General features: G+C 62.3%; 51 protein-coding genes and 2 tRNA genes. 30 read left to right on the top strand and 23 right to left on the bottom strand.

Going from position 1 to position 56,927, the window contains the following annotated elements; all coding sequences use genetic code 11:
* Window positions 1–33 precede the first annotated feature (33 nt).
* From dusB to hflX, 8 genes are all read left to right on the top strand, one after another.
* On the top strand, window positions 34–1,062 hold the full coding sequence (dusB, locus tag LB555_RS27145) for a tRNA dihydrouridine synthase DusB (RefSeq protein WP_015317923.1): 1,029 nt from the start codon (window positions 34–36) through the stop codon (window positions 1,060–1,062).
* A complete protein-coding gene (locus tag LB555_RS27140; protein WP_015317922.1) occupies window positions 1,059–2,201 on the top strand; it encodes a two-component system sensor histidine kinase NtrB in 1,143 nt (380 codons plus the stop codon). The genes dusB and LB555_RS27140 overlap by 4 nt, the downstream gene beginning before the upstream one ends.
* On the top strand, window positions 2,198–3,658 hold the full coding sequence (gene ntrC / locus LB555_RS27135; protein ID WP_015317921.1) for a nitrogen regulation protein NR(I): 1,461 nt from the start codon (window positions 2,198–2,200) through the stop codon (window positions 3,656–3,658). The genes LB555_RS27140 and ntrC overlap by 4 nt, the downstream gene beginning before the upstream one ends.
* Window positions 3,659–3,742: 84 nt before the next feature.
* Window positions 3,743–6,073, top strand: a complete 2,331-nt coding sequence (locus LB555_RS27130; protein ID WP_411970804.1) for an ATP-binding protein — start codon at window positions 3,743–3,745, stop codon at window positions 6,071–6,073.
* The gene (locus LB555_RS27125) at window positions 6,063–7,424 is read left to right on the top strand and encodes a sigma-54-dependent transcriptional regulator (protein WP_224684185.1); all 1,362 of its coding nucleotides are present in this window, start codon (window positions 6,063–6,065) and stop codon (window positions 7,422–7,424) included. The genes LB555_RS27130 and LB555_RS27125 overlap by 11 nt, the downstream gene beginning before the upstream one ends.
* A gap of 86 nt (window positions 7,425–7,510) precedes the next feature.
* Window positions 7,511–8,374, top strand: coding sequence for a D-amino-acid transaminase (locus tag LB555_RS27120; protein WP_140619610.1), 864 nt, complete (start codon window positions 7,511–7,513; stop codon window positions 8,372–8,374).
* A gap of 144 nt (window positions 8,375–8,518) precedes the next feature.
* Window positions 8,519–8,764 carry an RNA chaperone Hfq gene (hfq, locus tag LB555_RS27115; protein WP_006202172.1) on the top strand — a complete coding sequence of 82 codons (246 nt, stop codon included), beginning with the start codon at window positions 8,519–8,521 and terminating at the stop codon, window positions 8,762–8,764.
* The gene (hflX, locus tag LB555_RS27110) at window positions 8,765–10,156 is read left to right on the top strand and encodes a GTPase HflX (protein WP_224684184.1); all 1,392 of its coding nucleotides are present in this window, start codon (window positions 8,765–8,767) and stop codon (window positions 10,154–10,156) included.
* A gap of 60 nt (window positions 10,157–10,216) precedes the next feature.
* On the opposite strand, the gene mazG is transcribed toward hflX, so the two are convergent.
* Window positions 10,217–11,041 carry a nucleoside triphosphate pyrophosphohydrolase gene (gene mazG / locus LB555_RS27105; protein WP_224684183.1) on the bottom strand — a complete coding sequence of 275 codons (825 nt, stop codon included), beginning with the start codon at window positions 11,039–11,041 and terminating at the stop codon, window positions 10,217–10,219.
* A gap of 89 nt (window positions 11,042–11,130) precedes the next feature.
* Window positions 11,131–12,315: an aromatic amino acid transaminase gene (locus LB555_RS27100; RefSeq protein WP_224684194.1), complete on the bottom strand. Its 1,185-nt coding sequence runs from the start codon at window positions 12,313–12,315 to the stop codon at window positions 11,131–11,133.
* 130 nt (window positions 12,316–12,445) lie between these two features.
* On the opposite strand from LB555_RS27100, the gene LB555_RS27095 reads away from it, so the two are divergent.
* The 5 genes from LB555_RS27095 (at window position 12,446) to LB555_RS27075 (ending at window position 16,271) form a co-directional block, all read left to right on the top strand.
* Entirely contained in the window at window positions 12,446–13,057 is a 612-nt protein-coding gene (locus tag LB555_RS27095; RefSeq protein WP_140717349.1) for a histidine phosphatase family protein, read from the top strand.
* 90 nt (window positions 13,058–13,147) lie between these two features.
* Window positions 13,148–13,678 carry a sigma-70 family RNA polymerase sigma factor gene (locus tag LB555_RS27090; RefSeq protein ID WP_411970809.1) on the top strand — a complete coding sequence of 177 codons (531 nt, stop codon included), beginning with the start codon at window positions 13,148–13,150 and terminating at the stop codon, window positions 13,676–13,678.
* Window positions 13,675–14,448, top strand: a complete 774-nt coding sequence (locus LB555_RS27085; RefSeq protein ID WP_224684181.1) for an anti-sigma factor family protein — start codon at window positions 13,675–13,677, stop codon at window positions 14,446–14,448. The genes LB555_RS27090 and LB555_RS27085 overlap by 4 nt, the downstream gene beginning before the upstream one ends.
* A 23-nt stretch (window positions 14,449–14,471) precedes the next feature.
* Window positions 14,472–15,188, top strand: coding sequence for a Bax inhibitor-1/YccA family protein (locus LB555_RS27080; protein WP_015317911.1), 717 nt, complete (start codon window positions 14,472–14,474; stop codon window positions 15,186–15,188).
* Window positions 15,189–15,386: 198 nt separating this feature from the next.
* On the top strand, window positions 15,387–16,271 hold the full coding sequence (locus tag LB555_RS27075) for an aldose 1-epimerase family protein (RefSeq protein WP_224684180.1): 885 nt from the start codon (window positions 15,387–15,389) through the stop codon (window positions 16,269–16,271).
* Window positions 16,272–16,339: 68 nt separating this feature from the next.
* On the opposite strand, the gene LB555_RS27070 is transcribed toward LB555_RS27075, so the two are convergent.
* Window positions 16,340–17,251: an agmatinase gene (locus tag LB555_RS27070; RefSeq protein ID WP_224684179.1), complete on the bottom strand. Its 912-nt coding sequence runs from the start codon at window positions 17,249–17,251 to the stop codon at window positions 16,340–16,342.
* A 297-nt stretch (window positions 17,252–17,548) separates the two neighbouring features.
* On the opposite strand from LB555_RS27070, the gene LB555_RS27065 reads away from it, so the two are divergent.
* From LB555_RS27065 to LB555_RS27050, 3 genes are all read left to right on the top strand, one after another.
* Window positions 17,549–17,872 carry a hypothetical protein gene (locus tag LB555_RS27065; RefSeq protein WP_015317908.1) on the top strand — a complete coding sequence of 108 codons (324 nt, stop codon included), beginning with the start codon at window positions 17,549–17,551 and terminating at the stop codon, window positions 17,870–17,872.
* Between the two features lie 272 nt (window positions 17,873–18,144).
* Window positions 18,145–18,471, top strand: coding sequence for a hypothetical protein (locus LB555_RS27055; protein ID WP_140664436.1), 327 nt, complete (start codon window positions 18,145–18,147; stop codon window positions 18,469–18,471).
* Window positions 18,472–18,622: 151 nt separating this feature from the next.
* Entirely contained in the window at window positions 18,623–19,282 is a 660-nt protein-coding gene (locus LB555_RS27050; RefSeq protein ID WP_015317905.1) for an imm11 family protein, read from the top strand.
* 218 nt (window positions 19,283–19,500) lie between these two features.
* Here LB555_RS27050 and LB555_RS27045 read toward each other — a convergent pair whose 3' ends face one another.
* From LB555_RS27045 to LB555_RS27015, 7 genes are all read right to left on the bottom strand, one after another.
* Window positions 19,501–20,322 carry an MBL fold metallo-hydrolase gene (locus tag LB555_RS27045; RefSeq protein WP_224684178.1) on the bottom strand — a complete coding sequence of 274 codons (822 nt, stop codon included), beginning with the start codon at window positions 20,320–20,322 and terminating at the stop codon, window positions 19,501–19,503.
* Complete coding sequence (locus LB555_RS27040) at window positions 20,319–21,113, bottom strand: TatD family hydrolase (RefSeq protein ID WP_140873940.1); 795 nt, start codon at window positions 21,111–21,113, stop codon at window positions 20,319–20,321. The genes LB555_RS27045 and LB555_RS27040 overlap by 4 nt, the downstream gene beginning before the upstream one ends.
* Entirely contained in the window at window positions 21,113–22,666 is a 1,554-nt protein-coding gene (gene metG / locus LB555_RS27035) for a methionine--tRNA ligase (protein ID WP_015317902.1), read from the bottom strand. Before metG ends, LB555_RS27040 begins: the two co-directional genes overlap by 1 nt.
* A gap of 142 nt (window positions 22,667–22,808) precedes the next feature.
* Window positions 22,809–23,864 (bottom strand): DNA polymerase III subunit delta', encoded by a 1,056-nt coding sequence (locus LB555_RS27030; protein ID WP_224587338.1) that lies wholly within the window; start codon window positions 23,862–23,864, stop codon window positions 22,809–22,811.
* On the bottom strand, window positions 23,861–24,535 hold the full coding sequence (tmk, locus tag LB555_RS27025) for a dTMP kinase (RefSeq protein ID WP_015317900.1): 675 nt from the start codon (window positions 24,533–24,535) through the stop codon (window positions 23,861–23,863). Before tmk ends, LB555_RS27030 begins: the two co-directional genes overlap by 4 nt.
* 80 nt (window positions 24,536–24,615) lie before the next feature.
* A complete protein-coding gene (locus tag LB555_RS27020) occupies window positions 24,616–25,779 on the bottom strand; it encodes a D-alanyl-D-alanine carboxypeptidase family protein (protein ID WP_015317899.1) in 1,164 nt (387 codons plus the stop codon).
* A gap of 92 nt (window positions 25,780–25,871) precedes the next feature.
* The gene (locus LB555_RS27015) at window positions 25,872–27,092 is read right to left on the bottom strand and encodes a septal ring lytic transglycosylase RlpA family protein (RefSeq protein WP_224684177.1); all 1,221 of its coding nucleotides are present in this window, start codon (window positions 27,090–27,092) and stop codon (window positions 25,872–25,874) included.
* A 263-nt stretch (window positions 27,093–27,355) separates the two neighbouring features.
* Here LB555_RS27015 and LB555_RS27010 point away from each other — a divergent pair.
* Window positions 27,356–27,445, top strand: a tRNA-Ser gene (locus LB555_RS27010).
* 2,369 nt (window positions 27,446–29,814) lie between these two features.
* On the opposite strand, the gene LB555_RS27005 is transcribed toward LB555_RS27010, so the two are convergent.
* Window positions 29,815–30,048, bottom strand: a complete 234-nt coding sequence (locus LB555_RS27005; RefSeq protein WP_023784107.1) for a hypothetical protein — start codon at window positions 30,046–30,048, stop codon at window positions 29,815–29,817.
* Window positions 30,049–30,432: 384 nt separating this feature from the next.
* On the opposite strand from LB555_RS27005, the gene LB555_RS27000 reads away from it, so the two are divergent.
* The 5 genes from LB555_RS27000 to rimO all read left to right on the top strand — a co-directional run bounded on the left by LB555_RS27000 (window position 30,433) and on the right by rimO (window position 34,831).
* Window positions 30,433–31,272, top strand: a complete 840-nt coding sequence (locus LB555_RS27000; RefSeq protein WP_224684176.1) for a sterol desaturase family protein — start codon at window positions 30,433–30,435, stop codon at window positions 31,270–31,272.
* 54 nt (window positions 31,273–31,326) lie between these two features.
* The gene (locus tag LB555_RS26995) at window positions 31,327–32,025 is read left to right on the top strand and encodes a DUF2161 domain-containing phosphodiesterase (RefSeq protein ID WP_224684175.1); all 699 of its coding nucleotides are present in this window, start codon (window positions 31,327–31,329) and stop codon (window positions 32,023–32,025) included.
* Between the two features lie 56 nt (window positions 32,026–32,081).
* A complete protein-coding gene (locus LB555_RS26990) occupies window positions 32,082–32,489 on the top strand; it encodes a DUF930 domain-containing protein (protein ID WP_041163455.1) in 408 nt (135 codons plus the stop codon).
* 183 nt (window positions 32,490–32,672) lie between these two features.
* The gene (locus tag LB555_RS26985; protein ID WP_224684174.1) at window positions 32,673–33,359 is read left to right on the top strand and encodes a TerC family protein; all 687 of its coding nucleotides are present in this window, start codon (window positions 32,673–32,675) and stop codon (window positions 33,357–33,359) included.
* 158 nt (window positions 33,360–33,517) lie between these two features.
* Window positions 33,518–34,831: a 30S ribosomal protein S12 methylthiotransferase RimO gene (rimO, locus tag LB555_RS26980; protein WP_224684173.1), complete on the top strand. Its 1,314-nt coding sequence runs from the start codon at window positions 33,518–33,520 to the stop codon at window positions 34,829–34,831.
* A gap of 76 nt (window positions 34,832–34,907) precedes the next feature.
* Here the strand turns inward: rimO and LB555_RS26975 are convergent, their stop codons facing one another.
* The 8 genes from LB555_RS26975 to LB555_RS26940 all read right to left on the bottom strand — a co-directional run bounded on the left by LB555_RS26975 (window position 34,908) and on the right by LB555_RS26940 (window position 43,247).
* A complete protein-coding gene (locus tag LB555_RS26975) occupies window positions 34,908–35,975 on the bottom strand; it encodes a BMP family ABC transporter substrate-binding protein (protein ID WP_015317891.1) in 1,068 nt (355 codons plus the stop codon).
* Window positions 35,976–36,026: 51 nt separating this feature from the next.
* The gene (locus tag LB555_RS26970; RefSeq protein ID WP_140824440.1) at window positions 36,027–36,947 is read right to left on the bottom strand and encodes an ABC transporter permease; all 921 of its coding nucleotides are present in this window, start codon (window positions 36,945–36,947) and stop codon (window positions 36,027–36,029) included.
* Window positions 36,947–38,077: an ABC transporter permease gene (locus LB555_RS26965; protein ID WP_140824441.1), complete on the bottom strand. Its 1,131-nt coding sequence runs from the start codon at window positions 38,075–38,077 to the stop codon at window positions 36,947–36,949. Before LB555_RS26965 ends, LB555_RS26970 begins: the two co-directional genes overlap by 1 nt.
* Entirely contained in the window at window positions 38,074–39,651 is a 1,578-nt protein-coding gene (locus tag LB555_RS26960) for an ABC transporter ATP-binding protein (protein ID WP_181166499.1), read from the bottom strand. The genes LB555_RS26965 and LB555_RS26960 overlap by 4 nt, the downstream gene beginning before the upstream one ends.
* A 217-nt stretch (window positions 39,652–39,868) precedes the next feature.
* Entirely contained in the window at window positions 39,869–40,846 is a 978-nt protein-coding gene (locus tag LB555_RS26955) for a quinone oxidoreductase family protein (RefSeq protein ID WP_140619646.1), read from the bottom strand.
* 27 nt (window positions 40,847–40,873) lie between these two features.
* Window positions 40,874–41,641 (bottom strand): phosphatidylcholine synthase, encoded by a 768-nt coding sequence (pcsA, locus tag LB555_RS26950; RefSeq protein ID WP_224587278.1) that lies wholly within the window; start codon window positions 41,639–41,641, stop codon window positions 40,874–40,876.
* 47 nt (window positions 41,642–41,688) lie between these two features.
* Window positions 41,689–42,303: a DUF1326 domain-containing protein gene (locus tag LB555_RS26945; RefSeq protein ID WP_015317885.1), complete on the bottom strand. Its 615-nt coding sequence runs from the start codon at window positions 42,301–42,303 to the stop codon at window positions 41,689–41,691.
* A 14-nt stretch (window positions 42,304–42,317) separates the two neighbouring features.
* The gene (locus LB555_RS26940; RefSeq protein ID WP_140619648.1) at window positions 42,318–43,247 is read right to left on the bottom strand and encodes a DUF2182 domain-containing protein; all 930 of its coding nucleotides are present in this window, start codon (window positions 43,245–43,247) and stop codon (window positions 42,318–42,320) included.
* Window positions 43,248–43,319: 72 nt separating this feature from the next.
* Here LB555_RS26940 and LB555_RS26935 point away from each other — a divergent pair, with 72 nt between their 5' ends.
* Window positions 43,320–44,534 (top strand): UbiH/UbiF family hydroxylase, encoded by a 1,215-nt coding sequence (locus LB555_RS26935; RefSeq protein WP_224684172.1) that lies wholly within the window; start codon window positions 43,320–43,322, stop codon window positions 44,532–44,534.
* Between the two features lie 147 nt (window positions 44,535–44,681).
* Window positions 44,682–45,005 carry a heat shock protein HspQ gene (gene hspQ / locus LB555_RS26930; RefSeq protein ID WP_027142695.1) on the top strand — a complete coding sequence of 108 codons (324 nt, stop codon included), beginning with the start codon at window positions 44,682–44,684 and terminating at the stop codon, window positions 45,003–45,005.
* 84 nt (window positions 45,006–45,089) lie between these two features.
* Here hspQ and LB555_RS26925 read toward each other — a convergent pair whose 3' ends face one another.
* Window positions 45,090–45,719: an invasion associated locus B family protein gene (locus tag LB555_RS26925; protein ID WP_015317881.1), complete on the bottom strand. Its 630-nt coding sequence runs from the start codon at window positions 45,717–45,719 to the stop codon at window positions 45,090–45,092.
* A 232-nt stretch (window positions 45,720–45,951) separates the two neighbouring features.
* On the opposite strand from LB555_RS26925, the gene LB555_RS26920 reads away from it, so the two are divergent.
* The 4 genes from LB555_RS26920 to mgtE all read left to right on the top strand — a co-directional run bounded on the left by LB555_RS26920 (window position 45,952) and on the right by mgtE (window position 52,533).
* Complete coding sequence (locus LB555_RS26920) at window positions 45,952–47,772, top strand: extracellular solute-binding protein (RefSeq protein ID WP_224684171.1); 1,821 nt, start codon at window positions 45,952–45,954, stop codon at window positions 47,770–47,772.
* A gap of 15 nt (window positions 47,773–47,787) precedes the next feature.
* Window positions 47,788–48,468 (top strand): DsbA family oxidoreductase, encoded by a 681-nt coding sequence (locus LB555_RS26915; protein WP_141907153.1) that lies wholly within the window; start codon window positions 47,788–47,790, stop codon window positions 48,466–48,468.
* 537 nt (window positions 48,469–49,005) lie between these two features.
* Entirely contained in the window at window positions 49,006–50,898 is a 1,893-nt protein-coding gene (locus LB555_RS26910) for an ABC transporter ATP-binding protein/permease (RefSeq protein ID WP_015317878.1), read from the top strand.
* 270 nt (window positions 50,899–51,168) lie between these two features.
* Window positions 51,169–52,533: a magnesium transporter gene (gene mgtE / locus LB555_RS26905; protein WP_140619658.1), complete on the top strand. Its 1,365-nt coding sequence runs from the start codon at window positions 51,169–51,171 to the stop codon at window positions 52,531–52,533.
* Window positions 52,534–52,590: 57 nt separating this feature from the next.
* On the opposite strand, the gene gor is transcribed toward mgtE, so the two are convergent.
* The 3 genes from gor to rpiA form a co-directional block, all read right to left on the bottom strand.
* Window positions 52,591–53,982 (bottom strand): glutathione-disulfide reductase, encoded by a 1,392-nt coding sequence (gene gor, locus LB555_RS26900; protein WP_224684170.1) that lies wholly within the window; start codon window positions 53,980–53,982, stop codon window positions 52,591–52,593.
* A 116-nt stretch (window positions 53,983–54,098) separates the two neighbouring features.
* Window positions 54,099–54,713: a DUF2059 domain-containing protein gene (locus LB555_RS26895; RefSeq protein ID WP_015317875.1), complete on the bottom strand. Its 615-nt coding sequence runs from the start codon at window positions 54,711–54,713 to the stop codon at window positions 54,099–54,101.
* Window positions 54,700–55,431 (bottom strand): ribose-5-phosphate isomerase RpiA, encoded by a 732-nt coding sequence (gene rpiA, locus LB555_RS26890; RefSeq protein WP_224684169.1) that lies wholly within the window; start codon window positions 55,429–55,431, stop codon window positions 54,700–54,702. The genes LB555_RS26895 and rpiA overlap by 14 nt, the downstream gene beginning before the upstream one ends.
* Before the next feature lie 253 nt (window positions 55,432–55,684).
* On the opposite strand from rpiA, the gene LB555_RS26885 reads away from it, so the two are divergent.
* Both LB555_RS26885 and LB555_RS26880 read left to right on the top strand, forming a co-directional pair.
* Window positions 55,685–56,368, top strand: a complete 684-nt coding sequence (locus tag LB555_RS26885; RefSeq protein ID WP_023773727.1) for a phosphoglycolate phosphatase — start codon at window positions 55,685–55,687, stop codon at window positions 56,366–56,368.
* A 138-nt stretch (window positions 56,369–56,506) separates the two neighbouring features.
* Window positions 56,507–56,581: transfer RNA gene (locus LB555_RS26880), tRNA-Val, on the top strand.
* Window positions 56,582–56,927: the final 346 nt, after the last annotated feature.

Genomic DNA, 56,927 nt, shown 5'->3' with positions numbered 1-56,927 from the left:
TGTGCAACGAATGGACGTGCTTGGTTTTTGTGCATGGTTAACTTGACCGGATTGGCCCAGTCTCTCGACGTCGGCGGCGTCAGAATACGCAACCGCGTCTTCCTCGCGCCAATGTCGGGGATCACGGACGAGGCGTTCAGGCAGCGCGCCCATGGGCATGGCGCAGGCCTGGTCGTGTCCGAAATGGTGGCCAGCGGCGAGCTCGCCAAGGGCAGGGCGGGTTGTGGCCTGCGGATACGCCATTCCGGACTGCCCGTCCATATGGTGCAGCTTGCCGGGCGCGAGGCCAAGCATATGGCCGAAGGCGCGCGGATCGCCGCCGGCGAGGGCGCCGACATCATCGACATCAACATGGGCTGCCCGGCCAAGAAGGTCACCGGTGGCTATGCGGGTTCGGCATTGATGCTGGATCTCGACCACGCGCTCTCGCTGATCGAGGCCGTGGTAGGCGTGGTCCAGGTGCCGGTGACGGTCAAGATGCGGCTGGGTTGGGACGAAGGCGTGCTCAACGCTCCTATCCTGGCGCGCCGGGCCGAGCAGGCGGGCGTCAGGATGGTCACGGTCCACGGCCGCACACGCTGCCAGTTCTACCAGGGCAAGGCGGACTGGCGCGCCATCGCTCGCGTCAAGGAGGCTGTTTCCATTCCGGTCGTCGCCAATGGCGATGTCTGCTCCCCAAGCGAGGCAGTCGCCGTTCTCGAACAGTCCGGCGCCGACGCGTTGATGGTCGGCCGCGCCCATTATGGCGCGCCGTGGGTCGCCGGCGGCATCGCTGCGGCTGCCACCGGGACATTTTCGCCGGGCATTCCCGAGACCCCGCAAGCGCTTACCGACTATGTTGCCGCCCACTACGAGGACATGCTGGCGCTTTACGGCATCGAGAGCGGCCTGCGCCAAGCGCGCAAGCATCTGGGCTGGTATCTCGACCGACATGCCGAGGGTGTCGCTGGCGAGAGTAGGAAAGCGATATTGACCGCGTCCGAACCGGCCCGCGTCATTGCCTTGCTGCGTGACGTGTTTTCGCGCGATCCGCAAACCTTGAACCTGCGGAGCGCCGCATGACCGCAACCCCTGGCCAAGGCGTTGAAATGGCGGATGCTGCCCAGATCGTGCTAAACACGATCCGCCGCCCGGTGATCATGATCAGCGAGGAAGGCTTCATCACCTTCGCCAATGCCGATGCCGAGGACTTCTTTCGCTCCAGCGCGACCATGCTGGCGCGCAACACCCTGTCCAAGCTCATACCCTTCGGCAGTCCGCTGCTGACACTGGTCGACCAGGTGCGCGAGCGCCGCGCGCCCGTCAACGAATATCGGGTCGACGTTTCGTCGCCGCGCCTCGGCATCGAAAAGGTCGTCGATCTCTATGTCGCGCCGGTGCCGGAGTTTCCGGGCTCCGTCGTGGTCATGTTCCAGGAGCGGTCGATGGCCGACAAGATCGACCGGCAAATGACGCATCGCGGCGCGGCGCGCTCGGTGACCGGTCTGGCGGCGATGCTGGCGCATGAGATCAAGAACCCGCTCTCCGGCATCAGGGGGGCGGCTCAGCTGCTCGAGCTGTCCGCTTCCGATGAGGATCGCGCGCTGACGCGGCTGATCACCGACGAGACGGACCGTATCGTATCGCTGGTCGACCGCATGGAGGTGTTTTCCGACGAGCGGCCGATCGACCGCTATCCCGTTAACATCCATGTGGTGCTCGATCATGTGAAAGCGATCGCAAAGAACGGCTTCGCTAGGAAAATCAAGATTTTGGAGGACTATGATCCGTCATTGCCTCCGGTATTTGCCAATCGCGACCAGCTGATCCAGGTGTTCCTCAACCTGATCAAGAACGCCGCCGAGGCAATCGGCAGCGACCCCCAGGGCGAGATCGTGCTGTCCACCGCCTTCCGGCCCGGTATTCGCGTTTCGGTTCCGGGGACGCAGGACCGCGTGTCGCTGCCGCTGGAGTTCTGCGTGCGCGACAATGGTTCCGGCGTGTCGGAGGATATCCTGCCAATCCTGTTCGATCCCTTCATCACCACCAAGCCGAACGGCTCGGGGCTCGGGCTGGCGCTGGTCGCCAAGATCGTCGGTGAACATGGCGGCATCATCGAATGCGATTCGACGCCGCGCGCGACAACATTCCGGGTCCTGATGCCGGCCTGGAAGGAAACGGCGCTTGGCGCTGATCAAGACGGTGAAGGAGGCCGCAAATGACCGTTCGCGGCAATATTCTAGTCGCCGACGACGATGCTGCGATCCGCACCGTTCTCAATCAGGCCCTGTCGCGTGTCGGTCACGAGGTGCGCGTCACCTCCAACGCGTCGACCCTGTGGCGCTGGGTCGCGGCCGGCGAGGGTGATCTCGTCATCACCGACGTCGTGATGCCGGACGAGAACGCTTTCGACATGCTGCCGCGCATCAAGAAGGCGCGGCCGGACCTGCCTGTCATCGTCATGAGCGCCCAGAATACCTTCATGACGGCGATCCGCGCTTCCGAAACGGGCGCCTATGAATATCTGCCGAAGCCTTTCGATCTGACCGAACTCCTCAACATCGTCAACCGCGCTTTGTCCGAGCCCCGGCGGCCGAAGATCGATGCCAGGCAAGAAGAGCCGCCCGAAACGATGCCGCTGGTCGGCCGTTCGGCGGCCATGCAGGACATCTACCGCATGCTGGCGCGCATGATGCAGACCGACCTGACGGTGATGATTTCGGGCGAATCGGGCACCGGCAAGGAACTGGTGGCACGAGCGCTGCATGAATATGGGCGCCGTCGTGGCGGCCCGTTCGTTGCCATCAACATGGCGGCTATCCCGCGCGACCTTATTGAATCGGAACTGTTCGGTCACGAGAAGGGCGCCTTCACCGGCGCGCAGAGCCGCTCGACTGGCCGTTTCGAGCAGGCGGAGGGCGGCACGCTGTTCCTTGACGAGATCGGCGACATGCCGATGGAGGCGCAGACGCGCTTGCTGCGCGTCCTGCAGCAGGGCGAGTACACGACTGTCGGCGGCCGCACGCCGATCAAGACCGATGTGCGCATTGTCGCCGCCACCAACAAGGACCTGCGTACGCTGATCAACCAGGGCCTCTTCCGCGAGGATCTTTTCTACCGTCTCAATGTCGTGCCGCTCAGGTTGCCGGCCCTGCGCGAACGCTCCGAGGATGTGCCCGATCTGGTGCGCCATTTCTTCAAGCTCGGCGAAATGGAGGGGCTGCAGACCAAGCGCATCTCTTCCGGCGGCATCGAACTGATGAAGCGCTATCCCTGGCCAGGCAATGTGCGCGAGCTGGAAAACCTGGTCCGCAGGCTCGCCGCGCTTTATTCGCAGGACGAGATTTCCGCCGAGATCATCGAGACGGAGCTCAAGACGGGCGAACGCCCCGTGGTACCGGGTGGCGGCAACCTCATTCCCGACGATCTTTCCATCGGGCAGGCGGTGGAGCACTTCCTGCAGCGCTATTTCGCCTCCTTTGCGGGCGAATTGCCGCCTGCCGGTCTGTACGAGCGTATCTTGTCCGAAGTCGAATATCCGTTGGTGCTGGCTTCGATGACGGCAACCCGCGGCAACCAGATCAAGGCCGCGGAGCTCCTGGGACTCAACCGCAACACCCTGCGCAAGAAGATTCGCGAATTGGGCGTCAACGTTTACAAGTCCTCCCGCCAGACCTGAGCCCGCGCTGCATACAGGATCTTTTCAGGGGACCGACCGGGGAAAGAGTCCTGTAGTTGTCACACTTGTTGCATAATCGCCACAATGCGTTGCATAGATCGGACGCAATCACTGGCTCTAGACGGCGACATGGCTCCGCAGACACCTGTACTCAACAAACCGCTCTTCAGCGAACCTGGCGCGCGCGACGGGCGCCGGCTGCTGGCACTCCCCGGCGTGGTGGCGGTCGTCGGTGCCTTGGTCATGGCGGCTATTTCGTTCGCCATCCTGGTCGGTGCGACACCGATTGCGCCTGACGCCAAAACGACCTGGGCGCTGATCGCTCTCAACGCCGCCTTCGTGCTCTTCCTCATCGCGCTGGTTGGACGCGAGGTGCATCGCATCGTCATGGCGCGCCGGCATGGCAAAGCGGCTTCTCGGCTGCATGTGCGCATCGTTGCCATGTTCGCTCTCGTTGCCGCCATTCCCGCCATCATGGTGGCGATCATCGCCTCGATCACGCTCGATATCGGCCTTGATCGCTGGTTCGAAATTCGCACCAAGACGATCGTCAATTCGTCCCTGTCGATCGCCGACGCCTATGTGCAGGAGAACGCGCGCAACCTGCAGGGTACGACGTTGTCGATGGCCTACGATCTCGATGCGTCGCGAACGCTCTACGGCCTCGATCGCACCGGCTTTCTCGATCTCATGAACAAGGAAGCCGTGGGGCGCTCGCTGGCGCATGCCGCCCTGATCAAGCCCGATGGCTCCTTCGTCATGAGCGCCAAGACCGATGCCGATTTCGCCATGCCGGAACCGCCGGAAGGAGCGGTGGCCACCGCCACCGACGGCAAGCCGGTGCTGATCGAGCCGCGCACGCGCAACATCATGGGCGCCATCGTCAAGCTGCGCGAGCTCGATGGCCTCTATCTCTACACCATCCGTCTGGTCGACCCCGAGGTGATCAAGGCGCGGCAGATCGTCAGGTCCAACACCGACGAGTATCGCAATCTCGAGGACAACAGGCGTACCTCGCAAGTGGCGTTTGCGCTGCCCTATCTGTCGCTGACCCTGATCATCATCCTGTCGGCAATCTGGACCGGCATAGCTGTTGCCGACCGGCTCGTGCGGCCGATCCGTCAGCTGATCGGCGCTGCCGACGAAGTCGCGACCGGCAATCTCGACGTCGCGGTGCCGGTGCGGCCATCCGATGGCGATGTCGCCTCGCTCGGCGACACGTTCAACAAGATGCTGCTGGAGCTCAAATCACAACGCAACGAGATCCTGTCGGCGAAGGACCTGATCGATGAGAGGCGGCGTTTTTCCGAAGCCGTGCTTGCCGGTGTCACCGCCGGCGTCATCGGCGTCGACCCTTACGGCATCATCACCATCGTCAATCGTTCTGCCGAATCGATGCTGGCCGTTTCCGCCGGCGCGGCACTTGGGCAGAATCTTTCCGCGATCCTGCCGCATGTCGGCCGCGTCTTCGAGATCGGCCGTAAATCCGGCAAGCCGGTCTACCGCGAACAGGTGACCTTCTATCGCGCCGGCGCCGAGCGGACGTTCAATGTGCAGGTCACCATCGAGGCAGGCGACGACGGCTCGGAGGAAAAATCCTACGTCGTGACCGTCGACGACATCACCGATCTGGTTCAGGCCCAGCGCTCATCCGCTTGGGCCGACGTGGCGCGGCGCATCGCCCACGAGATCAAGAATCCGCTGACGCCGATCCAGCTTTCCGCCGAACGCATCAAGCGCCGCTACGGCAAGGTCATCACCGAAGACCGCGAGGTTTTCGACCAGTGCACCGACACCATTATCCGGCAGGTGGAGGATATCGGCCGCATGGTCGACGAGTTCTCGGCTTTCGCGCGCATGCCAAAGCCCGAGATGAAGGCCATCGACCTGCGCGAATCGCTGCGCGAGGCTTCCTTCCTGGTCGAAGTCAGCCGCGCCGACATCACCTTCGAGCGGATATTCGGCAACGAGCCGCTCAAGGGCACGTTCGACAGCCGGCTGATGGCCCAGGCTTTCGGCAATGTGATCAAGAATGCCGCCGAGGCGATCGACGGACTGGAACATAAGGACGGTTCGCACGGCATAATCCGGATTCAAGCCGGCCGTCAGAATGGCGCGATTCGCATCGATGTCATCGACAATGGCAAAGGCCTGCCGCGCGAGAATCGCCAACGGTTGCTGGAGCCCTATATGACCACGCGTGAAAAGGGCACCGGGCTTGGTCTCGCTATCGTCAAGAAGATCGTGGAGGACCATGGCGGCAGGCTGGAACTCCATGACGCGCCTGCGGATTTCCACGGCGGGCGCGGCGCGATGATCAGCATCATCCTGCCGCCTGCAACCAGCGCGCTGCCGCGCGGCGAAACCAAGGCGGACCACGAAAGAGAAACTGAAAAGGTCGATAATGGCGTCTGATATTCTCATCGTCGATGACGAGGAAGACATCCGCGAACTCGTCGCGGGCATCCTGAGTGACGAGGGTCACGAAACCCGTACGGCATTCGATGCCGACAGCGCACTGGCGGCCATCGCCGACCGAGCACCGAGGCTGATCTTCCTTGATATCTGGCTGCAGGGTTCGCGTCTGGACGGCTTGGCGCTGCTCGACGAGATCAAGACCATGCACCCGAACCTGCCGGTAGTGATGATTTCAGGCCACGGCAACATCGAAACGGCGGTTTCCGCCATCCGTCGCGGCGCCTATGATTTCATCGAAAAGCCGTTCAAGGCCGACAGGCTGATCCTCATTGCCGAACGCGCACTCGAGACCTCGAAACTGCGCCGCGAAGTTTCCGACCTCAAGCTGCGCAGCGGCGAGACTTTCGATTTGATCGGCATGTCCTCGGCGATGAGCCAGTTGCGCCAGACCATCGAGCGCGTCGCGCCGACCAACAGCCGGGTGATGATCGTTGGCCCTTCCGGATCGGGCAAGGAACTGGCCGCCCGCGCCATTCATACGCTGTCGACCCGCAAGGGCGGGCCGTTCGTGACGCTGAGCGCCGCCAATATCACGCCTGAACGCATGGAGATCGAACTGTTCGGCACCGAATCGAACGGGGTCGAACGCAAGGTCGGGGCGCTGGAGGAGGCCCATCGCGGCATTCTCTACATCGACGAAGTGGCCGACATGCCGCGCGAGACGCAGAACAAGATTTTGCGCGTGCTGGTCGAACAGCAATTCGAGCGGGTGGGCGGTACTAAGCGGGTCAAGGTCGACGTCCGCATCATTTCCTCGACCTCGCAGAACCTTGAGGCGATGATCGCCGACGGGCGTTTCCGCGAGGATCTCTACCACCGGCTCGCCGTGGTTCCGATCATGGTGCCGGGACTGGCCGAGCGGCGCGAGGACATTCCCTATCTCGTCGACAACTTCATGAAGCAGATCGCCCGCCAGGCTGGCATCAAGCCACGCCGTATCGGCGACGACGCGCTGGCCGTGCTGCAGGCGCACAACTGGCCGGGCAACGTGCGCCAGTTGCGCAACAACGTCGAGCGACTGATGATCCTGGCGCGCGGCGAGGACGTGGACGCGCCGATCACCGCGGATCTGCTGCCGTCCGAAATCGGCGATGTCATGCCGCGCACGCCCAACCAGTCGGACCAGCATATAATGGCGCTGCCGCTGCGCGAGGCACGCGAACAGTTCGAAAAGGACTATCTGATCGCCCAGATCAACCGGTTCGGCGGCAACATTTCGAAGACAGCCGAGTTCATCGGCATGGAGCGTTCCGCCTTGCACCGCAAGCTGAAGTCGCTGGGCGTCTGACCCAATCCTCGGTGGCCCACGCGATTGTCCGTTACCTGCACGGCGGAATCGCCTAAACAGGCCGAACCAAATCTCCCGAGGTGACCATGCCGCGCATTGCCTATGTGAACGGGCGCTACATCACTCATGCCGATGCCGCCGTGCATATCGAGGATCGCGGCTACCAGTTCGCCGACGGCGTCTACGAGGTCTGCGAGGTGGCGCGCGGCTTCATCGTCGACATGCCGCGCCACCTTGCCCGGCTGAACCGCTCGCTGACCGAACTGTCGATCGCCTGGCCGGTGACACGCAATGTGTTGCCGCTGATCCTGCGCGAAGTGGTCAACCGCAATCATGTCGTCAACGGCCTGGTCTATGTTCAGGTGACGCGCGGTGTCGCCAGCCGGGAATTTGTCTTCCCATCGGCGAACGTCAAGCCCGCGCTGGTGGTGACAGCCAGGAAGGCCGATCCTGCCGCGGGTGCCAAGCGAGCCGAGACCGGTATCGCCGTCATCACCGTGCCGGAGAACCGGTGGGACCGTGTCGACATCAAGACCGTCGGGCTGCTGCCCAATGTATTGGCCAAGCAGAAGGCCAAGGAAGCGGGCGCACAGGAAGCGTGGTTCGTGGATGCCGACGGCAACGTCAAGGAAGGCGGGTCGTCGAATGCCTGGATCGTTACCAAGGATGGCGTTCTGGTCACCCGGCCGGCCGAACATGGCATTCTGCGCGGCATCACGCGCACCACCATGTTCGAAGTCGCGGCAAGGCTCGGCCTGAAGATCGAGGAACGGGAATTTTCCGTTGCCGAGGCCAAAGCGGCCCGCGAAGCATTCATCAGTTCCGCGACGACTATTGCCATGCCGATCGTGGCCATTGACGGCGATCCCATAGCCAATGGCCACCCCGGCTCAATAACACTTTCGTTGCGGCATGCCTTTTTTGACATTGCGGAAAAAAGTCCAGCCTGATAACCGCACAGGTGGAATGAACATCAATATATCTCGTTCTGCTTGTCGTTACTGACGGCAAGAGGGTGTTTGCGCGCTTGACATGTGCCCGCTAATTTGGCGCATTGGCTGCAAACCGAAGGGGATCGGCGAAAGACAAAAACAATGGCGGAACGATCGCAAAACCTTCAGGACCTGTTCCTGAATTCAGTTCGCAAGAGCAAGAACCCGCTCACCATCTTTCTTATCAACGGCGTGAAGCTGACCGGCGTGGTCACTTCTTTCGATAATTTTTGCGTCCTGCTGCGCCGCGACGGTCACTCCCAACTCGTCTACAAGCACGCCATTTCCACGATCATGCCGAGCCAGCCGGTTCAGATGTTCGATGGCGAGGAAAGCCAGGGCGCCTGATTGGCACGTGAGAAGGACGCGGACGGCACGGTTCGCGGAAAACCAGCGCATCATCCCGGGACGGAAGCCAAGGGTCCGACCCGGGCTGTTGTCATTGTGCCTGTGCTTACGCGCCAACCGCGTAACGACGATGACACGAACCGTCCGCGGCTGACGCGCTCGTCCGAGGCGCGCCACGACGAAGCAGTCGGCCTTGCCCGCGCCATCGACCTTAATCTGATCCATACGGCGGTCGTGACCGTCAACGACCCGCGCCCGGCGACGTTGCTGGGCAGCGGCAAGGTCGAGGAGTTCGCCGGGATCGTCAGGGAAGGGCACGCGGAAGTGGTCATCGTCGACCATCCGCTGACGCCGGTGCAACAGCGCAATCTCGAGAAGCAATTCAACGCCAAGGTGCTGGATCGCACCGGGCTGATCCTGGAGATCTTCGGCGAGCGGGCGCGTACTAAGGAAGGCACGCTGCAGGTCGAGCTTGCCCATCTCAACTACCAGAAGGGCCGCCTGGTGCGCAGCTGGACCCACCTGGAGCGTCAGCGTGGCGGTGCAGGCTTCCTCGGTGGCCCCGGTGAAACGCAGATCGAATCCGATCGGCGGCAGTTGCAGGAAAAGATCATAAAGCTGAAGCACGAGCTGGAAACCGTGCGCCGCACCCGCGACCTGCACCGCGCCAAGCGCAAGAAGGTGCCGTTTCCAGTGGTGGCGATCGTCGGCTACACCAACGCCGGCAAGTCGACGCTGTTCAACAAGCTGACCGGAGCAGGGGTGCTGGCGCAGGACATGCTGTTCGCCACGCTGGATCCGACACTGCGCCGCGTGCGGCTGCCGCATGGCACGCCGATCATTCTTTCCGACACGGTGGGCTTCATTTCGGACCTGCCGACGCATCTGATCGCGGCGTTCCGGGCGACCTTGGAAGAGGTGGTCGAGGCCGATCTCGTCATCCATCTGCGCGACATTTCCGATCCCGACACGGCGGCGCAGGCCGAGGATGTCGAGCGCATCCTCGCCGATCTCGGCGTCGACGCCAGCGACACCAGGCGCGTGATCGAAGTCTGGAACAAGATCGACCTGCTGGACGAAGGCAACAGGCAGCGGCTGCTTGCCGACAGCGCCGACGGTTCCAAGGAGCCGCCGATTGCCGTATCGGCGGTGTCAGGCGAAGGCATCGATGCGCTGAAAGCGGTCATCGAAACGCGGATGGCCGGCGAACTGCAAGACCTGACGGTGACGATCGAGCCGGCACAATTCGGCCTGGTCGACTGGCTTTATCGCAATGGCGATGTCGTTTCGCGAACCGACAATGACGATGGCAGCGCCACCGTTTCGCTGAAGGCCACGCAAAGCGCCCGAGAAGAGATTGAAAGCCGATTGCGACGCAAAAACAACGGCTAACGCGCAGAAATTCCAGGATAAGTATCGCGCTTTCCGTCCGGAATTGCCGGAGCTATAGGCTTACCTTGCAGTCTTTGCTTCCTGCCAGAGCGCTTCCATCTCCTCCAAGCTAGCTTCCTCCAGCGAGCCGCCTGATTTTTCCAGGGCCTGCTCGACATAGTGGAAGCGTGAGCGGAATTTCTCGTTGGTGCCGCTGAGCGCCGCCTCCGAATCGAGCTTCAGGTGACGGCCGAGATTGACGACGGCAAACAACATGTCGCCGAACTCGTCCTTGATCGAGGCCGTCTCACCCCTGGCCAAAGCCTCACGCAACTCACCGATCTCTTCTTCGATCTTGTCCAGGATGGGAGCAGCCTCGCTCCAGTCGAAGCCGACGCGGGCGGCTTTTTCCTGAAGCTTCAGCGCTCGCGTCAAGGCGGGCAAGGCGACCGGAACACTGTCCAGGAACCCCTTGCCGTTGTCCTCCGGGTCAAGGCCGCGCGCGAGGCGGGCTTGTCGCTTCTCGGCCTTCTCCTGCGCCTTGATCTTCTCCCACATGCCCTTGGCCATGCCGGCGCTGCGGGCCTTCTCGTCGCCAAAGACGTGCGGATGGCGGCGGATCATCTTGGTGGTGATGGCCTGGACAACGTCAGGGAAGGCGAATTCGCCGGCTTCCTGCGCCATCTGGGCATGGTAGACGACCTGCAGCAGGAGGTCACCGAGTTCGTCGCGCAAATCGTCGAGATCGCCGCGCGCGATGGCATCCGCCACCTCGTAGGCCTCCTCGATCGTGTAGGGCGCGATGGTGGAGAAGTCCTGCTCGATGTCCCACGGGCAGCCGGTCTTCGACGCGCGCAACGCCGCCATGATCTCGATCAAGCGTGAAATGTCTTTCGATGGCGTCATGGTGCGGATGCTATCGCGCGAACCGCCACTCGGCCAACGCTGTCAGCCGGCGAGGGGACCTTGTCCACAGGCGCACCGTACCCGCCTCGTCAGTCCAGCACGGAAACGATCGCCTTGGCGAGGTCATTCATGCCGTCCTCGGGCAGGCCGGCGACGTTGATGCGGCTGTCGCCGACCATGTAGACGGCGTGCTCGGCGCGCAGCCTTTCGACCTGCGCTTCCGTGAGGCCGAGCCGCGAGAACATGCCGCGATGGCTGGCAACGAAGTCGAAGCGGTCGGAATTGGATTGCCGGCGCAGCGCCTCGGCGAATGCGACCCTAAGCCTCAGCATACGAAGACGCATCTCTTCCAGTTCTGCTTCCCAGTCGGCACGTAGCGCGGCGTCTTCCAGGACGATGCGCACCGCCGCGGCACCATGGTCGGGTGGCATCGAATACATGGCGCGCGCCGCCGACAGCATCTGGCTCATCGCGACGTCGGCCTGCGCGCCGTCCCTGGCCAGGATCATCGCCGCGCCGACCCGGTCGCGGTACACCGCGAAATTCTTCGAGCAGCTCGACGCGACAACCATTTCCGGAACTTTCGCGGCCAGCAGCCGCAAGCCGAGGGCATCGGCCTCCAGGCCGTCGCCAAAGCCTTGATAGGCGATGTCGACAAATGGCAGCAGGCCGCGCTCGACGACCAGATCGGCGATGGCCTCCCACTGGGCCGCGTCCAGATTGGCGCCGGTCGGATTGTGGCAGCAGCCATGCAGCAGCACCACGTCGCCGCTGTTGGCCGACCGCAGCGCCGCCAGCATGTCGTCGAAACGAACCGCTCCCGAGGCCGCATCGAAATAGGGATATTCGCGAATCTGCAGGCCGGCGGCACGCATCACCGGCATATGGTTCGGCCAGGTCGGGTCGGAGACCCAGACCGTGGCATCCGAACGCGTCCGCTTGAGCAGTTCTGCCACCAGCCGCAGCGCGCCGGAGCCACCGGGCGCCTGTGCCGCCCGGATGCGCGACAGGTCCGCGCCTGGACCGAAGGCGAGCTTGGCCATCATAGTGTTGAACCCGGTATCGCCGGCAAGGCCGAGATAGGTCTTGGTATCCTGGCTCTGCAGCAGTCGCTTCTCGGCCTCGCGCACGGCCCGCATAACCGGCGTCTTGCCGTCGCGATCCTTGTAGACGCCGACACCGAGATCGACCTTGCCAGGGCGTGGATCGGCGCGATAGAGGCCGATCAGCGCAAGAATCTTGTCGGCGGCAGCTGGCTGCAGGTCTTCGAACATCATTATGGTTCCGTTGGCGCGGCGGAGTGATACGCAAATTGGCCACGTTTCACCAGCGGTTTTGATCGCGCCGGCGCGAAAGGCGGCACCTGCTGGTGCGGCTTTTCAACCACTTCAGAGAAGGCATGCCATGCTCGTCCGTCTGACCATGATCTGCGCCGGTGCCACGGCGGCGACCCGGAAAGGGCGGTTTCCCTCGGATGAACCGCTGGAGCCACGATCGCCGACATTGGCAAAGGCGATGCGCGGGACGCTGCGTCGCGCCGACCGTGTGTGGACAGCGCCGGCGCTTCGCGCCTGTCAGACCGCCGACGCGCTGTCGCTGAACGCGACTGTCGATCCGATGCTGGCCGACCAGAATAACGGACGATGGGCAGGCAAGAGCTTTGAAGAGGTGCAGGCGCGACAGCCTGAAGAAATCGCCGCATGGCTTACGGATCCGAATGTGGCCCCGCATGGTGGTGAGTCGCTGGCCGATGTTGCCCGACGGACCGCTGGATTGATGGATCGATTGATCGCCGAACGTGGCCATACCATCGCCGTGACCCATGCCAGCGTCATTCGCGCCGCGATCCTGCATGTTCTCGGGGCGCCGATTGCCGCCAGCTCAAAGATCGACGTCGAGCCACTGAGCATCACCGATTTTCGCAGCGACGGCCGCCGGTGGGTGTTGCGCGCCTGCGGTGTCACGGTTCCCAAACCGGCAAAACCACTTGGACCTAAGGGCGTTCACGGAACCTAGGCGAGACGAGATACCTGCAACCGATATTTTCGCGCGAAGAAAAATCGGCAGGGCCGGGATTAAAATCCCCACATGCTCCGTAAACAGGGCATGAAACGGTCGATGCCACGCTTTGACATCCTAGGACAGCTCGGGTCGCTGCGGCGCTACGCCCGTTCGCTGACGCGCGACGGCGTCGAGGCCGAGGATCTCGTCCACGACGCGCTGGTGCGCGCCTATGAGCGGCGCGGCACGTTCCGCTCGGGCGGAAACCTGCGCGCCTGGCTGCTGTCGATCGTCCACAACACCTTCATCGACCGCGTGCGCTCGCGCCGCTCGGAAGCGGCACGCCTCGAACAGGCCCGATATCTGGCCGACGGCAGCACCCCGGCGCCGCAGGACCATTCCGTGCGCCTGGCGCAGGTTCGCGAAGCCTTTTTCAGCCTGCCGGAAGAGCAGCGCTCGGCGCTGCATCTGGTCGCCATCGAAGGGCTCTCCTACCAGCAGGCCGCCAACGCCAGCGGTGTGCCGCTGGGCACGCTGATGTCGCGTATCGGCAGGGCGCGCACAGCCTTGCGGCAGATGGAAGAGGCGCCCGCCCGGGGCAAAAATCATCTCAGGATCGTGGGAGGTGACTCATGACCGCTCTTGTCGACCCGGTTACGGACGCCGATCTCGACGCCTATATCGACGACCAGCTCGACGTCAGCCGCCGTATCGAGGTCGAAGCCTTCCTGTCGGCGCGTCCGGACACGGCCGCGCGTGTGATGTCGGATCTGCGCACCCGCGACGAACTGCGCATGGCGCTGGCCGGCTCCGAAGGCATGGCGCGGCCGGCGACGGCCGATGCGGCGCGGCGGCTGGAGAGGGGGCTTGGCCGGGGCCGCATCTTCGGTGTGCTGCAACGCGCGGCAGCGGTCGCCGCTTTCGTCGCCGCCGGCTGGCTGGCCAACGGCATCGTCGGGCCGATGTCGGTGACCAAGGTCGTCGCGTCGCCTCAGCCGCCCGCCTATTTCGACGAGGCGGTACAGGCACACAGGACGACGCTGCTGCGCGAAAACATGGCCTCGCAGACCGAGGCGCCTAATTACAATGCGGGTGAGATCCGCGCCGCCACCGCCATCGTCATGCCGGCGCTGCCGAAGGACTGGAAGGTCCGCGACGTGCAGATCTATCCGTCGCGCTTCGGCCCGAGTGTCGAGATTGCGGTCGACACCAAGGAGATGGGCCTGGTTTCGCTGTTCGCGATCCGGCCGGGCACTTTCGATGTGGTCAAGCCGACCGTGGCGCCCTCGGGCGACATCTCCTCGGCCTATTTCCAGATCGGCGATGTCGCCTACGCTGTCGTCGCCAAGAGCGAGGTTCATGATCTCGACCGCGCCGCCGAAACGCTCGCCAGAACGCTTTACTGACCAATCCACAAAGGAGACCTCGAATGAATACGCCCAATCTTGGATACCGCGTGGGCACAGGCGCCCGGACTGGAGCCGTCTATGACGAGGGCCTGCGCCAGCACATGCTGCGCGTCTACAATTATATGGGCCTTGGCCTGGTGGTTACCGGCCTTGTCGCCTTCCTGGTGTCGTCGACGCCGGCGCTTTATGTGCCGATCTTTTCCAGCCCGCTGAAATGGGTGGTGATGCTGGCGCCGCTCGCCTTCGTGCTCCTGTTCTCGTTCAAGATGCAGACCATGTCCGCGGCAAGCGCGCAGGCGATGTTTTGGGCCTTCTGTGCCGTCATGGGCCTGTCGCTGGCCTCGGTGTTCCTCGTCTTCACCGGCACCAGCATCGCGCGCACCTTCTTCATCGCCGCCACCATGTTCGGCGCCACCAGCCTCTACGGCTACACGACAAGGCGCGACCTGACGCAGTTCTCGTCCTTCCTTATCATGGGCCTGATCGGCGTGGTGATCGCCAGCATCGTCAACATCTTTCTCGGCTCGACCGCGCTGCAGTTCGCCATCTCGGTGATCGGCATCGCCGTGTTCATCGGCCTGACGGCCTGGGACACGCAGACGATCAAGGAGCAATACGCGGAGAATTTCGATGCGGAGTCGCGCCAGAAGCTCGCCGTCTTCGGTGCCTTCTCGCTCTATCTGAACTTCATCAACATCTTCCAGCTGCTGCTGAATTTTACCGGCGAGCGGGAATAGTCCGGACCGTAGCAGGCAACAGCTTTGAGTCTTGGCTGGCCGGAGGGAAACCTCCGGCCATCTTCTTTCGAAAGGGGCGTCTGGCCCACCATCAAGGTTCATCGCGATCGCGTGAAATGCAAATGCCGTCCGCCACCTTGAGTTCACGCCCGGCCATTTGCTAGCCTGCCGGCCACGCCGGACGAACCGCGAGGACATATGGAACAGGACAGTCTGACGCTTCATGGCGAGGGCATATCGGCAACCATCATCGCCCACGGCGCAGAGTTGGTTTCCCTGCGGGATGCACGAGGATTTGAGTTCCTGTGGCAGGCTGGACCGGCCTGGCGGCGCCATTCGCCGGTGCTGTTTCCGATCGTCGGCCGGCTGAAGGGCGATCACCTGCACCATCGCGGCCAGACCTATCCGATGACGCAGCACGGCTTCGCCCGCGACAAGCCTTTTATGTGGGCGGAGAGGGGGCCTCGATCCTGCACGCTGGTGCTCGCCGACGACGCGGAAACCCGAACGCACTACCCGTTCGCATTTCGACTGGCCGTGACCTATACGTTGGGCGAGGCGCAACTCGACATAGAATTCGAGATTACCAACCCGGGCGACGAACCGATGCCGGCGTCGATCGGGGCGCATCCGGCGTTCAACTGGCCGGTTCTGCCCGATATGGCCAAGGACGCCTATCGCCTGACGTTTGCCCAGGCAGAGCCAGCGCCGATCCGCCGGCTGAAGGATGGCCTGCTCATCGCAACGCCGCAGCCAACGCCGGTCAAAGGCACTGTGCTCGTGCTGTCCGAACGGCTGTTTGAGGACGACGCTGTGATCCTGGACCGGCCGGCCAGCAACAGCGTTCGCTACGGCGCCGATGACGGTCCGGCGATCGAGGTCTCATGGCAGGGATTTCAGGAAGTGGGCATCTGGTCCAAACCCGGCGGCGCACCGTTCCTGTGCATCGAGCCCTGGCACGGCATTGCCAGTCCGTTGGATTTCGATGGCGAGTTCACCGACAAGCCCGGCCTGATGCTGATCGCGCCGGGCGCGAGGCGTTCGCTGAGTTACCGGATCAGCGTGGAGCAGGGGCCTCGGTAAAGTTTTCCTGCAAGCCATGAAGCGGGCGCAAAGCCGGGCCGGGGCTGTATTCGATCTCAGGTCGGGTCTCAGACCTGCCTGACCAAGGCGCCGATAACATTGACAAGAAGGCGCGCGGCGGTGAGCGCCGACAGGCCGTCACTGTCGGCTGGCGGATAGAGCTCCACAAGATCGAATCCGGCGATCCTCGCTCGCTTGCCCAGGCCCGCGATGAGATCGATGACCTGTGTGTAGGTAAGGCCGCCGGGCGTACGCGCGGCCACGCCCGGCATGATGCCGGGGTCGAGACTGTCGCAGTCGAGGGTAACGACGACTCGCGCTCCTTCCGGAATATGGCCGAGCGCCGCTTCGACACCCAGGGCGTGGACCTCGCGGGCGGTGACGAAACGGCTGCCATAGCGCCGCGCCGCTTCGATTTCCGTGAGGCGTGCGCTGCCGACGCTGCGCAGTCCGACCTGCACCATGCCGGCGACATGCGCCATCTCGCTCGCGCGGCGCATCGGGCTGGAGTAGCCGTGGCGTTCGCCATGCACCTCGTCTCGCCAGTCGATATGGGCGTCGATCTGCAGGATCCAGACAGGCCCGTGATCCGCGAAGCCGGCGAGGAAGGGACTGACCACGGAATCGTCGCCGCCGAGCAGGATGGGCACGGCCGGCAAGGACAGGACCTCGCGCGTCTTCGCCTCGATCCGGGCGCGGTTGCCGGCATTGTCATGCATGATGGTCAGGATGTCGCCGACGTCGACGCAGCAGACGGGCTTGCCGTCGAACAGCGGGCCGCCGAGATCGAAATCCCAATGCTCGACGAGCGCGGCATCACCCTGGCTCGCAACGCGGATGGCATCGGCGGCCAAGGCATGACCGCTGCTGTCCTTGCCGGGATAGGTGCTGCCGTGCCCGGCGCCGAAGATCACTGCGCGGGGCGCCGTGCCATCGGCGAGGCGATCGGGCAAGCAGAGAAAGGAAGATCGTGTGGTCATTCTTGATAAGCCTTTGAGTCCAGCCGAGGCGTGATGGATTGAAGCTAGCGTAGTTGCTGGGATGGTCGAATTCCATTGCCGCAATCGCCGTCCAGAAGTTCCGTCGGTTCCAAGCTGGAGGCGGCCCTGAGACGGGGACATTGAGCTTGCTAAAGTGGGCAAACGTTGCAGATTACTGGAACTGCGATAAAGCGAATGGACCGACCGAGGAAAATCCGCATGATCTATCTTTGTTGTCGAGTGCCGCGGTTCTTATGGCTGAACGCATCCGCATAGATGTGGTTGATGGGGAAGGGAATGACATTGCCAAAGTTCTCATGGCAGGCAGGTCTCCTTTTCGGCCTATGCGCTACTCCCGTTGCCTTCCTGCTGGCACTCTTTTCGGCCGGAGCTGGGCATGGCGACTATGTGCTAGCCCGCATTCTCTATCCAATCCCCATGTTGGCAACTCTTTTGACCGACAACACGATTACCGGCCTTTCCCTAGGGTTGGCTGTGGCACAGTTTCCTGCCTATGGGGCATTTGTTGCTCAAGCCGGCCGCGCCGGTTGGTTGGCGCTTGGCCTCGTCCACGTCATTGCAATAGCAACTGCTTTCAGCGGGGTGCTCGACTATTTTTAGGAACGCCTACGACGCCTCGCTGCCGCTACGCGCAACGGGACCAGCCAGCAGATAGCGCTGCGCTGGCAGCTATGCCTATTTGCGCGAAAGACAGCCGCCGACTCTCATCGCCTGGGGACCGGAAGATGGCTACATGCCGGCGCAGTGAAAGGCGCCGGCCACTGGCTTCTGGAAACCCATTTCGATAGCGCGCTTCCGCTGGTGCGGGACTTCCTGACGCGCGTCCATGGCTCAGCACAAGGATTTGAAGAGGTGCAAAAGGAGAAAGATCGATGACGACAACGCCGACCATCGCACGCATCTGGCGCGGCCGTACCCGGGCTGACGTAGGCGACACTTACGAAGTCTATTTGAGAGCCGAAGGTATTCCGCCGCTTGAGAAGACCGCCCTGGGCGTCCAGCTGTTTCGCGAGGATCGCGAAGGGGAAAGCTGGTTCACCACCATCTCGTACTGGCCCGACCACGAATCGATGACGGCTTTCACCAAGGGTGAGCCAACCAAGGTCCACCATCTCGACCGCGACCCGGAGTTCCTGATCGAATTACCGGAGCGAATCCAGATCCACCGCATCCTGCTCGACCACCGGAGGCTGCCCTGATGCGACCGGTCGCGATGTAGGAACACATGGAAAGCGTCGCGCGCCGCCGCCGCGTCATCTGGCATGATATGCTCGGTACGGGCGTCCGCCAAACCGGACGCGATGTCTCGAGCGACGTGCCGGTGTCGGCGGCGCCGGGTCAGGAGGTCGGGTGAAAATCTATAGTCCGCGTGTAGTGGAGGGACAGGAATGGGTTCTTCCCCAACAAGCCGAGGACTACCAGCTATTCGCGAGCCTCGGCGACCTGGGCCAGAAGCGATGGCGTCCGCCGCGGATGAAATTCCTGCGCGAGCAAGAAGACGGAACACCCCGGCTATATTCCGATTTTCCTTGGCTCGGCGAGCACGTGCTCATTCTGAGGAGCACGGCGTTGAAGTTGCTAAGGCCGATTCTAGAACCGTATGGTGACTTCCTGTCGCTTCGTGCTGACGAACCCATATCGCTGTTCAACGTCACCAATGTGGTCGATGCGATGGACGAAGAACGTTCAAGAACCGTCCGGTTTGACGATGGCGGTATCATGATGATCGAAAATCTCGTCCTTCGGCCGGAGGCCATCGGCGGGGCCGAGATATTCAAGTTGCCGGAGCGGCCCGATGGCGTGCGACTATCCGATATCTATCTGCAAGAGACCATCGTGCGTCAGATCGGCGAGCTCGGATTCAAAGGCATCGCCTTTGAATTGGTCTGGAATGACGAAGCGGTCGGTCGCGACAGGATCGAATACCGCGGCATGGAGCGGCGTGCGCCAGTTTCATTCGCGAGTTTGAGACGCTTTTGGTCCGGTCTGCTTCGGAAGCGCGGGCTGTGAAGCAGGGCTGTGAGATGGATTCGAGATGCTTTTCACGTTGTGATAAAAGTCGCATAAGATAGATTATGGAACCTACGCACGTAGCGCGGCCGGGGAATTGCTGCGGTTCCGACCGCTGTCGGCAAACATCATGAATGGGCGCCACCGGCACTTCACGACCTCGAACCCATGGTCGAGCGTTCAAACGACGACTTGAAACGCCAACTGAGCAGCAGCCTCTACCGGTTTGACTCGTATGGGATTTCGATCACCATGCCATCATAGGCTGGTTCGACATTGTCGGGCGTCTCGGCCATCACGGCGGTGTAATCGAGCGGCACGTGCATGTGCGTCAGCACGGCGCTCCCAGGCGAAAGCGCCTCGATCCAGGCCAGCGCCTGGCCAAGCGAAAGATGGCTTGGATGCGTGTTGTATTGCAAAGCGTCGATGACGAGCATGTCGAGACCTCGCAGCCGTTCTGCGGTGGTCTTGGGAAAGTCGCTGACATCGGGACAGTAGGCGAGCCCACCGATGCGGAAACCCAGCGAAATGATGTCGCCATGGATCTGGGGCAGCGGCTCGAAGGTGAGGGCGCCCCCCTCTCCTTCGATCACGACCGGCCGGGTATGATCGATGATGTGGGCGTCGACGATCGGCGGATAGGAACTGCCTACCGGCGTCTGGAAGCAATAGCCGAACGCCTCGCGCAGCCGCAGCATGGTCGGCTCGTCGGCATGGATGCCGATGCGGTGCCGTTGTTCCAGCACATAGCCGCGCAGGTCATCGATGCCGTGGATGTGGTCGGCATGCGGATGCGTGTAGATCACCCCGTCGATGCGCCTGACTGAAGCCATCAGCATCTGCTCGCGGAAATCGGGGCCGGTGTCGATGACGACCGTGGTGCGGCCGCCATTGGCGGCAATGCGCTCGACAAGCGCCGCCGTGCGCATGCGCCGGTTCCTGGGATTGGTGGGATCGCAATTGCCCCAGTCGCCGGTGATGCGCGGCGTGCCTGGGGATGACCCGCAGCCGAGAATTGTCAGGCGCAGCCGGTCGCTCATGTCTCGAGCGCCTGCTGGCGAGGCATTTTTCCAAACAGCCGAAAGAAATTATCGGTCGTCACCGCCGCGATCTCAGCCTCGCTGACGCCGATTGTCTCGGCCAGCACCTTGGCGGTTTGCGCGACGTAAGCCGGCTCGTTGCGCTTGCCGCGGAACGGCACCGGCGCCAGATATGGCGCGTCGGTCTCGACCAGCAGCCGGTCACGCGGCAGATCGGCGGCGATGGCGCGCAATTCGACGGAGTTCTTGAAGGTCAGGATACCCGAGAACGACACATAGCCGCCTAACGACACGCCGACCTCGGCGAGCCGCCGTCCCGACGAAAAGCAATGCAGGATGAACGGGAAGGCGCCCTTCCCTGTCTCGTCCTCGAGAATGGCGGCCATGTCGTCGTCGGCATCGCGTGAATGGATGACGAGAGGCAGCCCGGTCTCGCGGGCGGCGGCGATATGAGCGCGAAAACCCTGCGCCTGCGCATCGCGCGGTGCCTTGTCGTAGAAATAATCGAGACCTGCTTCGCCGATCGCCACCACCTTTGGGTGAGTGGACAGGCGGACAAGGTCGGCGGTGGTGACGTCGAGCTCCTCGGCGGCATTGTGCGGGTGAGTGCCGACCGAGCAATAGACTTCGTCGAAAGTCTCCGCGATCTCAAGAACTTGCTGAAACCGCTTCACGCGCGTGGAGATCGTCACCATGCGGCCGATTCCGGCCGCCTTGGCGCGGGCGACAATGGCCGCCCGCTCCTCGGCGAAGTCCGGAAAGTCCAGATGACAATGGCTGTCGACGAGCATCAGGCGTTCGCGTCCGTCTGTTCGACATAGCGCGGAAACACGCCCTCCGGCGCAGGCAGCGCCGTCCCGGAAACAAGCGCGTGGTCGGCGTGGACATGCACGAACTCGCGATAGTCCGCCGGCACCGCCAGCAGGTCGAGCAGCTTGCCGGCCGAGCCCGGAATGAAGGGCTGGCATAGAACCGCCACGCGCCGGACCACTTCGGCCGTAGTCCACAGCACCGTTTCCATGCGCTCGGGATTGGTTTTCTTGAGCGCCCAGGGTTCCTGTCCGGCGAAATACCGGTCGGCTTCCGCAACCACGCCGAAGATCGCCGCCAGTGCCAGATGGATGCCCTGTTCGGCCATTGCCTTGCGCGCGGTGGCGAGAGCGTCGATCGCTTGATCCAGGATCACCTTGTCGGCTTCCGCCAGGTCGCCGCGCTTCGGTACCACGCCGCCGCAATTCTTGGCGATCATCGACAGCGAGCGCTGCGCCAGATTGCCGAGACCGTTGGCCAGATCGGCGTTGGTGCGGTTGACGATCGCTTCATGGCTGTAGCTGCCGTCCTGGCCGAACGGCACTTCGCGCAGGAAGAAGTAGCGTACCTGGTCGAGGCCATAATGCTCGATCATAGTGAACGGGTCGATGACGTTGCCGACCGATTTCGACATCTTCTCGCCGCGGTTGAACAGAAAGCCGTGGCCGAAGACGCGCTTCGGCAGCGGGATGCCGGCCGACATCAGGAAGGCTGGCCAATAAACCGCGTGGAAGCGCACGATGTCCTTGCCGATGATGTGCGCATCGGCTGGCCAGAACTTCCATTTCTCATCTTTTTCATCGGGATAGCCGACGCCGGTGATGTAGTTGGTCAGCGCGTCGACCCACACATACATGACATGCTTTTCGTCGCCGGGTACCGGCACGCCCCAGTCAAATGTGGTGCGCGAGATCGACAGGTCCTTCAGTCCCGACTTGACGAAGCTCATCACCTCGTTGCGGCGCTCGGCCGGACCTATGAAGTCGGGCTGGCCTTCATAAAGCGCGACGAGCTTGTCCTGATAGGCCGACAGGCGGAAGAAGTAGCTCTCTTCCTCGACCCATTCGACCGGCGTTCCCTGCGGCCCGTAGCGGACATTGTCGGGACGGACCTCGGTCTCCTCCTCGCCGTAATAGGCTTCGTCGCGCACCGAGTACCAGCCGGCATAGCCGCCCTTATAGACGTCGCCATTGGCGGCCATCGCCTTCCAGATCGCCTGCGAAGCAGCGTAATGGCGCTCCTCCGTGGTGCGGATGAAATCGTCGTTGGAGGCGTTGAGCGCGGTCGCCATGCGCTTGAACTCGGCTGAATTGCGGTCGGCCAGTTCGCGCGCAGAAATGCCTTCGCGCTTGGCTGTCTGCAGCATCTTGATGCCGTGCTCGTCGGTGCCGGTAAGGAAGAAGACCTGCTTGCCGTCGAGCCGCTGGAAGCGGGCAAGAGCATCGGTGGCGATCAGCTCGTAGGCATGGCCGATATGCGGCTTGCCGTTCGGATAGGAAATCGCGGTCGTGATGTAGAATGTGTCGCGTGACATGAATGAACCGTCATGAATGTCTGAATGGAGGCCGTGGCGGTGGATATCGCATCGGAATGGCGATTGCCATCCCGAGACCAGTGCATGCCGCCCAAAAGTGGCCCCGGTTTAAGGGGCAACGGCATGCACCAAAAAAGGCCCGTCACATTCGCATTGCAGAATTCAGGCGGTCGATCATGGTCAGGGCGTGCTGCTTTTTGTCGAGATTGTAGGTGTCCGTCTCAGATATAGCGTCCAGCGCCTCATGCCAACTGTCCGACAGCGCTTTGGCCCGCTTGAGATCGCCAGCCCGCGCCGCCTGGCTTGCCGCATCCGACAGAAGGTCCAGCGCCCGGCGATTGAAGATGTCGAACTGTATCGCCTGGTCCTTGCCCGCGACCGCCTCGGCCAGGCGATAGGCGCCGCCAATATCGCTCTTTCCCGTCGCCACCAGTCCATCCAGCGTCCGCGCGATCTCCAGCCCGCCATACTGCGTCAACAGGATCGCGTTGCGGGCGCTGCCCCCTGCCCGCTCGACCAATGCAGCCCTCGCGGCCGGATCGTCGGGCGGCGGCGGCTCCGCTGTCTCCAGCACCGCCATCAGTTCGTTGGCGTCGAGCGGTGTCAGCCGCACCACCTGGCAGCGCGAGCGGATCGTCGGCAGCAGACTGCCGGGTGCATGGACGATGAGAATGAACAGGGTCCGTGCCGGTGGTTCCTCGAGATTCTTCAGCAAGGCATTGGCCGCATTGGCATTCATGTCGTCGGCCGGATCGACGATCACCACCCGGTAGCTGCCGTCATGCGAAGTCAGCGACAGAAAGCGGCTGACCTTGCGGATTTCGTCGACGGTGACGACGGTCTTGAAACTCTTGGTCTTGTCGTTCAACGGGCGGGTCAGATGCAGTACGCCGGGATGCGCGCCGGTTGCGATCTGGCGAAACAGCGGCGAGGCCGGATCGGGAACTGCTAGGTTGCCAGGCGCCTGGTCGAAGGCCGGATGCTTCAAAAGGTGGTGGGCGAGATGGAAGGCGAGCGTCGCCTTGCCGATCCCGACCGGACCGGCGAAGATAAGCGCATGAGGCAGCTTTCCCGCACGATAGGCGGCGGCAAGCATGGTGACGGCCTGCCCGTGTCCGACCAGACGCGGTGTTTCGGAGGGTTCCGGCACACCGTCCAGCGTATCATGCTGTTCCGGCGCGATGCGTTCGAAGATCATACGGGTGCGACCTGCCTGTTGCGCTCGGACGCCCTTGCCTCCAGTGCCGCGAACACGGTCGCCGTGACGACATCCTCCACCGTGTCCGGATCGGCGGACGCATCGACGACGATGCAGCGTTCCGGCTCTGCCGCGGCGATCGCCAGGAACGCTTCGCGGCGGGCCTGGTGGATGGCCAGCGTCTCTTTTTCGAAGCGGTCGGCTGTGGCATCGCTGCCACGCCGCAATGTCGCGCGCTTCAAACCCTCGGCCGGGTCGATATCGAAGATCAGCGTCATGTCGGGCATCATGCCGTTGATGGCGACCTGTTCCAGCATGGCCATGAATGCCGGATCGATCCCACCCGTAACGCCTTGATAGACACGCGAGGAATCCAGGAAGCGGTCACAAAGCACGATGGAGCCGCGTTCGACCGCCGGACGGATGACCTGCTCGACGTGGTCGGAACGCGCGGCTGCGAAGAGCAGCGCTTCCATCTTGGGCCCGAACGGTTCGGCGGCACCCGAAAGCAGCACATGCCTGACCGCTTCGGCGCCCGGCGAGCCGCCCGGCTCGCGTGTCCGTACGACATCATACTTCTTGGCGCGCATCTTGGTGGCCAGCCGCTCGATCTGCGTCGACTTGCCTGCGCCTTCGCCGCCTTCGAAGGTGATGAAAAAACCGCGCGCCAACCGAGGGCCTTTGTTCGTGTTCGAGTGGATTGTTGCGCTGTAGATAGTCCGCGTTCGGGAAAACGTCCATGCCGTCAGTGCTATCGGAGCCAGCCGATCGCCAGTTCCTTGACGGCATCGAGAGCGCGTTGCGGCAACGTGCCGACGCTGATCGACTCGGCGGCGAACAACGGTGTCTCCTGGCTCAGCGTGTCGCCGATCCAGACGCGCAGTGCGCCCACCGGCTGCCCCTCCTCCACCGGTGCCGCGACCGGGCCGGTGTAGATGATCCTGGCCGTCAGCTTGTCGCGGTTGGTGATCGGCAGGAAGATGTCGATCGGACCTTTTGCCTTGAGCGTCACGCCGGATTTCATGCCGCCAAAAACCTGGGCCTCTCCGACCACCTCGTCCTTGGCGAAGATTTCGGTCTTCTCGAACGAGCGAACGCCCCAATCGAGCAGTTTGCGTGCCTCTTCTGCGCGCTCCTTGTCATTTGCCAGCCCGCTCATCGCCGCGATCACCCGCGTGCCGTTGTGGCTGGCCGAAGCCACGATGCCAAAACCGGATGTCTCGCTTGCGCCGACAGCCAGGCCGTCGGCGCCGATGTCCATCGCCAGCAACGGGTTGCGGTTCCTCTGCGAGATCTTATTCCAGGTGAAATCCTTCAACCCGTAATACCGGTAGAAATCGGGGTATTCGCGCCATAGATGCAGGGCGAGCTGCGCCAATTCGCGCACGTTTGTCTGCTGGCCGTCGGCCGGCAGGCCAGTGGAGTTCACGAAAGTCGACGTCTTGAGGCCGATCTGGCGCGCACGTTCGGTCATCTCTCCGGCAAAATTGTCCTCGGATCCGGCCATGCCTTCGGCGATGACGATACAGCCGTCATTGGCGGCCTGCACGGTCACCCCCTGGATCAGGTCCTCGAGCCGGATCGCCGATTTGAGCTTGGCGAACATCGTCGAGGTTCCCGACGGCGCGCCACCTTTGCGCCAGGCGTTTTCGCTGACCACGAACGTATCGTCGAGTTTGAGGCGCCCGGATTTGAGGGCGTTGAAAACCACTTCCATCGTCATCAGCTTGGCCATCGAAGCCGGCGGAATGGGTTTATCGGCATCTTTCGAAAACAGCACCGTGCCGGTATCGGCATCGATCATGAAGGCTTGCGCGGCCTTGGTCTCGAAAAGCTGCGCTTGGGCCGGCGAAAGCGTAAGCAGGAGGCTGAGGAGAAAAAAAACGGCGAAAGGCTGTAGCAAGCGAAACTGCATGAAAATCGACCCGTTGGCCGGCCCCTCCGGCGTCCCGAAACTATCGGGCTTTTTCGGTGAGGGATCAACTGCCGGGCGCAACCGGCGCTGGATCAGTCGCGCACGACCAGCGCGTCGGGCGCGCCATGAGACCACGCCGCCTTCAGCAACTCGTCCAGACCGCCATGGCCGTCCGGATAGAGGTTGACCGCATACCAGTCATTGCCGTCGAGATCGGAGCGCTGGATTTCTATTCTGCCGAAGGGCTTTAGTGCCGAGGCCACACGTGTGGCTTCGGTGGCGTCGTCGAACGTGCCGGCGGCGACATAGTCGGCACTGGATGGCGCCGCTTGGCGGCCGGTGTTTTTCCACGACCGCAGGATGTCTGCGGGCGACATGCCGCTGTCGTCCAGAGCGGCAAAGACATCCGCGCGATGGACGCGTTCATCCGCATAGGACAGCGACGCCATGGCGAACGGCGATTGCGGCGGCAGGCTGATCTGCGGCCGTTCCGGCACGATCGGTCCAAAATCGGGCAGCGCCGGATCGCCGAAGGCCGGCTGCGCGGCCATCCGTCCCTGCATCGGTGCCGCGGCATCGGTCAGCTGACCTGGAAACGGCACGGCGGCCGCGCCGACCGGAAGGCTCGGCGAAGGCCCGTTCATGGCCACCATGACGCCGGTCGGCAGGCCGTCCGATGGGTCCGGTATGCGGTTGCCTGGATGGTAAGAGGCCATCAGGTACTGGTCGTCATTGCCGTCGAGCGGCGCGCGGCCGACATATTCGACCTTCACCTTCGCGGTACCGACCTTGTCGTAGTCCAGCATCTGCGCGGCTCGCTCCGAGACGTCGATGATGCGGCCCTCATGGTAGGGGCCGCGGTCATTGACGCGCACGATGACCGAACTGCCGGTTTCGAGGTTGGTGACGCGGGCATAGCTGGGCAGCGGCATGGTCGGATGCGCCGCCGTCAGATGCGCCATGTCGTAGACTTCGCCATTGGCGGTCAGCCGGCCATGGAAGGCGTCGCCATACCATGATGCCAGACCCACCTTGGCGTACTTCTTGTCTTCCTTGGGATAATACCACTTGCCGCGCACCTGATAGGGCTTGCCAAGCTGGTCGCGACCGCCGCCGCGCCGCATGAAGGCAGCGCGCGGACTGGCCTTCACCCCATATTCGGTCTCGGCGAAATATTCCTTGGAGCGGGTCTTCTTGTAGACCATCCCTTTCGGCTCGGGCTGCGACGCGCAAGCGGCGAGCAATGCAGCAGACGCTGCAAACAACGCAACCGTGGCAACGCGACAAAGACGCGGGTGCGTCACAGCCTGCATTCTTGATTGCCCCCTAAATCTCATGAAGACGTCGCATCCGACCATCAGAGGAGCCAAAGCACTCACTCGACAATGCCAACGACGCCTCGAACCCCGATCCTTTGTGCGCAGGAATTGTTTATCACGGTATTAACCGATTGTGGCCGGAACCGGGCAAGATTGTGACGCCGCCTGTCCTGTCCTAGGCTCAGGGAGCGACCTGCTCATGCAAGCCGGTTGACAGGCCTTTACCGGGCACACTAGAGCAGTGGCCGGCAGTCGCTGGAGGGATGGCCGAGCGGTTTAAGGCACCGGTCTTGAAAACCGGCGTGGGCGCAAGTTCACCGTGGGTTCGAATCCCACTCCCTCCGCCATAACGTCTATGAATCAGATAGGGACCCGACCGCTATCCCCAGCCCGCTTGGCTGCGGTGGTGCCGCAACATCTTCACCAATCATCCGCGGGTGCCATGGTCGAGTTCGACACGGGCATCTGGGGCCGCCGATTTGAGAGCCGATAAGGGGTGACTGCAAGGGCCGTAAAGCGTCTTGTGGTTACCATCCACGATGATTTTGGGCACGGTGGGCACAGGGAACCGGTAGCTATCCACCGCGTTCTCTCGGCATGCTCAAGAAAATCGCCTTTGCCGCCGTGCTTGTTCAAGTTGCAGCCTTGTCAGCCCTCCTGACGCAAACATTCCTCCTTGCATCCACGCCTACCCAAGCGGCCAGTGTGCAAGGCGAGCCCGTGGTGGCCGTTACGGCATCGGAATGCGCCAAGGCGACATGGCCTAATATTCCCGTTCAGTGCCTTGAGAGGGTTGAGGCGAGAGCGCAATAAAACTGGAGAAACGCAAGCCGGCGGGCCGCCTCTGACACACGGAATTGTTCCATTGCGTCCAAGGCGATCATTGCCATCGTCGAAAGCTATAGATTACTGCTGACGCCCGACCGGCGAAACTGTCACGATTAACGAATCATTGACCGCGCTGTCCTATTCTGAGACAGCGCGGTCAAATCCCAACCGGACTGCGCAGGCGGCTCCGGCAACCCAGCCCCCGCCGCACTGTCGGAGCCGCCACCATACAATGGAATAAATACCAGCAATGGTTGAATCAACCGTTACTGCAGTTGTTGCAACTAGAACGAACGACATCCACCGTTCCGCACCATTCCACCTAGCGCTCCCGGTTCAAAAAACCGCAGGACGTCATAGGAGCCAAAAAAGCCCGCCGGGCGGAGCCAGTCCGCTCAGCGTGACAAACAGGAGACTGATAGCGAATCCGTTTCGATTTATGCTCTGAGCATGGAATGCGCCGCCTTCGATGACATCGCCAGCGCCCTGGCAGCCCGCAAACGGCAAACCGCAATGGGAAGCGCTATAGCAGCGAGTCCTGCTCTAGCTCCCTCTCGCAAGGCGTGGGCCGTGCCACAGCCGGCTGACACTCTACAGAAGAGCCGAGCAGTCTACCTGATCGCGCATCGAGGCTAGATCGTCGCGAACGAGCCATTCCGAGTAAGCCCTCAGTCGCCTGAGGCCAGCGGTCTTGGCGTCTCGCTCCGTTCGCTCGGCTTCCAGCGTTGCTGACGCTGGAAGCCACGCGATGCATTTAGGCTTCGGACGGTACCGAAGTGATCCGACAATTTGATCCTTCACCGGCCATTCCCCTCGTACGCCCTGTGAAGCTTTCACATGTGGCGGGGTAAGTCGTCCGTCATTGTGATGATGTCACGGCCAACTGCTATGCGTTAGCAATCGCTTGTTCCCCTCTGGACTATCGCCGTGCCGACCGCGTTGGTCCCCGGCTGGTTCCAATGGCGGCACCTCCCAGCTGCGCGGGTGCAAAAGCCTTCGGCCGGGACAGGAGGCAGTTCAAAGGGGCGAACCGATAACAGGGAAGCGGACCAGTTCCGAACCTTCATGACCGGCACATATTTTTCAACCCACCAGCAAAAGGCCCGCTAGGTGGGAACCGGCGGGCAAGTTCTGGAGTGCTGGGATCAACCAGCATAGGTCAACGATGGGCGGCGAAGTTGGTTGCGGGGGCGACCCAACCGTAGACGGCTATTTCGACTCCACGCCCGGCTCAGGCTGAATGTCGATCGTGTCGCCATCTCCATGCACGGCATCACGGTCCCAGTCATTGGTCTTGTCAGGTGTTTTGGCAACCGCTTTTCGGGTGTCCCTTCCTCGGTCCTTGCGGGGTTCTGGACCTGGCAGTTCGCGTGATGACTTCGGCTCCACATGCGCCTCCTGTTCTCTACCAAAACAAAGTCGGGGGGCTCGGGTTCCAACAAAGCAAAGCCCGCCGCCTCCGAGAGGAGCGCAGCGGGCCATTCGGCTAGGAGTTGAGGGGACATCTCCACGCTGCCAAAACAACAGATCGGCAGCGGATTGCCTGATGACGGGACCGTGAGATAGCGTGTTAGCCCAACAGCCGCCGCAACCGCTCCGCCCCGGCAAACGATCGGCGTTTGCTATTTGGCTTTTAGCCGGAGACATGTCAGCCAAATTTTTTGGCTCGGTCGCTTTTCGCTGCGCGTTCGTCTGGTGGCCCCGACGCTTGGTGCAACCCGACCGTCTCCCGCCGTTTGAATGATGCCGTTTCTGGAAGCTGGCGTATTAACGGTCAAGCTGGCGGGTAATCATCCCAACCCAACACCGCTGGTCAGGCCCGGCGGCGTCCCACCCCTCCTCGCCGGGCCGCCCGCATGTTGCACAAAGGCGAAGGTCGCCACCTTGCTCAGTCGGACTGCTGTGTGCGCTCCGCGATGGCAAACGCCTGCAGGTTCCTGGCCTTGCCGATGTCCCGGTCGGCGTTCGCGATGATCGAAAAGAAGGCTGCTCTGGCGATATCCTTCTTGGAGGCCTTGGGGTGCGCTTTCCGGGCAGCCTTGACGAGCTGCTTGGGAGACATGTCGGGCGTGACGATCCTCATGAGGGTATCGCCGATCGCACTCATTTCGCTTGCATCCATGATGGGCGTCCCTGCGCTGACCGCAATGCCACAATAGCAAGGACAACTCGCGACCGACAATATGGTTCTGAAATGAAAAACCCCGCCGGCAGGGACCGGAGGGGTTAGTCCTGGGAGGACGCGCGTTGCGCTGCGTTCGACAAGCGCGCATTGTCCAGATATCGCGCGGTTGCGACACCGATGTGACACAAGGACAGATGGCTGCGTACGCCCTTCGCAAGGACGATCGGTACGCGTCTCGCGGTCTTGCGACATCGGTGGCGATCACATGCCGGCCATAAGCATTATCGGAGATCCCTTCAGCCTTTGGAAAGGGAGATGTGGTTCTGCTGAGGAGTTGAAGCGCTGGCGGCGTGCCGGCGACAGGCTGGGCGATAGGGGCGGATGGACATCTTTGGCATCAAGGCGCTTTTGATCTGTGCGCTGATCTTCATTCCGTTCGAACATCTGTTTGCCGAGCAGCCGCAGAAGGTCCTCCGCAAAGGCTTGGATGTCGATTTGATTTATGTGCTGTTCAACACCTTCGTCATAAAGGCAGCCATGGCCATGATGGCGCTCGGCACCCTCGAAGCCGCCGCGATCCTTGTCCCGCAATCGGTAACGCGGGCCGTCAGCGGCCAGCCCATCTGGCTGCAGGTTGCGGAAATGATCCTGATCACCGATATCGGCGTCTATTGGGCGCATCGGGCCTTCCATAAAATCCCCGCTCTCTGGAAATTCCATGCGATACACCATGGCATTGAGGAGCTGGACTGGCTCGGCGCTTTCCATTCCCACCCGGTCGACGCGATCGTCACAAAGGCAATATCTTTGACGCCGATCTACCTCCTTGGCTTCTCCGACGCCTCGCTCGCCGTCTTTTCGCTTATCTACTTCGGCCACACGATGCTTGTTCATTCAAACCTGCGGATTGCGTTCGGCCCCTTCAAGTGGTTGATCGCCAGCCCGCAGTTCCATCGCTGGCACCATGCCAACCAGCGCACAGCTTACGACAAGAACTTCGCCGGCCAATTGCCGTTCCTCGACGTGATATTCGGCACCTACAATGCCACCGGCAACAAGCTGCCCGAGAAATACGGCGTCGATGATCCCATCCCCTCCAGCTATTTCGGCCAGCTCGGCTACCCGTTCTTGCCTCACAGGAAGCCCTCGAAACGGGCAGCGCCGAGCGTCGAAGCAGGCTGGTTGCCGGACACGCCGGGCATCGAGCGTGTCGACAGATGAGTTCGGGGCGATGGTGCCGAGGCCTTTCGTGGCGAATCGGCTAAGCCTCGAGGCATGAACGAGACCTCACTCTACGCGCCGGTGAAGCGTTTCCTCGAAAACCTCAACTTCGTCGTGAAAGGGGAAATCGGCGGTTGCGACATCGTCGCGCTGCGCGAGGGGGAGCCGCCGATCGTCGTCATCTGCGAGCTGAAGCTGCAGTTCAATCTCGAACTGGTTCTGCAGGGCGTCGACCGTGCGGCTGCTTGCGATGAAGTTTGGCTGGCGGCGCGCATGTCGGCGCGGGGCAAGGGGCGCGAAAGCGATGCCAGGTTCCGCAATCTCTGCCGTCGGCTTGGCTTCGGCCTGCTCGCGGTGACCGCCAATGACAGGGTCGAAGTGCTTCTCAGTCCGGTCGCCCAGGCACCGCGCAAAAATGCGCGACGGCGTTCTCGCCTTGTCGATGAGCATCAGCGCCGCCGCGGCGATCCTGTCGCTGGCGGCGGATCGCGCACTCCGATCATGACCGCCTACCGGCAGAGCGCCCTCGCCTGCGCCGCCGCGCTTGCGGACGGCCCCAAACGGCCGCGCGATCTGAAAGCCTTGACGTCGATCGCGCCGAAGATTCTTCAGCACAATGTCTATGGCTGGTTCGCAAGGGTCGAGCGTGGTCTCTATGATCTCACGGATGCCGGCCGAGCTTCGCTGGTTCGTTGGCCGCAGGTCGCGCACGATGAAGCCCGACACGAGATTTTGATTGCGCCGGACCTCTGAATGCCAGGGTTTGCCGAGCATGAACCGCCGCTATTGGTTGATTTTTCAGACAAAACATGTTGCTTGTCCCGCCCATGAAGACACTCTGCATGATGGCCATTGCGTCCCTGACGCTGGCCTTTCCGGCCAGTGCGATGGACAACGCTTTGCGCGCCGGGCTGATGAAACTTGATCCGCAAACCCGCCTCGAACAGCGTTGCGATGCCGAAATCCTGGACCGGATCACCCACGATGATCGCAAGTTCAAGGCCGACCGCGTCGTCGCTTACGCCTTCGCGACGCCGGAGATGAGCGCCGACGCAATCCGGAGTCCCGGTGCGGCGTTCCGCAGCAAGGGGCAATGGTACCGGCTCAAATTCAAATGCCAGACGGGACCGGACCATATGGAAGTTCTCCAGCTCCGCTATCGGATCGGGGACGAGATTCCGGAAGCCGACTGGGCGAAATACAATCTCTACGATTAGGTTCTCGCGGGCTTGCGCCCGCCTCCGGCTTGTGCCGGCGGCTGTCGAGAACCTCCCGCAATTCCACCGCCACGAAAATGGTTTTCCAGCGTTGCCCGTTGCCGCACTTGACGCCAGCGGACCATGCCTTTAGGCCCGTTCGGACGATCGACGACGAACACTCGACGAAGGGCTTCCAGGTCGATGGAAATATTTACCGCCGCGGGCTTTTCGGCTCTCCTTCAGGTCATCGCCATCGACCTTGCGCTCGCGGGCGACAATGCCATCGTTATCGGCCTTGCCGCTGCCGGCCTGCCGGCCAGCCAGCGCCAGCGAGCCATTCTTGTCGGCATCGCGGCGGCCACCGTTCTTCGCATTTTCTTCGCCCTGATCACGCAATGGCTGCTGACCATTGGTCCCATGCTGCTTATCGGCGGCGGCCTGCTTTTGCTGTGGGTTTGCTGGAAGATGTGGCGCGAATTGCGTGTCAGCCACGACGATGAGCGCGACGCCACCGAAGCGCTGTCGAACGGCGACTTCGACAAGGATGGCGTCATTGGCGGCAAGGGGCCGAGCAAAACCTTCTCGCAGGCCGCTTGGCAGATCGTCATTGCCGACGTCTCGATGTCGCTCGACAATGTTCTGGCCGTCGCGGGAGCGGCTATGAACCATCCGACGGTGCTGATTGTCGGGCTGGCGCTGTCGATCGGTTTGATGGGCTTTGCCGCGTCATTCGTCGCACGCTTGCTGCACAAATACCGCTGGATTGCCTATATCGGCCTGGTCATCATCCTCTATGTCGCGGTCAAGATGCTGCTGGACGGAGCCGTGCAGCAATTCCCCGATCATTTCGCTTTCCTGTCACCCTGGTTCGGGTCGAACGGGCACTGACGCACATGCCGGGCCGCAGGGCTCCGTTTGCCTGATTGAGCAAGCCGTGCTATTGCGCCGCCCAAATTGAGCTCCTGCCAGGAGCCATGCCAACCGTCATATGTTGAGACTGCGGGCCGGATCGGTGTTTCCGGTTCGCGTCCATTGGAAAATTGCCCATGTCCGCCCCACGCGTCAGCTTCGTCAGTCTCGGATGTCCCAAGGCCCTTGTCGATTCCGAGCGCATCATCACGCGTCTGCGGGCCGAGGGCTATGAGATCGCCCGCAAACATGACGGCGCCGATCTCGTTGTCGTCAACACCTGTGGCTTTCTCGACTCCGCCCGCGACGAGTCGCTCAACGCCATTGGCTCGGCACTGTCGGAAAACGGCAGGGTCATCGTCACCGGCTGTCTGGGCGCCGAGCCGGACGTGATCCGCCAGAAGCACCCCAACGTGCTGGCGATCACCGGCCCGCAGGCCTATGAGAGCGTGATGGCCGCGGTCCATGAGGCCGCCCCTCCCTCACACGATCCCTACATCGACCTGCTGCCGCCGCAAGGCGTCAAGCTGACGCCGCGCCATTATGCCTATTTGAAGATTTCGGAAGGCTGCAACAACCGTTGCACCTTCTGCATCATTCCGGCACTGCGCGGCGATCTCGTCTCGCGGCCGGCCGCCGATGTGCTGCGCGAAGCCGAGAAACTGGCCAAGGCCGGCGTCAAGGAACTGCTCGTCATCTCGCAGGATACCAGCGCCTACGGCATCGACATCAAGTACCAGACGTCCATGTTCGGCGACCGCGAAGTGCGGGCGAAATTCCTCGATCTCTCGGAGGAATTGGGCAAGCTCGGCATCTGGGTGCGCATGCATTATGTCTACCCCTATCCGCACGTCGCCGACGTCATCCCGCTGATGGCCGAAGGAAAAATCCTTCCCTACCTGGACATCCCCTTCCAGCATGCCTCGCCACAGGTGCTGAAGAACATGCGCCGGCCCGCTCATGGCGAGAAGACGCTCGAGCGCATTCGCGGCTGGCGCGACGTGTGCCCGGATCTCGCCATCCGCTCGACCTTCATCGTCGGCTTCCCCGGCGAAACGGATGACGACTTCGAGATGCTGCTCGATTGGCTGGATGAAGCGAAAATCGATCGCGCCGGCTGCTTCAAATACGAGCCGGTCAGAGGCGCCCGCTCCAACGAGCTCGGGCTTGAGCAGGTGCCGCAGGAGATCAAGGAAGCGCGCTGGCATCGCTTCATGCAGCGCCAGCAGAAGATCTCGGCAGCGCAGCTGGCCAGGAAGGTCGGCAAGCGTCTGCCGGTGCTGATCGACGAGGCGCACGGCACTTCGGCAAAGGGTCGCACCAAATATGATGCGCCCGAGATCGATGGTTCGGTCCACATCCAGTCGCGTCGCCCGATGCGCGCCGGCGACATCGTCACCGTCAAGATCGAGCGCGCGGACGCTTACGATCTCTACGGCTCGGCTGTCTGAGCCTTCCGTCAAGTTCACCATCCAAATGAAAAAGGGCGCCTCGCGGCGCCCTTCCCATAGAGACGTGGCGTGCTGCCTATTGCGGCAACTTGTCGTCGACGCCCTTGACGTAGAAATTCATGCCGAGCAGCGTGCCGTCGTCGGCGACCTCGCCGTCCTTCAGCCATGCCGAGCCGTCCTGCTTGGCGATCGGCCCGGTGAAGGGGTTCCAGCCTCCGGCGATCTTCTTTTCGGTCGCTTCGGCCATCGCCTTAACGTCGTCGGGCATGTTGGTGTAGGGCGCGAGCTTGACCGCGCCGTCCTTGATGCCGAGCCAGACATTATCCGGCTTCCAGGTGCCGTCGATGGCCGCCTGCACGCGGCTGATATAATACGGACCCCATTCGTCCGTCAGCGAGGTCAGCTGCGCGTTGGGCGCGAACTTGATCATGTCGGACGACTGGCCGAAGCCGTGCAGCTTGCGCTCCTCGGCCACCTGCAGGGCCGCGGTCGAGTCGGTGTGCTGGACGATGATGTCGGCGCCCTGGTCGAACAGCGCCTTGGCGGCGTCGGCTTCCTTGCCCGGATCGAACCACGAATTGACCCAGACGATCTTGGCCTTGAAGTTCGGATTGATCGACTGCGCGCCGAGCATGAAGGAGTTGATCCCCATCACCACTTCCGGGATCGGGAAGGAGACGATGTAGCCGGCGACGCCGGACTTCGATTCCTTGGCGGCGATCTGGCCGAGCACGTAGCGGCCTTCATAGAAGCGGGCATTGTAGATGCCGAGATTGTCCCCGGTCTTGTAGCCGGTGGCGTGCTCGAACATCACCTTGGGAAACTTCTTGGCGACCTTCACTTCGGCGTCCATGAAGCCGAACGAGGTGCCGAAGATGATCTTGCAGCCTTCGCGCGCCAGGCGCTCGAAAGCGCGATCGGCATCGGGGCCTTCGGAGACGTTTTCCAGGTAAGCAGTCTCGACCTTGTCGCCGAGCGCCTTCTCGACCTCGAGGCGTCCCTGGTCGTGCTGGTAGGAATAGCCGAAATCGCCGATCGGGCCGGTGTAGACCCAGCAGGCCTTCAACTTGTCGGCGGCCTCCGCAGACACGGCCAGCGACAAAGCCGCTGTCGTCGTCATCAGGGCAATAAGCAGTTTTTTCATTGTGTTACCTCTCTGAGTTAAGCCTTGGAGCTTCCCGTCTTGTTCTTGTTGTCAACGATCCGGAACGAATGGCTGCCCCAGGGATGCCGGCGTGTTCATCATCGTCAGACGCTTGTTGCGCGAGATTAGAACGAGAACCACGACGGTTGCCAGATAGGGCAGAGAAGAAAGCATCTGCGAGGGCACTGGAATGCCAAAAGCCTGTGCATGAAGCTGGCCGATCCACACCGCGCCGAAGATGTAGGCGCCGGCCAGTACCCGCCATGGCCGCCAGGACGCGAACACCACCAGTGCGAGCGCGATCCAGCCTCGGCCTGCGGACATGTTCTCGACCCACTGTGGCGTATAGACGAGCGACAGATGCCCACCGGCAAGACCGGCGCAGGCACCCCCGAAGATGACCGAGAGATAGCGGTAACGGATGACCTTGATGCCGAGCGCATGCGCCGACGTGTGGCTGTCGCCGATCGAGCGCAGCGTGAGGCCGGTACGCGTCTTGAACAGGAACCACATCACCGCGGCCGTCAGCGCGATCGAAATGTAGAAGATCGGATCCTGGCCAAAAAGAAGCCTGCCCACGACCGGTATGGAACTGAGGCCGGGAATATCGAGATTGGGCAGCCTGACGCCGGGCTGGCCGACGAAGCTTGTTCCCATCATGCCGGAAAGGCCGAGACCAAGCAGCGTCAGTGACAGGCCTGTTGCCACCTGGTTGGTGGCCAGCGACAGCGTCATCACGGCAAAAAGCAAGGAGAACAGCGCGCCCACGACGATCGCCGCCAGCAGGCCGATCCAGGGCGATCCCGTCAGATAGCCGGCCCCGAAGCCGCCGACGGCGCCCATGACCATCATGCCTTCGACACCGAGGTTGAGCACGCCGGAACGTTCGACCACCAGTTCGCCTATCGCCGCGATCAAAAGCGGCGTCGCCGCCGTGGCGATGGTCAGGAGGATGTTGACGGTGATGTCCATCAGCGGGCTTCCTTCAACTTTGGTGCGGCCTCGAGCTTCGCGGGCGTTTCCTGTTTCGTCAGCGCCAGACCGATCAAGCGGATGCGGTAATGAATGAGCGTGTCGCAGCCGAGCACGAAGAACAGCAGCATGCCCTGGAACACCCTCGCCACCTTGTCGGAAATGCCGAGTGCGCTTTGCACGGCCTCGCCGCCGAGATAGGTCAGGGCCAGCACCAGGCCCGCGGCGACGATGCCGAGCGGGTTGAGGCGGCCGAGGAACGCCACGATGATGGCCGTGAAGCCATACCCGGGCGAAATCACGGGCTGAAGTTGCCCGATGGCGCCGGAAACTTCGGAGATGCCGGCAAGGCCGGCCAGCGCTCCCGATAGCAGGAAGGCAAAGAACACCATCCGGTTGAGGCCGAAGCCGGCGAAGCGCCCTGCCCTTGGGCTGGAGCCCAGCACGCGGACCTCGAAGCCCTTGAGCATGCGGCCCATCAGGATCCAGATCAGCACCGCGGCCACCAGGGCGAACACAAACCCCCAATTGGCGCGCCCGGCATCGGGCATCAGTTCCGGCAGCACGGCCGCGTCGCCGAACTGGATCGTCTGCGGAAAGCCGTGGCCCTGCGGATCGCGCCAGGGACCCCGCACCAGCCAGTCGAGGAAGAGCTGCGCGACATAGACCAGCATGAGGCTGGTCAGGATCTCGTTGGTATTGAACCGGGTCTTCAGCAAGGCCGGGATCGCCGCGTAGGCCGCACCGCCGACCATGCCGAGCAGAAGCATCAGCGGCAGCACCAGCGGGCCATCGAATTGCGGGAACAGCACGGGAATGATCGAGCCGAAGATTGCCCCGAAGATGAACTGGCCTTCGGCGCCGATGTTCCAGATGTTGGCCTTGTAGCAGACCGACAGGCCGACAGCGATCAGGATCAGCGGCGCTGCCTTGATCGCCAGCTCATGCAACTGCCAGACCTGGCTGATCGGCTCGATGAAATAGATATGGAAGGCATTCAGCGGGTTGACGCCGAGCAGCGCGAACAGAACCGCGCCGGCAATGATGGTCAGCGCGAAGGCGATGAACGGCGACAGCATCGAAAACAGCGCCGAGCGCTGCGGGCGTTTGACAAGTTCGAGGCGCATCATGCCGTCTCCAGCGTATGTTCGGCGTGGCCGGGCTCGGCGCCACCCATCAGCAAGCCGACCTTCTCGAAAGTCGCTTCGGCGATCGGCATCGGCCTGGACAATTCTCCATTGTGCATGACGGCGATCGCGTCCGATATTTCGAACAGCTCGTCGAGATCCTGGCTGATCACCAGCACCGCCGATCCGCTGCGAGAGAGCTCGATCAAGGCCTGACGGATGTGCGCTGCGGCTCCTGCGTCGACACCCCATGTCGGCTGGTTCACCACCATCACGCTTGGCCGGCGGTCGAGTTCGCGGCCGACGATGAATTTCTGCAGATTGCCGCCCGAAAGTGCTGCCGCTTCAGGATCCGGCGCGCTCTTGCGCACATCCATCGCCTCGATGATGCGTTGCGATGCGGCATAGACGGCGCCGCTCTTGACCATGCCGCCGGTGCCGACAAAAGCCTTGCCATCCGTGGCATGGCGCGACAGCAGGAGGTTTTCCGAGAGCTTCATGCGCGGCGCGGCGCCATGGCCGAGACGCTCCTCCGGCACGAACGCGGCCCCCAACAGGCGCCGCCCGGTAATGGTGAGGCTGCCGGCGTTCTTGCCGCGGATGCGCACCGAAGCGGCATCCTGCTGCAAAACCTCGCCGGAGACGGATTCGAAGAACTCGCCCTGGCCGTTGCCGGCGACACCGGCAATGCCGATCACCTCGCCAGCGCGGACATTGAGGCTGATGTTCTTGAGCGGAATGGAAAACGGCGTTGCCGGCTTGCGGTTGAGGTTGAGGATTTCGAGCAGCGGCTGCGCGGTTTCGATCCCCTCGACCGGCGCGCGCACCACGGCCTGCACTTCGTTGCCGACCATCATGCGGGCGAGCGATGAGGCTGTCTCCTCGCGCGGGTTGCAGTGACCGACCACCTTGCCGTGCCGCAACACCGTGGCGCGGTCGCAGATGCGTTTGACCTCTTCAAGCCGGTGCGAAATGTAGAGGATCGATTTGCCTTCCGCGCGCAAGCGCTCCAGCGTCTCGAACAGCTTGTCCGCCTCCTGCGGCGTCAGCACCGATGTCGGCTCGTCCAGGATGATGAGCTGCGGCGTCTGCAGCAGGCAGCGGATGATCTCGATGCGCTGGCGCTCGCCGACGGACAGATCGCCGACCAGCGATTCCGGATCGAGCGGCAGGCCGTAGCTGTAGGAAAGCGCCCTCGCCTTGGCCGCGATGCTGCCGATCGGCGAGCCGTCATCCAGCGACAGCGCGATGTTCTCGGCGGCCGTCAGGGCTTCGAACAGGGAAAAATGCTGGAAAACCATGCCGATGCCGAGCTTTTTGGCAACGCCTGGGCTGGTGATCCGCACTGCCTGGCCGTTCCAGAAAATCTCGCCGGAATTGGGTTCCAGCGAGCCGAACAGCATCTTGACCAGCGTCGATTTGCCGGCGCCGTTCTCGCCGAGCAAAGCGTGGATTTCACCTTTGGCGATGTTGAGATCGATATGATCGCACGCTGTCAGCGTGCCGAATATCTTGGTCAGGCCACGAACCTCGAGCAGGTTCGCCCCATCATGATTTGCACTCACAGTGCCTCCCATCCGGATTACCGGACATGTTCTGTGTTCCCGCAAGCATCGTATGCGCGGCCGGCTCTCGTGCGAAAGCAGCACCCAACTTGAAAGAGCTTCAAGAATTTCAGCGGAAACTCAAGGGCAAAGATCAGCCTTCCTTCGCACAAGCATATGGCGGGCCGGCTTTTCGGGCAAACCATGCTCGCGGCTGCGGCAGCGCGCTGAAAACCCAGGCAGATTGCCGTCAGGGAACCAGGATGGTCGTACCTGTCGTTCTGCGGCCTTCAAGGTCCGCATGTGCCTTGCCGGCATCCTTCAGTGCGTAGCGCTGATTGATCTTGATCTCGACGGCGCCGCTGAGCACGACCTCGAACAGTGCGGCGGCGGAGGCATCGAGGTCCTCACGTCTGGCATTGTAGACGAACAGCGTCGGCCTGGTTGCGAACAGCGAGCCCTTCTGCGCCAGCAGCGACATCGAGAACGGCGGGATGGGTCCCGAGGACTGGCCGAAGCTGACGAACATGCCGAGCGGCTTCAGGCAGTCGAGCGAGGCCGGAAATGTGTCGTTACCCACCGAATCGTAGACGACATCGCACTTCTTGCCGCCGGTGATGGCGGCTACGCCGGCGACGAAATCCTGCTCCTTGTAGTTGATGACATGGTCGAAGCCGTGCGCCTTGGCGAGTTCGATCTTGTCGGTGGAACTGGCGGTGCCGATGACCGTCGCGCCGAGATGCTTCGCCCATTGGCCGAGGATCAGGCCGACCCCGCCGGCCGCGGCATGAAACAGGATGGTGTCGCCCGCCTTCACCTTGAAGGTGCGGCGCAGAAGATATTCCGCGGTCATGCCTTTCAGCATCATGGCGGCGGCCTGCTCGTCGCTGATGCCGTCCGGTACCTTGACGACCTTGCTGGCATCGATGACGCGCTCTTGCGCGTAAGCGCCGGTCGTCACGGCATAGGCAATCCGGTCGCCCGACTTCAGCCAGTCGATGCCCCCGCCGACTTCCAGCACCACGCCGGCGGCTTCGCTGCCCGGAACGAGCGGAAATCCGCCGGGCGGCGGATAAAGACCCGAGCGATGATAGACGTCGATGAAATTGAGACCGATCGCGGTATGCCTGATCAGGATCTGCCCCGAACCCGGCTGGCCAGGATCGGTGTCCTCATGGATCAGGACTTCCGGACCGCCATTGGCGTGGATGCGGATGGCTTTGGACATGGAGAGGATTCCTTGAAGAGCGGCTGGTCAGGCCTTTTTGGCGCCGAGGTTCGGAAAGAACTGCATGAGGCCACCAATGGTTGCGAGATAGAGCCCGGTAACGGTGATTCCGATCTTGGTGAAAGTGCCGACTTGTTCGCCAAGCACGCCGATCTGGTCGTAGAAAGCGGCGAGTGCGGCCTGCGCAAGCGCGAGCGCGCCGAAAGCACACCACAACAGCGTCATGCCGAGATTGATCGGCCGCAGCCGCTTCACCCGCACCGGATGGATGAAGTTTATCGGGACAAAGGTCAGAATGCCGGCCACCACTACCACCGCGAACGAGACCCATTGTCCCGGTTCGATGACAAACAGCGTGAACACCACCATGTTCCAGACCACCGGGAATCCCTTGAAGAAATTCTCCTTCGTCTTCATGCCGGTGTCGGCATAGTAGATCGCGCTGGAGACGACGATGATCGCCGCCGAAAGGAACGACAGGCCCTCGCCCATGAAGCCCCGTTGGTAGAGCGCGAAGGCCGGGATCAGCACGTAGGTCACGTAGTCGATGATGTTGTCGAGGAGTTCGCCGGACCAGGTCGGCAGGATTTCCTTGACCTCCAGCTTTCGGGCGATCGGCCCGTCGATGCCATCGACGAACAGCGCCAGGCCTAGCCACCAGAACATGGCCGTCCAGCGCTCCTCGCTCGCCGCCACCAGCGACAGGAAAGCCAGGAACGAACCGGAGGCGGTCAGCAGATGCACCGAAAACGCACGCGCCTGCGGCCAGGTGACCTTCTTCTTCGGCCGTGGAATCCGGTCGGTGATCTTCCCGGCGATCTTGCGGGCTTTTGTGTTCTTGCTCACGGGCCCCGCCAATCAAGCTTGCAGATCTCGGCCGATCGGCCGGCGAAATTCCAGTTGCGGCCAAAGGCGCGCATCTTGCTCTTGTCGGACCTTGCCACGATGATCTCCGGCGCGATCCAGTATTCCGAGTTCGTGATCACCGTATCCTTGTCGCGGTCCTTGCCCGCGATTGGCGTGACCGCCCCGTCGATGATCTTCGGAATCTGGAAGATACGCGTCTTGTCTCGTGTCTCGTAAGTGATCGGCACCTGTTCTACGCCCAGGAATTTGCCGACCAGAATCGAGAGCAGCGACGTGGTCCCGCCGGCCTTGCCGGTGAAGATCTTGGTCAACGCCTTGACCGCGTAAACCGAGGCTCTGATGTCGATGAACAGGCCCGCGGTCCAATTGCCGCGGCTCATGTAACCGGGGATTTCCATGATCAGCCCAAGGTTGAGGCCGGAGAGGTCGACTTCGCCGAAGTGACCCGCATCGATACGGAAACCCGCCCATGTCTGGCAATAGCCTTCTGTTGGTGGGTGACTGCCGAGCGACAAGACGCAAGGGCAAAAAACCGTGCAATTGCAGGAGAGTACGAGCTCTCCTTTCATTGCCCAGCCCGGGTCAGTCATCGAATTCCCCCCAATCACAGTGAGACTACTAGCAGCACGGCTGCCCAGACAAGCAGTATCGCACCGGCCAGCCGGGTTGGAAGACTGCCCATCGTTTGTTTTTCAATTAGGGTGAACACGCCGATCAGCGCCATCCAGAAGACGTTCATGACGCCGACGGCGAACATCACCAGCATCAATGCCCAGCAGCATCCCAGGCACCAGATACCTTGCACGATGCCCAGCCGAAAGATGCGGAAGGTCTCGGCACTCCAGTTTGAAAACAAGGTCGAGAATGGGTTCCGGCATTTCGTCAGGCAGGCCTCCTTGAGGCCGCTGAACTGGTAGAGGCCGGCAACCAGCAAGGCCAGCCCACCGGCAACGCCAAGCACCGGATCGAATACCCCAGCGGACGCGGCGACTGCGTGGACGGCAAGTGTCAGTGCCGCAAACAGCAGCGATGCGGCGAGCCAGGCGCAGAGGTAGCCGGCAACCAGCACCAGCGGATGGACGACCGGCGCCCGCTTGATCCGCGCCGTATCGGCGATCTCGCAATAGGTGCGGATCATCGGTGCCGCCGACGGCAGCATCGCGGCGATGGCCATCAGGAACCACATGAGGATGAGTGCCAAAGCACGCGGGCCGATGCTTGCGTCCAGCGGCGCTGGCGAAAGGCAAAGAACGAAAAAATGGTCCAGGAAATCGGGCAGCGGCAGCTGTGGCAGGTTGCGCAGGAGAGCGTCACCCGGCGCGCTGATCCGCGCCTCGGCGCCGCGTATCGCCATCGCGGCAAGCAGCAGCCAGGCCAACGCGATGCTTGCACAGACGACGACGTTGACCGTCAAACGCGGGTCGCGCGCGACATTTGCCGTGGCGCGGCCGGCGCGGTCGAGATGGCTGAAGTCGTCCTGTTGGCCGGTCATGACATCCGAATGGGCCGAATCGCCGCGTTGATCAAGCCGCATGATCTGCCCTATATGCCTGTTTGGACTGGCAGGTCTGGTGGCCGCCTCTCAACTGCAGACCGGAAGCCGATCTTGGAGCATCAGGAAACAGCGCGGATACTGATTGCGGGCACGGGGCCGGCGGGGTTGATCGCCGCGCTTGCCTTCGCCGATGCCGGCTTTCCGGTGACGATTGCCGGGCCGGAAACCTCGGCTCCCGACGGTCGCACCACGGCGCTCATGACGCCTGCCCTGAAGGTGCTCGAAGGGCTGGGCGTGCTCGAGGACATCAGGTCCAAGGGCGCGCCTTTGAAGGTGATGCGCATTGCCGATGCGACCGGCCGGCTGATCCGCAGCCCCGTCGTCACCTTCCGCGCCAGCGAGATCGGCGAGGAACAGTTCGGCCTGAACCTGCCCAACGGCGTCCTTGGCCCGGCGCTTGCCAGCAAGGTGGCCGCGCATTCCGGCATCGAGTGGCGCAGATCCATGGTGAAGGCATGGCATCTCGGCGCCGGCAAAGCGCATGCCACGCTGGCTGATGGCAGCGAGATCGATGCGTCCCTTGCGGTCGCCGCCGACGGCCGCCTGTCGCCGGCCCGCGAGGCCGCGGGCATCTCGACGGCGGCGCGCGCCTACCCTCAGGCGGCGCTTGTCCTCAATTTCGGCCACAACCGCGAACATGGCTTCACCTCGACGGAATTCCATACAGAGACCGGCCCGTTCACGCAGGTTCCACTGCCGGGCAATCGCTCCAGCCTTGTCTGGGTGGTCAAGCCAGAGACCGCCAAGGAGCTTGCCGCTTTGGACGATGCAACGCTCTCGCTCCGCGTCGAGCAAAAGATGCAATCGATGCTGGGCCGGGTATCCGTCGAGCCGGGTCGCCAGATTTATCCATTGTCGACGGTGACCCCCCTGCGTTTCGCGGCGCGACGGGTGGCGCTTGTCGGTGAGGCGGCGCACGTGTTCCCGCCAATCGGCGCGCAAGGCCTCAACCTAGGCATCAGGGATATTGACGATCTGGTTGGAATCGCGCGTGAAAATCGTGAGGATCCGGGGGCTGTTGCGGCCCTTGCTGCATACGATTTCAAGCGCCGGCCCGATATTCTGGCGCGCAGCAGCGCAGTCAATCTGCTCAACATGTCGCTGCTTTCGGACATGTTGCCGGCGCAGATGGCGCGTGGCGTTGGCCTGGGTGTACTTGGCGGCTTTACGCCGCTGCGCGCCTTCTTCATGCGGGAAGGGCTTCGCCCGGGCAGCGGCTTTGCGGCAGTTGCGGGCGGCCTTCGGAAGCCGGCTCGGCAGCGGTAGCGATTTTGCGGACTTTGCCGCGGTATCGCGACGTTCATCAAAACCTTTGTTGCGCATACCGCGTATCTTGAAGGCGCTCAGACGCTCGGGATTGAATTGATGCGGAGTCTGCGCCAAATAAAGCCAAGGAATTCAGTGGTGAGTGCGATGAAAACGGCCAAATTCGCGATCGGACAGGTGGTTCGCCACCGGCTGTTCCCGTTCCGAGGCATCATTTTCGACGTCGATCCGCAATTCGCCAACACCGACGAATGGTACGAGGCCATCCCCGCCGACGTACGGCCGCGCAAGGACCAACCATTCTACCACCTGCTCGCCGAGAATTCGGAAACCGAATACATCGCCTATGTGTCCGAGCAGAATTTGCTCGAGGACCAATCGGGAGAACCTGTCCGCCATCCGCAAATCAAGGAAATGTTCGACAAGAAGCCGGATGGGCGCTATGCGCCGAAACGGCAGTCCAGGCACTGACTTCCGGCATGCTGAGTATGGCCAGAAATGAAAAAAGCGGGGCATGACCCCGCTTTTTTGACTCGCTATATTCCCGACGCCGGATCAGTTGGCGGTCTTCGCCTTGTCCTGCTCGTCCTTGAGCTTCTTGGCGAAATCCTGGTTGTTCTTGGCGACGAAGTCCTGAAGCTTCTTCTGCCGGTCCTCGATGTCCGACTGCTGCAGCGGCGGGCCGTCATAGGCGCCGCTGAAGCCCTGCAGCGCGATCTTGATCGGGTTGGCCTGGTTCTGGAAATTGATCGAGGTCAGCGTGATCCCCTGACCCTTCTTGAACGAAGCGACAAGCTGATCGGTCAGCGGCACTTCCGCCACGCAACGATCCGGGAAGCAGATGACATAGTCGAGCTTCTGCGCCTTGCCGGTGTCGATCTGCAGGCCGATGCCGGGAGGCACGAGGCGGCCGGTCGGGACCGTCACCTGGAACACTTTGCGGTTCACCTTGCCCTTGAGCTCGATCAGGCTGACGCCGGTCACGAGTTGGCCATTGCCAGCGGTGACGATGTTCTGGACATTGCAGATGTCGACGTCTTCCTGCTTGGTGCAGGCCTTGAACCAGCCCTGCGGAATCTGCGGCTGCTGCTGCGCGGAAGCAGAGGGAAGTCCTGCGCCGAGAAAGCCAACCACGCCTGCGGCCATGACCGACAGGCGGTACGCGTTGCTGTTCAGGCTCGTCATGTCGTGCACTTCCTCTCAATGATCCCGGGACCGGCTTCTTCGCGCCGTGTGGTCCAGCTACCTGTTGCCAAAATGAGGCAACAGAATGACTTCGGACGGCGTGTTACACTGCAAGCGGCGTCGAATCCAGCCCGCCGACCGGTAATTCTTGACGACGCCATTGGCCGCCACGCAGGTGCCCCATGCTAGGGTGCGGACCGAATCATCAAGCCGACCTGTTAAGGAGACGGTCATGGGCCGCGTTCTTGTTTGGCTGGTCACCGCATTATCGTTTTTCAGCCTGTCGTCGCCTCCGGCGCTGTCGGAGCCGAAACACGCGATTGCGATGCAGGGCGAACCGGCCCTGCCGCCGGACTACACCCATTTCAGCTACGTCAATCCCGACGCGCCGAAGGGTGGCAGCATTACCTATTGCGTCGTCGGCAGCTTCGACAATCTCAACCCTTTCATCCTGAAAAGCCTGCGCACGACCGCGCGCGGCATGATGGACACGATTTACGGCAATCTGGTCTTCGAGCCGCTGATGCAGCGCAGTGCCGACGAGGCCTTTACCCTTTATGGGCTTCTGGCCGACACCGCCGACATGGATCCCGAGCGCAAGACCATCGAATTCCATCTCAACCCGAATGCCAAATGGTCGGATGGTCAGCCAGTGACGCCGGAAGACGTGCTGTTCACCTACGATGCCTATACGCAGAAAGGCCGTCCGCCCTACAGCGACCGCATGGCCAGGATCGCCAAGCTCGAAAAGACGGGCGACCACAGCGTGCGCTTTACCTTCAATGACAAGGCCGATCGTGAGTTTCCGCTGATCATCGCGCTGACGCCGATCATCCCCAAGCACGCTTTCGACATCGACACTTTCGACAGGACGACGCTGAAGCCGTTGATCGGCAGCGGTCCCTACAGGGTCGCGCAGGTGACGCCCGGCCAGCGCATCGTCTTCAAGCGCAACCCCGACTATTGGGGCAAGGACGTTCCCGCCAAGCGCGGTTTCGACAATTACGACCAGATCACCATCGAGTATTTTCTCAACGCCAACGCCAAGCTCGAAGCCTTCAAGAAGGGTCTTTGCGCCATCGACGACGACAGCGATCCGGTGAAACGCGAGCGCGATCTCGACTTTCCGGCGTTTCACAGGGGAGACGTTGTCTCAGAAACCTTCGATACCGGCATTCCACCCGTCGTGACGGGTTTTCTGTTCAACACGAGGCTGCCGAAGTTTTCCAACCCCGTGGTTCGGCGCGCGCTCGGCATGCTTTATGATTTCGAATGGGCCAACAAGAACCTGTTCGGCGGCAAGTACACCCGCACGATGAGCTACTGGCAGAACTCGGAGCTTTCCGCGCTCGGCCATCCTGCTGATAACAGGGAAAAGGCGCTGCTGGCGCCCTATCCCGGCCGCGTGCCGGCCGACGTCATGGACGGCACCTGGAAACCGCCGGTGACGGACGGTTCGGGCCAGGACCGCAAGGTGCTGAAGACAGCTTTCGATCTTCTGAAAAGCATCGGCTACCATGTGCAGGACGGCACGATGATCGATCCTGACGGTAAACCTTTCGGCTTCGAGATTCTGACCGCCTCGCAGGATGAAGAACGTCTGGCCGGCATCTACCAGCGCACGCTTGAGAAGATCGGCATCAATGTCAGCATACGCAGCCTGGACGGCGACCAGATCCAGTCGCGCAAGCAGCGTTTCGATTTCGAGGTCCTGATCGGCTCCAGCGGCTTCAACAATTCGTTGTCCCCTGGCATCGAGCAGATCGGGCGCTGGTCGTCCGCCGCGGCCAGGACCGAGGGATCGTTCAACCTCGCCGGCGTCGCCGATCCGGCGATCGATGCGGCCATCGACGCAATGCTGCGAGCCCGTTCAAAGGAGGACTACGTCGCGGCGGTTCGCGTTCTCGACCGGCTGCTGATCTCCGGCTATTACATGGTGCCGATGCAGTACAATACGCAGCAGTGGCTTGCTTACTGGAATTATCTGGAACATCCGCGCAAGACGCCCATATTCGGTTATCAGCTGCCAACATGGTGGCGCAAACCGAACTGAAGTCCGGAGATCGAGATGAGCGAAGCGAACGCCATAACCGTCGACGTGGTGTCGGACGTCGTCTGCCCGTGGTGCTTCATCGGTCAGAAGCGGCTGGACAAGGCGATCGCCGCGGCCGGCGATGTCGAAGTGCATATACGCTGGCGGCCGTTCCAGCTCGATCCAACCATTCCGCCGCAAGGCAAGGACCGCCACGACTACATGCTGGCCAAGTTCGGCAGCGACGAGCGCATTCGCGAAATTCATGCTCGCATCGAACCGCTTGGCGAAGCCGAAGGCATTTCCTTTGCCTTCGACGCCATCAAGGTGGCGCCGAACACACTCGACGCGCATCGGCTGATCCGCTGGGCCGGTGCCGCCGGCGAGGACGTCCAGAACCGACTGGTGCGCCGCCTATTCCAGCTGAATTTCGAGGAAGGCGCCAATATCGGCGACCACACCGTATTGGTCGAAGCTGCCCGCGAAGCCGGCATGGACGCCGCTGTTGTTGAAACGCTCTTGCCGAGTGACGCTGATGTCGAGGCGGTTCGCACGGAAATCGCCACCGCGTCGCGCATGGGCATCACAGGCGTGCCGTGCTTCCTGCTCGAGGACAAATATGCCGTGATGGGTGCGCAGGATGCCGACACGTTGGCCGATGCGATCCGTCAGGTCGCGGCGGCCAAGGCGCGTGGCGAGTTGGAGAAAACCGGCTGAAGACAGCGGACGCCAATTCGCCTTCATTTGGCGTGCTGATGAAAGAGCCGCTTGCCATTGGGCCGGTGCGGATCGCCCTTTGGTTGACGAATGGGCAAGAGAACGATCCTGCGCTCCCGCTGTTCCAATCCGATATTGGCGACTTCGCCACGGCAAGGAAGCGGCGTCGACCCCGGCCCCCATGATTTCTTGAGTCACGAAACCGTGTGCCAGGTTTCCCCAGGGGAAGATCGACCGAAGCCCCGTTCGCCGCGTCCAAGTTGCTGAAACCAATCAAAATTTTCTGATGATTGCCCACCATTTTTTCTGGCGGTTCGATCTTCAATCTGTTGCGTCAGTGCAACGGTCGCGAGAGCAATCCCATAGGCCTGGTTTAAAAATTAATGGAAAATGATCAATTGGTGTTACCATCCGTAACAAAACAAAAAAGGTTTGGGCGGGATCGTGATTCGGATCGGCAGGCGATCGCAAGAGTCAGTACCGGATGGACTACGCAGCGACGCCGCAGGGCGGTCGCATTTGACGCCGGTATCCTCGATGCGCAATTTCTGGGGGCTCGTGCGAGCCTACTGGATCTCGGACCGCTGGAAGGAAGCCTGGGCGCTGACGCTGGTGATAGCCCTGCTCACCGCGCTGTCCAGCAAGGCTAGCGTGTGGTTCGCCATGGCGTCGGGCGAATTGGTGAATTCGATCGCCTTCCTGCACGATGCCGCCAACACCAGGCCCTTGGAAACAATCCTGACCAACGCCGGCATACTGGTGCTGCTGGTCATGCTCAAGGACGTCGGCTTCACCGGCGTGCGCAATCTCGTCTCGGCAACCTTGCACCGCAAATGGCGCGGCTGGCTGAACGACCAATTCAACCAGGCCTTGCTCGACGGCAACCATACTCATTTTCACGCTCAACATGGTTCCGCGGACGGCGGCATCGTTGCGCCCGACAATGTCGACCAGCGCATCCAGGAATCGATCAAGGACATGACCGGCGGTGCGATCGGCCTCGCCATGGGCGTGCTGGGGCTGGCGACTTCGCTCTACTTTATAGGCCAGAACCTGTTGCAGTCGTCAGTGGAGGTCAAAGGCCTGGAGTTCCTTGGCAGCTATGGCAGCGCTGTTCTCGCCCTTCTCGCGGTTGCCACTTACGTCCCCCTCAACACCTGGATCGCCGTCAAGCTCGGCAGCCTGCTGGAACGTCTCAACATTCGCATGCAGAAGGCCGAGGGAAGTTATCGTAGCGAACTGACGACGTTCCTGCGCCGCAGCTTCCATGTCGCCGCCTCGCATGGCGAGGGCGTGCAGAAGAGGATGCACGACCGGCTCTATGTCGACATCGATCGCACCTGGGGGCGGCTGAATGTCGTCAACACCAGCTATATGTCGTTCGAGCTGATCTACAACTTCGTCGGCGCCCGTATCGTCGCCTATGCTCCAGGCCTTGTGCCGTTCATCCACAGCCGCTTGGACTATAAAGGCTACATCACCGGCTCCGAAATGGTCGCCCAGCTCATCAGCCAGTGTTCCTGGTTCATTCATGTCATGCCCGCCATCGCGACGCTGCGCGCCAACAGCCAGCGCGTGACGGAGCTCGCCAACGCGATCGAGAAAGTCCAGCACCCGCAGGAATTCTACAGCCAGAGCGGCCGTTCCGACTTCCACTACGCCAGCCAGAATCCGGTCTTCGGTCTGACCATCCAGAAGCTGGAGCTGGCGCATCAGGGTGAGGATGCGACACCATTCCTCAGTTCCGCCAACCTGCGCTTCCGGCGCGGCGAATGGACCTTCCTGAAAGGCGAATCCGGGTGCGGCAAGACCTCGCTGATCAAGGCGATCAACGGCCTGTGGCCTTATGGACGCGGCACCATCGTCTTCCCCGAGGGCGTCAAGAGCTTCTATGCCGCCCAGGAGGTCAAGCTGCCGCAGGTGTCGCTGAAACAGCTGGTCTGCCTACCAGGCTCGGAAGGCGACCACGGCGATACCCAGGTCGCGTCGGCACTGCACAAGGCTGGCCTTGGCGATTTCATCGAACACATGGCCAATGAAAGCCGCGAGGGCAAGAGCTGGGATCAGGTCCTGTCGGGCGGCCAGAAGCAGAAGCTGGTGGTGGCTCGTATCATCCTGCAGCAACCGGGCCTGCTGTTCCTCGACGAGGCGACCGGGGCTCTCGACCCTGATGGCAAGATTGCCTTCCACCAAGCCATCAAGGACAACTGCCCTGATGTGACGGTGATCAGTGTCATGCACGAAGCCGTGGCACCGAGATCTGCTGCCGGGACCGAGTTCTACCACTCGATGGTCCTGATTGCCGACGGCGTCGCCACGAAGAAGCCGCTTGCCCCAAGCCTGCCGCTGGAACTCACCACGATCCTGGCCCAGCCACGGCCGGTCGAGGACAAATGGACGCGTTTCTCGCGCCGGCTGAAGCAGAAATAATGCTGATGTCCCCGTGGCTTGCCACGGTGAACGGTCCACGGTGATCACAGTCTCGCGATCCGGGCCGTTCGGCACTGTTTTCCTTCCTCACCGCGATTGACTCGGCAAGGCGCGCTCCTATGTTGCGCCGGCTTGCAGCAGTCAAAAGCGAACCCGCAAGCAGAAAGGTCACCGCGCCATGCCTGGCGACAGTCACAGTCGAACGCAACGGCCGTCCGCCTAGACGTGACCTGAATGGTTCATGTCCTGCCGGACGGCAAGGAGTGAGCCATGAACGATTTTTTCCCCGTAGCGGACGACGAGGCCGTCGCTATCGCCCGCATCCTTGCCAATGATCACGTCGCCGACCTTGTCGAGGCGCTCAACCATGAATCGCGCGAAACCGCGACGGAGCTGCTTTGCGCCGTACCCTTCGAACGGCTGGTCGAGATTTTCGACCAGCCTGAGCTCGAAGGCGCGCCCGAACTGGCGGAGGCCCTGCCCCGTCCCAAGGCGAGCAAGCTGCTCACCGCCATGTCCGTCGACCGCGCGGCCGACATCCTGCGCGAGCTCGACGAGCCGGCACGCTCCGAGCTGCTCGGTGCGCTGGCGCCGCCGCTGCGCGCCACCCTGCTTTCCATTCTGGGCTATCCCGAAGGCAGCGCCGCCTCGATCATGACCACGGAGTTCGTCAGCGTGCCCTCCGACTGGACCGTCGGACGCACGCTCGACTACATCCGCAAGGTCGAACGGACGCGCGAGACCGTCTATGCAATCTACATTGTCGATCCGCGGACAAATCTCCTGGTGCGGTCGACGGGCTTGCGTCGGCTCATCACCGGTGAACCGGACGACCCGATCCTGTCGGTAGCGCCGGACCGCCTGCCGGTGACAGTCACTCCGCTGACGGATCGTGAACACCTGGCGCAGACGATCTCCAAATACGATTTGCTCGCCGTCCCGGTCGTCGACAACGGCAAGATCCTCGGCATCGTCACCATCGACGACATCATCGACACGATGATCGAGGAGACGACCGAAGACGTGCATCGCTTTGGCGGCATGGAGGCTTTGGACGAGCCGTATATGAAGATGAGCTTTCTCGCCATGATCAAGAAGCGCGGTGGTTGGCTCTGTGCGCTGTTCATCAGCGAGATGCTGACGGCCAATGCCATGCAAAGCTATGAGGGCGAGCTGGAGAAGGCGATCGTGCTGACGCTGTTCATCCCGCTGATCATGAGTTCCGGCGGCAATTCCGGCTCGCAGGCGACCTCGCTGGTCATCCGCGCGCTGGCGCTGCGCGAAATCGGCCTTCGTGACTGGTGGCGGGTGGCGCTGCGCGAACTGCCTACCGGTCTCGTGCTCGGCGCCATGCTGGGCGTGGTCGGCGTCTGCCGCATCGCGCTCTGGCAATATATGGGCTTCTATGACTATGGCCCGCACTGGCCGCTGATTGCCGCAACCGTTGGTGCCGCACTGGTCGGCATCGTCACCTTCGGTTCGCTGTCGGGGTCGATGCTGCCTTTCGCCCTGAAACGGATCGGTTTCGACCCCGCCAGTGCATCCGCACCGTTCGTCGCCACGCTGGTCGATGTCACCGGACTGGTGATCTATTTCTCGGTGGCGCTCGTCATCCTGCGCGGCACTTTGCTGTAGCGGTTCGACTGCCGCCGCCGGCCGTGGCTGGCGGCGGCAGCGCCGCGTCAAGCGACGTCAGACGCGCTCGCCGTCCTTCACTCGATAGGTCGGCTTGTACATGGTGACGAGCTCTTCGGAGGCGGTCGGGTGCACGGCCATCGTGCGGTCGAAGTCGTCCTTGGTCAGTCCGGCCTTCAGGGGGATGCCGAGCAGCTGTGCCATTTCGCCGGCATCCGGCCCCAATATGTGGGCGCCGAGAACCCTGCGCGAAGCGCCATCAACGACCAGCTTTATCAGCATCTTTTCGTCACGGCCCGACAGCGTGTGCCGCATCGGCCGGAAGCTGGCGCGGTAGATTTCGATATCGGCGAAGCGCTTGACGGCTTCGTCTTCCGACAGGCCGACCGTGCCGATTTCCGGTTGCGAGAAGACAGCCGTCGCGATCGTGTCGTGGTCGGGCGCCGTCGGGTTGTCCTTGAATGCCGTCTCGACGAAGCACATGGCTTCGTGAATCGCCACCGGGGTCAGCTGCACGCGGTTGGTGACATCGCCGATCGCCCAGATATTGTCGATGTTGGTGCGGGAATACGGGTCGACCTTGATCGCACCGGTCGCGGCGGTCATCTCGATGCCTATGCCTTCCAGGCCCATATTCTCGGTGTTGGGGAGGCGGCCGATGGCCAGCATCACCTGATCGACCGTCAGCACCTGCCCTCCGATGAGCTGCGCGTCGAGCCGTCCGTCCGGCCGCTTGCTGACCGATTCGGAGACGGAATGGCAAAGGATCTTTATGCCCTTCTTCTCCATCGTCTCATGCAGCGTGCGCCGCAGGTCCATGTCGAAGCGGCCGAGGATTTCCTTGCCGCGATAGACCAGCGTGGTGTCTACGCCGAGGCCATGGAAGATGTTGGCGAACTCGACCGCGATATAGCCGCCGCCCTCGATCATGATCGCCTTTGGCAGTTCCTTGAGGTCGAAAGCCTCGTTGGAAAAGATGCAGTGTTCGTGGCCGGGCAGCGCCGGATGCGCTGCCGGACGGCCGCCGGTGGCGATCAGGATCTGATCGGCGGTGACGGTGCGGTCCTCGCTCAGGAGGTGGATCACGTGCGGGTCGACGATCATCGCCCGCGTGTGAAACGTCTCGCCACCCGAACCCTCGACATTCTTCTTGTAGATCGCTTCCAGCCGGCTGATCTCGCGGTCCTTGTTGGCGACCAGCGTCTGCCAGTCGAAACTGGCTTCCGGCACTGTCCAGCCATAGCCGGCGGCGTCGGCGAAATGCTCGGGAAATTGCGAGGCATAGACATAGAGCTTCTTCGGCACGCAGCCCCTGATGACGCAGGTGCCACCGAAACGGTATTCTTCGGCAATGCCAACGCGTTTGCCGAGCGCTGCCGCGACCCGCGCCGCCCTCACCCCTCCGGAGCCGCCGCCGATGACGAAGAGGTCGTAGTCATAACCGGCCATGAAGCGGCTCCTTGAACGCCAAAATGCGACTGACAGGTAGGCCGCAAACCGTCAAAAGAAAAGCCCGGACAAGCCGGGCTTCACAGATGGCCGCAAGGCCGTCGGAAAGATCACGATCAGTTCTGCGTGCCGTCCGACGGCGCGGAACCGTCGGCGGGGGCCGCGCCATCCGCCGGAGCAGCACCGTCCGCGGGCGCGGTTGCATCGGCGGGTGCGGCCGGCGCCTTGGCTTTTGCCGCCGCTGCCAGAGTCTCGCCGACTTGCTGGGCGAGATCGCGCGCGACGCCGTTCTGCCAGATGTCGGCGGCCTTGACGAGGTCACGCGTCACGGTCGGGCCGCTGTCGAGCAGCTTCTTGCCGGACTCGGAGCTGTAGAAAGCCGCGATGTCGGAGAGTTCCTTTTCGGAAAACACCTTCGCATAGGCAAGAGCCGCTTCCTTCTCGAGATCCGCACGGCGTGAGGCCATCGCCAGCGCCTTCTCGTTGATCGTCTTGCCGATCAGTTCCTGCATGTCCGGGTTCTTCTGGATAAGCTGCGATTCGAGCGCCGCGGCGGCCTGCGGCAGGATGTTGTCGAACGGGTCGGTCGCGTGGATCGCGGCGACCGCGGCGCGTGCGGCCTTCAGATGCGATTCCGTGACGTCCTGCGCGAAGACAGGCGAGGAGAACGCGAAGACGGCCGATGCCGCCACAAGGACGGAAAGACGGCGAACCCGGTTATGCAACATCATGATCGGTAGAACTCCCTGGTTTTCGGGCGGCATGGACAGTTTGGATACCGTCGCCGCCGGCGATGATGGCCGCTGACGCCAGCCCGATGAAAAGACCATGCTCGACCACGCCAGGAATGGCGTGGAGAGCATTCGAAAGCGCTCTTGTATCCGGAATGCGGCCAAAAGATGCATCGAGGATAAAATGGCCGCCGTCTGTAACAAAAGGCTGGCCTCCCGTCATCCTCAATGTCACCGGACCGGAAAGGCCGAGATTTCCAGCCGCCATGACCACGGCGATCTCGGTCGCGCGCAGGCCGAACTGGTTGACTTCGATTGGAAGCGGAAACCGGCCGAGTGTCTCGACCATCTTCGATCGGTCTGCGATGACGATCATGCGCTGCGAGGCCGCGGCCACGATCTTCTCGCGCAGCAGCGCCCCGCCGCCGCCCTTGATCAATGTCAGCTCCGGGTCGACCTCGTCGGCACCGTCGACGGTGAGATCGAGCTCGGGCGTTTCCTCCAGCGTCGACAGTGGCACGCTGAGTTCGCGGCACAGCGCAGCAGTGCGTTCAGAGGTCGGCACGCCTGTTATGGTCATGCCGGTGGCGACCTTGTCGGCAAGCAGCCGCACGAACTCCTCGGCAGTGGTGCCGGTTCCGATGCCGAGCCGCATGCCGTCGCTGACATGGGCAAGGGCCGCCCGCGCGGCCTCGACCTTCAATTGCCTCGCATCCATGCTGCTTTGCTGCCCCGAAACCGAATGCATGTCGCCCAAAATGACCTCGGCTTTGGGAAAACGACATGCATGAAAGAAAGACCTGAAGCGCGCCGCATGAGTCTGTTTCGACGCGACGCGCTTTAGCGTTTTCGGCTCCTAGCATTTTTGCAGGCCGGGTCAAAGCCCTTGGCGGCCGTCCCGCCGGTCTGCTTGCCTTAACGCGTCGCAGCCGCTATCGCCTGCCCATGCACAAACCTGCGCAGGATGGATCATGACTCGCCCGATCATCGTGTTCGACCTTGATGGAACGCTGATTGACACGGCGCCGGACCTGCTCGACAGCCTCAACCACAGCCTGGCGGCCAGCGAACTGTCGGCCGTCGACGAAGCCGGCTTCAAACGCTTCGTCGGCCATGGCGGCCGGGTGATGATCGAACGGGCGCATGCCGCGCAGCAACGATCCCTCAAGGTCGAGGAGCACGACCGGCTGCTGAAACTGTTCCTCGATCACTACACCGATAACATTCCGGGCAAATCCCGCCCCTACCCCGGCGTAATCGAGGCGATTGCCCGCTTTGAGAAGGCCGGCTATCTGCTGGCCATCTGCACGAACAAGTACCAGGCCAATTCGCTGGCGCTGATCGAAGCACTCGGCTTGACCAGGCATTTCGCGGCAATTGCCGGGCAGGACACGTTCGCGTTCCGCAAGCCCGATCCGCGCCACCTGATCGAGACCATCAAACTCGCCGGCGGTGATCCGCACCGCGCCTTGATGGTCGGCGATTCGCAAACCGATATCGACACCGCCAAGGCGGCCGGCATTCCTGTCGTCGCCGTCGATTTCGGCTACACCGACCGTCATGTGCGCGAGTTCGAGCCCTCGGCGGTGATCTCGCATTTCGATGCGTTGACGCTCGATCTGGCGCAAAGGTTGATCGGCGCCGCCGCACACTGAGCGCCACGATGAAAATCTCTGCGGAACGGGCCTTGGCGAGACCGCAAATCCGATCTGTGTGACAACACCAGACGCTGCCTTGACTTAATGGGTCGGCCTCCCTTATATCGCGGCTCGCTTGGCCTTCGGGCAACGAGCGGGCGATTAGCTCAGCGGGAGAGCACACCCTTCACACGGGTGGGGTCGCAGGTTCAATCCCTGCATCGCCCACCATCCAACTACCTGATTTCGTTGGATGATTAGGCCCCTAAGGAAATCTCTGAAAATCGGCACTGGCGCGTAACTGGCGCGCAACCCTTCCTACCTGTCCGGCAAGTGCAGAATCTGGCCGAAATAGCACAGACGTGGCCCCGGTTCTCCACTGCGCCCTACCGGGTGGGCGGAGTGGGGGTGCGAAGCACGGGCGCGAATAAACACCCCTACGAAAAACCCCCCTGCTCCACAGAAGGGGTCGATTACTGGAAAGCTGTGATTTAAAACGTAGGCTCTTGCACAGAGGGCCAATTTTCCCCACGGTAGCTTTACCGCGGAAGTGGGGGGGGGGGGGGGGGGGGGGGGG

It is taken from the genome of Mesorhizobium sp. BR-1-1-10 (assembly GCF_020165595.1).
Taxonomy (GTDB): domain Bacteria; phylum Pseudomonadota; class Alphaproteobacteria; order Rhizobiales; family Rhizobiaceae; genus Mesorhizobium; species Mesorhizobium australicum.
The sequence above is the reverse complement of the archived record's forward strand: the minus strand, read 5'-3'. Positions and strand labels throughout refer to the sequence as shown.

Excerpts from the sequence above, each read along its gene's own strand:
- dusB (WP_015317923.1), top strand. The coding sequence starts at position 34 with ATGGTTAACTTGACCGGATTGGCCCAGTCTCTCGACGTCGGCGGCGTC.
- LB555_RS27140 (WP_015317922.1), top strand. The coding sequence starts at position 1,059 with ATGACCGCAACCCCTGGCCAAGGCGTTGAAATGGCGGATGCTGCCCAG.
- ntrC (WP_015317921.1), top strand. The coding sequence starts at position 2,198 with ATGACCGTTCGCGGCAATATTCTAGTCGCCGACGACGATGCTGCGATC.
- LB555_RS27130 (WP_411970804.1), top strand. The coding sequence starts at position 3,743 with ATGCGTTGCATAGATCGGACGCAATCACTGGCTCTAGACGGCGACATG.
- LB555_RS27125 (WP_224684185.1), top strand. The coding sequence starts at position 6,063 with ATGGCGTCTGATATTCTCATCGTCGATGACGAGGAAGACATCCGCGAA.
- LB555_RS27120 (WP_140619610.1), top strand. The coding sequence starts at position 7,511 with ATGCCGCGCATTGCCTATGTGAACGGGCGCTACATCACTCATGCCGAT.
- hfq (WP_006202172.1), top strand. The coding sequence starts at position 8,519 with ATGGCGGAACGATCGCAAAACCTTCAGGACCTGTTCCTGAATTCAGTT.
- mazG (WP_224684183.1), bottom strand. The coding sequence starts at position 11,041 with ATGACGCCATCGAAAGACATTTCACGCTTGATCGAGATCATGGCGGCG.
- LB555_RS27100 (WP_224684194.1), bottom strand. The coding sequence starts at position 12,315 with ATGTTCGAAGACCTGCAGCCAGCTGCCGCCGACAAGATTCTTGCGCTG.
- LB555_RS27095 (WP_140717349.1), top strand. The coding sequence starts at position 12,446 with ATGCTCGTCCGTCTGACCATGATCTGCGCCGGTGCCACGGCGGCGACC.
- LB555_RS27090 (WP_411970809.1), top strand. The coding sequence starts at position 13,148 with ATGAAACGGTCGATGCCACGCTTTGACATCCTAGGACAGCTCGGGTCG.
- LB555_RS27085 (WP_224684181.1), top strand. The coding sequence starts at position 13,675 with ATGACCGCTCTTGTCGACCCGGTTACGGACGCCGATCTCGACGCCTAT.
- LB555_RS27080 (WP_015317911.1), top strand. The coding sequence starts at position 14,472 with ATGAATACGCCCAATCTTGGATACCGCGTGGGCACAGGCGCCCGGACT.
- LB555_RS27075 (WP_224684180.1), top strand. The coding sequence starts at position 15,387 with ATGGAACAGGACAGTCTGACGCTTCATGGCGAGGGCATATCGGCAACC.
- LB555_RS27070 (WP_224684179.1), bottom strand. The coding sequence starts at position 17,251 with ATGACCACACGATCTTCCTTTCTCTGCTTGCCCGATCGCCTCGCCGAT.
- LB555_RS27065 (WP_015317908.1), top strand. The coding sequence starts at position 17,549 with ATGACATTGCCAAAGTTCTCATGGCAGGCAGGTCTCCTTTTCGGCCTA.
- LB555_RS27055 (WP_140664436.1), top strand. The coding sequence starts at position 18,145 with ATGACGACAACGCCGACCATCGCACGCATCTGGCGCGGCCGTACCCGG.
- LB555_RS27045 (WP_224684178.1), bottom strand. The coding sequence starts at position 20,322 with ATGAGCGACCGGCTGCGCCTGACAATTCTCGGCTGCGGGTCATCCCCA.
- LB555_RS27040 (WP_140873940.1), bottom strand. The coding sequence starts at position 21,113 with ATGCTCGTCGACAGCCATTGTCATCTGGACTTTCCGGACTTCGCCGAG.
- metG (WP_015317902.1), bottom strand. The coding sequence starts at position 22,666 with ATGTCACGCGACACATTCTACATCACGACCGCGATTTCCTATCCGAAC.
- LB555_RS27030 (WP_224587338.1), bottom strand. The coding sequence starts at position 23,864 with ATGATCTTCGAACGCATCGCGCCGGAACAGCATGATACGCTGGACGGT.
- LB555_RS27020 (WP_015317899.1), bottom strand. The coding sequence starts at position 25,779 with ATGCAGTTTCGCTTGCTACAGCCTTTCGCCGTTTTTTTTCTCCTCAGC.
- LB555_RS27015 (WP_224684177.1), bottom strand. The coding sequence starts at position 27,092 with ATGCAGGCTGTGACGCACCCGCGTCTTTGTCGCGTTGCCACGGTTGCG.
- LB555_RS27005 (WP_023784107.1), bottom strand. The coding sequence starts at position 30,048 with ATGGATGCAAGCGAAATGAGTGCGATCGGCGATACCCTCATGAGGATC.
- LB555_RS27000 (WP_224684176.1), top strand. The coding sequence starts at position 30,433 with ATGGACATCTTTGGCATCAAGGCGCTTTTGATCTGTGCGCTGATCTTC.
- LB555_RS26995 (WP_224684175.1), top strand. The coding sequence starts at position 31,327 with ATGAACGAGACCTCACTCTACGCGCCGGTGAAGCGTTTCCTCGAAAAC.
- LB555_RS26990 (WP_041163455.1), top strand. The coding sequence starts at position 32,082 with ATGTTGCTTGTCCCGCCCATGAAGACACTCTGCATGATGGCCATTGCG.
- LB555_RS26985 (WP_224684174.1), top strand. The coding sequence starts at position 32,673 with ATGGAAATATTTACCGCCGCGGGCTTTTCGGCTCTCCTTCAGGTCATC.
- rimO (WP_224684173.1), top strand. The coding sequence starts at position 33,518 with ATGTCCGCCCCACGCGTCAGCTTCGTCAGTCTCGGATGTCCCAAGGCC.
- LB555_RS26975 (WP_015317891.1), bottom strand. The coding sequence starts at position 35,975 with ATGAAAAAACTGCTTATTGCCCTGATGACGACGACAGCGGCTTTGTCG.
- LB555_RS26970 (WP_140824440.1), bottom strand. The coding sequence starts at position 36,947 with ATGGACATCACCGTCAACATCCTCCTGACCATCGCCACGGCGGCGACG.
- LB555_RS26965 (WP_140824441.1), bottom strand. The coding sequence starts at position 38,077 with ATGATGCGCCTCGAACTTGTCAAACGCCCGCAGCGCTCGGCGCTGTTT.
- LB555_RS26960 (WP_181166499.1), bottom strand. The coding sequence starts at position 39,651 with ATGGGAGGCACTGTGAGTGCAAATCATGATGGGGCGAACCTGCTCGAG.
- LB555_RS26955 (WP_140619646.1), bottom strand. The coding sequence starts at position 40,846 with ATGTCCAAAGCCATCCGCATCCACGCCAATGGCGGTCCGGAAGTCCTG.
- LB555_RS26945 (WP_015317885.1), bottom strand. The coding sequence starts at position 42,303 with ATGACTGACCCGGGCTGGGCAATGAAAGGAGAGCTCGTACTCTCCTGC.
- LB555_RS26940 (WP_140619648.1), bottom strand. The coding sequence starts at position 43,247 with ATGCGGCTTGATCAACGCGGCGATTCGGCCCATTCGGATGTCATGACC.
- hspQ (WP_027142695.1), top strand. The coding sequence starts at position 44,682 with ATGAAAACGGCCAAATTCGCGATCGGACAGGTGGTTCGCCACCGGCTG.
- LB555_RS26925 (WP_015317881.1), bottom strand. The coding sequence starts at position 45,719 with ATGACGAGCCTGAACAGCAACGCGTACCGCCTGTCGGTCATGGCCGCA.
- LB555_RS26920 (WP_224684171.1), top strand. The coding sequence starts at position 45,952 with ATGGGCCGCGTTCTTGTTTGGCTGGTCACCGCATTATCGTTTTTCAGC.
- LB555_RS26915 (WP_141907153.1), top strand. The coding sequence starts at position 47,788 with ATGAGCGAAGCGAACGCCATAACCGTCGACGTGGTGTCGGACGTCGTC.
- LB555_RS26910 (WP_015317878.1), top strand. The coding sequence starts at position 49,006 with ATGCGCAATTTCTGGGGGCTCGTGCGAGCCTACTGGATCTCGGACCGC.
- mgtE (WP_140619658.1), top strand. The coding sequence starts at position 51,169 with ATGAACGATTTTTTCCCCGTAGCGGACGACGAGGCCGTCGCTATCGCC.
- gor (WP_224684170.1), bottom strand. The coding sequence starts at position 53,982 with ATGGCCGGTTATGACTACGACCTCTTCGTCATCGGCGGCGGCTCCGGA.
- LB555_RS26895 (WP_015317875.1), bottom strand. The coding sequence starts at position 54,713 with ATGATGTTGCATAACCGGGTTCGCCGTCTTTCCGTCCTTGTGGCGGCA.
- rpiA (WP_224684169.1), bottom strand. The coding sequence starts at position 55,431 with ATGGATGCGAGGCAATTGAAGGTCGAGGCCGCGCGGGCGGCCCTTGCC.
- LB555_RS26885 (WP_023773727.1), top strand. The coding sequence starts at position 55,685 with ATGACTCGCCCGATCATCGTGTTCGACCTTGATGGAACGCTGATTGAC.